At 67.8% G+C, this 57,365-nt stretch carries 54 protein-coding genes (2 of these 54 running past the window's edge); 14 read left to right on the top strand and 40 right to left on the bottom strand.

The window, feature by feature from the left end; translation table 11 throughout:
• From ACQI46_RS17235 to ACQI46_RS17205, 7 genes are all read right to left on the bottom strand, one after another.
• Positions 1–65, bottom strand: partial view of a cytochrome P450 gene (locus ACQI46_RS17235; protein WP_427095234.1) — the beginning only. 1,213 nt of this gene lie to the left of the window's left edge; only the first 65 of its 1,278 coding nucleotides appear in the window; its start codon is at positions 63–65; its stop codon lies beyond the left edge, outside the window.
• Positions 62–1,291 (bottom strand): cytochrome P450, encoded by a 1,230-nt coding sequence (locus ACQI46_RS17230; RefSeq protein WP_427095233.1) that lies wholly within the window; start codon positions 1,289–1,291, stop codon positions 62–64. Before ACQI46_RS17230 ends, ACQI46_RS17235 begins: the two co-directional genes overlap by 4 nt.
• Positions 1,292–1,313: 22 nt before the next feature.
• Positions 1,314–2,801, bottom strand: coding sequence for an aldehyde dehydrogenase family protein (locus ACQI46_RS17225; protein ID WP_427095232.1), 1,488 nt, complete (start codon positions 2,799–2,801; stop codon positions 1,314–1,316).
• A complete protein-coding gene (locus ACQI46_RS17220; RefSeq protein ID WP_427095231.1) occupies positions 2,794–3,942 on the bottom strand; it encodes a spirocyclase AveC family protein in 1,149 nt (382 codons plus the stop codon). The genes ACQI46_RS17225 and ACQI46_RS17220 overlap by 8 nt, the downstream gene beginning before the upstream one ends.
• The gene (locus ACQI46_RS17215; RefSeq protein WP_427095230.1) at positions 3,939–5,060 is read right to left on the bottom strand and encodes an ABC transporter substrate-binding protein; all 1,122 of its coding nucleotides are present in this window, start codon (positions 5,058–5,060) and stop codon (positions 3,939–3,941) included. Before ACQI46_RS17215 ends, ACQI46_RS17220 begins: the two co-directional genes overlap by 4 nt.
• Positions 5,061–5,145: 85 nt before the next feature.
• Positions 5,146–5,994, bottom strand: coding sequence for a CbbQ/NirQ/NorQ/GpvN family protein (locus ACQI46_RS17210; protein ID WP_427095229.1), 849 nt, complete (start codon positions 5,992–5,994; stop codon positions 5,146–5,148).
• A 153-nt stretch (positions 5,995–6,147) separates the two neighbouring features.
• Positions 6,148–7,833 (bottom strand): nitric oxide reductase activation protein NorD, encoded by a 1,686-nt coding sequence (locus ACQI46_RS17205; RefSeq protein WP_427095228.1) that lies wholly within the window; start codon positions 7,831–7,833, stop codon positions 6,148–6,150.
• 117 nt (positions 7,834–7,950) lie between these two features.
• On the opposite strand from ACQI46_RS17205, the gene ACQI46_RS17200 reads away from it, so the two are divergent.
• Together ACQI46_RS17200 and ACQI46_RS17195 are read left to right on the top strand one after the other, a co-directional pair.
• Positions 7,951–8,922, top strand: a complete 972-nt coding sequence (locus tag ACQI46_RS17200) for an SDR family NAD(P)-dependent oxidoreductase (protein ID WP_427095227.1) — start codon at positions 7,951–7,953, stop codon at positions 8,920–8,922.
• A 109-nt stretch (positions 8,923–9,031) separates the two neighbouring features.
• Positions 9,032–10,375: a TetR/AcrR family transcriptional regulator gene (locus ACQI46_RS17195; protein ID WP_427095226.1), complete on the top strand. Its 1,344-nt coding sequence runs from the start codon at positions 9,032–9,034 to the stop codon at positions 10,373–10,375.
• Here ACQI46_RS17195 and ACQI46_RS17190 read toward each other — a convergent pair.
• Positions 10,346–11,278: an SDR family oxidoreductase gene (locus ACQI46_RS17190; protein WP_427095225.1), complete on the bottom strand. Its 933-nt coding sequence runs from the start codon at positions 11,276–11,278 to the stop codon at positions 10,346–10,348. The genes ACQI46_RS17195 and ACQI46_RS17190 overlap by 30 nt on opposite strands.
• 295 nt (positions 11,279–11,573) lie before the next feature.
• On the opposite strand from ACQI46_RS17190, the gene ACQI46_RS17185 reads away from it, so the two are divergent.
• On the top strand, positions 11,574–12,905 hold the full coding sequence (locus tag ACQI46_RS17185) for a TetR/AcrR family transcriptional regulator (protein WP_427095224.1): 1,332 nt from the start codon (positions 11,574–11,576) through the stop codon (positions 12,903–12,905).
• 91 nt (positions 12,906–12,996) lie between these two features.
• Here ACQI46_RS17185 and ACQI46_RS17180 read toward each other — a convergent pair whose 3' ends face one another.
• Complete coding sequence (locus tag ACQI46_RS17180) at positions 12,997–14,079, bottom strand: dihydrodipicolinate reductase (RefSeq protein WP_427095223.1); 1,083 nt, start codon at positions 14,077–14,079, stop codon at positions 12,997–12,999.
• A gap of 31 nt (positions 14,080–14,110) precedes the next feature.
• Positions 14,111–15,079, bottom strand: a complete 969-nt coding sequence (locus ACQI46_RS17175; RefSeq protein WP_427095222.1) for an LLM class flavin-dependent oxidoreductase — start codon at positions 15,077–15,079, stop codon at positions 14,111–14,113.
• Positions 15,080–15,438: 359 nt separating this feature from the next.
• Between ACQI46_RS17175 and ACQI46_RS17170 the strand changes: the two genes are divergently transcribed.
• From ACQI46_RS17170 to ACQI46_RS17140, 7 genes are read left to right on the top strand one after another with little or no spacing between them, the layout of a single operon-like run.
• A complete protein-coding gene (locus ACQI46_RS17170) occupies positions 15,439–16,653 on the top strand; it encodes an MCE family protein (RefSeq protein WP_427095221.1) in 1,215 nt (404 codons plus the stop codon).
• The gene (locus ACQI46_RS17165) at positions 16,650–17,672 is read left to right on the top strand and encodes an MCE family protein (RefSeq protein WP_427095220.1); all 1,023 of its coding nucleotides are present in this window, start codon (positions 16,650–16,652) and stop codon (positions 17,670–17,672) included. The genes ACQI46_RS17170 and ACQI46_RS17165 overlap by 4 nt, the downstream gene beginning before the upstream one ends.
• On the top strand, positions 17,672–18,757 hold the full coding sequence (locus ACQI46_RS17160) for an MCE family protein (RefSeq protein ID WP_427095219.1): 1,086 nt from the start codon (positions 17,672–17,674) through the stop codon (positions 18,755–18,757). Before ACQI46_RS17165 ends, ACQI46_RS17160 begins: the two co-directional genes overlap by 1 nt.
• Positions 18,754–20,028: an MCE family protein gene (locus ACQI46_RS17155; RefSeq protein ID WP_427095218.1), complete on the top strand. Its 1,275-nt coding sequence runs from the start codon at positions 18,754–18,756 to the stop codon at positions 20,026–20,028. Before ACQI46_RS17160 ends, ACQI46_RS17155 begins: the two co-directional genes overlap by 4 nt.
• Positions 20,025–21,185, top strand: coding sequence for an MCE family protein (locus tag ACQI46_RS17150; RefSeq protein WP_427095217.1), 1,161 nt, complete (start codon positions 20,025–20,027; stop codon positions 21,183–21,185). Before ACQI46_RS17155 ends, ACQI46_RS17150 begins: the two co-directional genes overlap by 4 nt.
• Positions 21,185–22,642: an MCE family protein gene (locus tag ACQI46_RS17145; RefSeq protein WP_427095216.1), complete on the top strand. Its 1,458-nt coding sequence runs from the start codon at positions 21,185–21,187 to the stop codon at positions 22,640–22,642. Before ACQI46_RS17150 ends, ACQI46_RS17145 begins: the two co-directional genes overlap by 1 nt.
• A complete protein-coding gene (locus tag ACQI46_RS17140; protein WP_427095215.1) occupies positions 22,624–23,127 on the top strand; it encodes a hypothetical protein in 504 nt (167 codons plus the stop codon). The genes ACQI46_RS17145 and ACQI46_RS17140 overlap by 19 nt, the downstream gene beginning before the upstream one ends.
• On the opposite strand, the gene ACQI46_RS17135 is transcribed toward ACQI46_RS17140, so the two are convergent.
• Genes ACQI46_RS17135 through rplS form a run of 4 tightly spaced genes read right to left on the bottom strand, consistent with a single transcriptional unit; the run spans position 23,128 to position 25,448 of the window.
• Complete coding sequence (locus tag ACQI46_RS17135; protein ID WP_370490555.1) at positions 23,128–23,433, bottom strand: DUF2469 domain-containing protein; 306 nt, start codon at positions 23,431–23,433, stop codon at positions 23,128–23,130.
• Positions 23,430–24,212, bottom strand: coding sequence for a ribonuclease HII (locus ACQI46_RS17130; protein ID WP_427095214.1), 783 nt, complete (start codon positions 24,210–24,212; stop codon positions 23,430–23,432). The genes ACQI46_RS17135 and ACQI46_RS17130 overlap by 4 nt, the downstream gene beginning before the upstream one ends.
• A 16-nt stretch (positions 24,213–24,228) precedes the next feature.
• Positions 24,229–25,059, bottom strand: a complete 831-nt coding sequence (lepB, locus tag ACQI46_RS17125) for a signal peptidase I (protein ID WP_427095213.1) — start codon at positions 25,057–25,059, stop codon at positions 24,229–24,231.
• Positions 25,060–25,106: 47 nt separating this feature from the next.
• Positions 25,107–25,448, bottom strand: coding sequence for a 50S ribosomal protein L19 (rplS, locus tag ACQI46_RS17120; protein ID WP_427095212.1), 342 nt, complete (start codon positions 25,446–25,448; stop codon positions 25,107–25,109).
• A gap of 317 nt (positions 25,449–25,765) precedes the next feature.
• Between rplS and ACQI46_RS17115 the strand changes: the two genes are divergently transcribed.
• Positions 25,766–26,707, top strand: coding sequence for a hypothetical protein (locus ACQI46_RS17115; protein WP_427095211.1), 942 nt, complete (start codon positions 25,766–25,768; stop codon positions 26,705–26,707).
• Here ACQI46_RS17115 and trmD read toward each other — a convergent pair.
• The 5 genes from trmD to mgtE all read right to left on the bottom strand — a co-directional run bounded on the left by trmD (position 26,704) and on the right by mgtE (position 30,274).
• Positions 26,704–27,390, bottom strand: coding sequence for a tRNA (guanosine(37)-N1)-methyltransferase TrmD (gene trmD / locus ACQI46_RS17110; protein ID WP_427095210.1), 687 nt, complete (start codon positions 27,388–27,390; stop codon positions 26,704–26,706). The genes ACQI46_RS17115 and trmD overlap by 4 nt on opposite strands.
• Before the next feature lie 12 nt (positions 27,391–27,402).
• Complete coding sequence (gene rimM, locus ACQI46_RS17105; protein ID WP_427095209.1) at positions 27,403–27,927, bottom strand: ribosome maturation factor RimM; 525 nt, start codon at positions 27,925–27,927, stop codon at positions 27,403–27,405.
• Positions 27,928–27,955: 28 nt separating this feature from the next.
• Positions 27,956–28,198 carry an RNA-binding protein gene (locus ACQI46_RS17100; protein ID WP_098004435.1) on the bottom strand — a complete coding sequence of 81 codons (243 nt, stop codon included), beginning with the start codon at positions 28,196–28,198 and terminating at the stop codon, positions 27,956–27,958.
• 8 nt (positions 28,199–28,206) lie between these two features.
• A complete protein-coding gene (gene rpsP, locus ACQI46_RS17095; RefSeq protein ID WP_427095208.1) occupies positions 28,207–28,740 on the bottom strand; it encodes a 30S ribosomal protein S16 in 534 nt (177 codons plus the stop codon).
• A 175-nt stretch (positions 28,741–28,915) separates the two neighbouring features.
• Positions 28,916–30,274, bottom strand: a complete 1,359-nt coding sequence (gene mgtE, locus ACQI46_RS17090) for a magnesium transporter (RefSeq protein WP_427095207.1) — start codon at positions 30,272–30,274, stop codon at positions 28,916–28,918.
• Positions 30,275–30,357: 83 nt separating this feature from the next.
• On the opposite strand from mgtE, the gene ACQI46_RS17085 reads away from it, so the two are divergent.
• Positions 30,358–30,852, top strand: coding sequence for a nuclear transport factor 2 family protein (locus ACQI46_RS17085; RefSeq protein ID WP_427095206.1), 495 nt, complete (start codon positions 30,358–30,360; stop codon positions 30,850–30,852).
• A gap of 4 nt (positions 30,853–30,856) precedes the next feature.
• Here ACQI46_RS17085 and ACQI46_RS17080 read toward each other — a convergent pair whose 3' ends face one another.
• Complete coding sequence (locus ACQI46_RS17080) at positions 30,857–31,288, bottom strand: nuclear transport factor 2 family protein (RefSeq protein ID WP_427095205.1); 432 nt, start codon at positions 31,286–31,288, stop codon at positions 30,857–30,859.
• Between the two features lie 118 nt (positions 31,289–31,406).
• Here ACQI46_RS17080 and ACQI46_RS17075 point away from each other — a divergent pair, with 118 nt between their 5' ends.
• The gene (locus tag ACQI46_RS17075) at positions 31,407–32,240 is read left to right on the top strand and encodes a D-alanyl-D-alanine carboxypeptidase family protein (protein WP_427095204.1); all 834 of its coding nucleotides are present in this window, start codon (positions 31,407–31,409) and stop codon (positions 32,238–32,240) included.
• Positions 32,241–32,419: 179 nt separating this feature from the next.
• Here the strand turns inward: ACQI46_RS17075 and ACQI46_RS17070 are convergent, their stop codons facing one another.
• From ACQI46_RS17070 to ftsY, 6 genes are all read right to left on the bottom strand, one after another.
• Positions 32,420–33,499 carry a metal-dependent hydrolase family protein gene (locus ACQI46_RS17070; RefSeq protein ID WP_427095203.1) on the bottom strand — a complete coding sequence of 360 codons (1,080 nt, stop codon included), beginning with the start codon at positions 33,497–33,499 and terminating at the stop codon, positions 32,420–32,422.
• Positions 33,500–33,533: 34 nt separating this feature from the next.
• Positions 33,534–35,090, bottom strand: a complete 1,557-nt coding sequence (gene ffh / locus ACQI46_RS17065; protein WP_427095202.1) for a signal recognition particle protein — start codon at positions 35,088–35,090, stop codon at positions 33,534–33,536.
• Between the two features lie 57 nt (positions 35,091–35,147).
• Entirely contained in the window at positions 35,148–37,619 is a 2,472-nt protein-coding gene (locus tag ACQI46_RS17060; RefSeq protein ID WP_427095201.1) for a [protein-PII] uridylyltransferase, read from the bottom strand.
• Positions 37,620–37,698: 79 nt separating this feature from the next.
• Positions 37,699–38,037, bottom strand: coding sequence for a P-II family nitrogen regulator (locus tag ACQI46_RS17055; protein WP_014815171.1), 339 nt, complete (start codon positions 38,035–38,037; stop codon positions 37,699–37,701).
• Between the two features lie 33 nt (positions 38,038–38,070).
• A complete protein-coding gene (locus ACQI46_RS17050) occupies positions 38,071–39,423 on the bottom strand; it encodes an ammonium transporter (protein WP_427095200.1) in 1,353 nt (450 codons plus the stop codon).
• Positions 39,424–39,631: 208 nt separating this feature from the next.
• A complete protein-coding gene (gene ftsY / locus ACQI46_RS17045; RefSeq protein WP_427095337.1) occupies positions 39,632–41,059 on the bottom strand; it encodes a signal recognition particle-docking protein FtsY in 1,428 nt (475 codons plus the stop codon).
• Between the two features lie 39 nt (positions 41,060–41,098).
• Here ftsY and fni point away from each other — a divergent pair, with 39 nt between their 5' ends.
• Complete coding sequence (fni, locus tag ACQI46_RS17040; protein WP_427095199.1) at positions 41,099–42,127, top strand: type 2 isopentenyl-diphosphate Delta-isomerase; 1,029 nt, start codon at positions 41,099–41,101, stop codon at positions 42,125–42,127.
• A 4-nt stretch (positions 42,128–42,131) separates the two neighbouring features.
• Here fni and smc read toward each other — a convergent pair whose 3' ends face one another.
• From smc to ACQI46_RS16970, 14 genes are all read right to left on the bottom strand, one after another.
• Complete coding sequence (smc, locus tag ACQI46_RS17035) at positions 42,132–45,719, bottom strand: chromosome segregation protein SMC (protein WP_427095198.1); 3,588 nt, start codon at positions 45,717–45,719, stop codon at positions 42,132–42,134.
• Between the two features lie 26 nt (positions 45,720–45,745).
• A complete protein-coding gene (locus ACQI46_RS17030) occupies positions 45,746–46,030 on the bottom strand; it encodes an acylphosphatase (RefSeq protein WP_427095336.1) in 285 nt (94 codons plus the stop codon).
• Complete coding sequence (locus ACQI46_RS17025) at positions 46,030–46,446, bottom strand: OsmC family protein (protein ID WP_427095197.1); 417 nt, start codon at positions 46,444–46,446, stop codon at positions 46,030–46,032. Before ACQI46_RS17025 ends, ACQI46_RS17030 begins: the two co-directional genes overlap by 1 nt.
• A 93-nt stretch (positions 46,447–46,539) precedes the next feature.
• On the bottom strand, positions 46,540–47,415 hold the full coding sequence (mutM, locus tag ACQI46_RS17020) for a bifunctional DNA-formamidopyrimidine glycosylase/DNA-(apurinic or apyrimidinic site) lyase (protein ID WP_427095196.1): 876 nt from the start codon (positions 47,413–47,415) through the stop codon (positions 46,540–46,542).
• Positions 47,416–47,433: 18 nt separating this feature from the next.
• Positions 47,434–48,135, bottom strand: a complete 702-nt coding sequence (gene rnc / locus ACQI46_RS17015; RefSeq protein ID WP_427095195.1) for a ribonuclease III — start codon at positions 48,133–48,135, stop codon at positions 47,434–47,436.
• Positions 48,132–48,770: a YceD family protein gene (locus ACQI46_RS17010; protein ID WP_427095194.1), complete on the bottom strand. Its 639-nt coding sequence runs from the start codon at positions 48,768–48,770 to the stop codon at positions 48,132–48,134. The genes rnc and ACQI46_RS17010 overlap by 4 nt, the downstream gene beginning before the upstream one ends.
• 58 nt (positions 48,771–48,828) lie before the next feature.
• Positions 48,829–49,566, bottom strand: coding sequence for a cell division protein SepIVA (gene sepIVA, locus ACQI46_RS17005; RefSeq protein ID WP_427095193.1), 738 nt, complete (start codon positions 49,564–49,566; stop codon positions 48,829–48,831).
• Positions 49,567–49,658: 92 nt separating this feature from the next.
• The gene (locus tag ACQI46_RS17000) at positions 49,659–50,225 is read right to left on the bottom strand and encodes a hemerythrin domain-containing protein (protein ID WP_427095192.1); all 567 of its coding nucleotides are present in this window, start codon (positions 50,223–50,225) and stop codon (positions 49,659–49,661) included.
• An 84-nt stretch (positions 50,226–50,309) separates the two neighbouring features.
• On the bottom strand, positions 50,310–50,786 hold the full coding sequence (gene coaD, locus ACQI46_RS16995) for a pantetheine-phosphate adenylyltransferase (protein ID WP_427095191.1): 477 nt from the start codon (positions 50,784–50,786) through the stop codon (positions 50,310–50,312).
• Between the two features lie 41 nt (positions 50,787–50,827).
• Positions 50,828–51,394: a 16S rRNA (guanine(966)-N(2))-methyltransferase RsmD gene (gene rsmD / locus ACQI46_RS16990; RefSeq protein ID WP_427095335.1), complete on the bottom strand. Its 567-nt coding sequence runs from the start codon at positions 51,392–51,394 to the stop codon at positions 50,828–50,830.
• Positions 51,391–54,783, bottom strand: coding sequence for a pyruvate carboxylase (locus ACQI46_RS16985; protein ID WP_427095334.1), 3,393 nt, complete (start codon positions 54,781–54,783; stop codon positions 51,391–51,393). The genes rsmD and ACQI46_RS16985 overlap by 4 nt, the downstream gene beginning before the upstream one ends.
• Before the next feature lie 79 nt (positions 54,784–54,862).
• Positions 54,863–55,498 (bottom strand): vitamin K epoxide reductase family protein, encoded by a 636-nt coding sequence (locus ACQI46_RS16980; protein WP_427095190.1) that lies wholly within the window; start codon positions 55,496–55,498, stop codon positions 54,863–54,865.
• Entirely contained in the window at positions 55,495–56,262 is a 768-nt protein-coding gene (locus ACQI46_RS16975) for a DsbA family protein (RefSeq protein WP_427095189.1), read from the bottom strand. Before ACQI46_RS16975 ends, ACQI46_RS16980 begins: the two co-directional genes overlap by 4 nt.
• A gap of 32 nt (positions 56,263–56,294) precedes the next feature.
• Positions 56,295–57,365, bottom strand: partial view of an alpha/beta hydrolase gene (locus ACQI46_RS16970; RefSeq protein ID WP_427095188.1) — the 3' portion only. The gene runs 36 nt beyond the window's last position; only the last 1,071 of its 1,107 coding nucleotides appear in the window; its start codon lies off the right edge, out of view — the gene reads right to left on this strand; the stop codon is at positions 56,295–56,297.

Raw genomic sequence — 57,365 nt, 5'->3', positions numbered from 1 at the left:
GGGTCGGGCACCAACGACTCGTCGGTGAAATAGTCGACGGTCTCGTAGTCGTGTGTGTTCCTCACGCAGGACTCCTCGGGGGATCGAACAGAACGGGAAGCGACGTGGGTGACCGGAACACCTGGCCGCGGATGTGCGGATCGTCGCCATCAGGGTCCAGCCGCAGGTTCGGCAACCGGTCGAGCAGCAGGTTGACCGCGGTGCGCATCTCCAACCGGGCCAAGTGCATTCCCAGGCACACGTGCACCCCGTGGCCCCAGCCGAGATTCGATTTGGGTGTGCGGAAGATGTCGAAGGTGTCCGGATCCGGGTAACGGTCCTCCTGGCGGTTGGCGGCGCCGAGCATCGGCATCACCGTGGCACCCGCCGGGATGGCCACTCCGCCCAGTTCGGTGTCACGTGTCGCGACGCGGGTGATCGTCAACAGGGGCGACTCCCACCGCACGGCTTCCTCGATCGCCTGCGGCAGCAGCGATCGGTCGGCCCGGATCGCGTCCAGTTGCGCCGGGTCGGACAACAGAGCGAACAGCAGACTGCCCAGCGAACGGTAGGTCGTCTCGACGCCTGCCGGCAGCAGGAGGCGCAGGAACGAGTAGATCTCCTCGTCTTCGAGCTTGCTTCCGTCGATCTCGGCCGCGGCGAGCGCGCTGATGAGATCCTCGCGGGGCTGCGCGCGGCGGGCTTCGAGGATCGGGGCGAAGTAGTCACACAAGGCCGCCGATGCGGCAATGCCGCGCTGGGGGTTCATCAACCAGCTCAGCAGCGAGATCGACCACCGCTGAAACTGGGGGTAGTCCTCTTCGGGTAGACCCAGCAGACCCGCGATGATCTGGCTCGGGTAGTCGAACGTGAAATCCTTGACGAGGTCCGCTCGACCTTTGTCGGCGAACTTGTCGATCAGGTCGCCGGCCACTCTCCCGACGAGCTCGTTCTCCCAGCGGGCCAATGCTTTCTGTGTGAACGCCTTCTGCACCAGCGCACGCAGCCGGCCGTGGACCGGCTCGTCCATGCCGAGCATCACCCGCTCACCGAGCACCGGACCGAAGGCCGCGATGACGCTCGACGACGAGAACGTCTCGTTGTCGCGCAGCATCTGCTGGATTTCCTCGTGCCGGTACACGATGAACATCGGCAAGGATTCCTCGTGCGGCAGCGCGGCCGAAGTCTCGAGCCGCTGGACCGGCTGCTCGCGCCGGAGTCGCGCCAGCTCGGTGTACGGGTCGCGCACGTCACCGGAGATGGCGTCGTCGAACGAGCCGAAGTCCTCGAGGTCATCGAATAACTGGGACAAAGCTTCCTCCTGGGGCCGAGGCTCATTGCGCCGGGTAGGCGACCGATTTGACTTCGGTGTACTGGCTGAAGCCGACGATGCCGTTCTGCCGGCCCACGCCGCTCTCCTTGTATCCGCCGAAGGGGGTGTCGGCTCCATAACCCGCGGTCCCGTTGAGTCCGATGAAGCCGGCCCGGAGCCGTCGAGCGACGGCGAGGGATCGTTCCAGCGAGCCCGACGCCACGTTGCCGGCCAGTCCATAGACGCTGTCGTTCGCGATACGGACGGCGTCGTCTTCGTCCTCATAGGGAATCACCGCCAGTACCGGCCCGAAGATCTCTTCCTGCGCGATGGTCATCGTGTTGTCGACATCGGTGAAAAGCGTTGGGCTGACCCAGAAACCCTTCTCGTACAGGCCGGCCCCCGTAGGCGGCTCGGCGCTGCCGACCAGTAGCGTCGCGCCGTCCTCGACGCCCTTGCCGATGTAGCCCAGGATGCGGGCCTGCTGCTTGGCCGAGATCACCGGACCGCACAGGGTGGCCGGATCCTGGGGGTCGCCGGCGACGATGTTCTCGTAGATCGCTTTCAGAATCGCCACACCCTCGTCGTAGCGCGACCGGGGCAACAACATCCGGGTGGGCGCGGCGCACCCTTGGCCGGCGTGCATCAGCGGCCCGATCCCCATGAGGCATGCGGTGTTGAAGTCGGCGTCGTCGAGCACGATGGTCGCCGACTTCCCACCGAGTTCGAGGAACAGCCGCTTCATGGTGGCTGCCCCCTTCTCCATGATCCGCTTGCCGACCCCGGTGGAGCCGGTGAACGAGATCATGTCGACCTTCGGTGACAGCGTCAGCTCTTCGCCGACGAGGTGATCCGATGAGGTGACCACATTGACGACACCGGGCGGAATGTCGGTCTTCTCGGCGATCAGCCGGCCGAGCCGGGTGGCATTGAACGGGGTATCGGGTGCGGGTTTGAGGACCACGGTGTTGCCTGCGGCCAGAGCCTGTCCGAGTTTGTTGATGCTGACTTCGAACGGGAAGTTCCACGGGACGATCGCGCCCACGACACCGACCGGTTCGTGCCACACCTTGCGGGTGGTGTTGACTCCGGTCACCGAGACGACGGTGTCGCCGAGATCGGTCTCCCAGGGAAAGGAGTCGATCAGGCGTGCGGGGTAGCGCAACCCGTCGGCCAACGGCGCATCCAGCTGCGGGCCATGGGTCACGGCACGCGGAGCCCCCACCTCGCGGATGAGTTCTTCGCGCAGCTCTTCTTTTTCGGACTCGATGGCGTCGTGCAGCTGCAGCAGACAGCGCTTGCGCAGGTCGCGGTTGGTCGACCAGTCGGTCTCGTCGAAGGCGGTCCGCGCCGCGTCGATGGCCCGCCGCATGTCGGCCGGCGACGCATCAGCGACGTCCCCGAGAACTTCCTCGGTCGCAGGGTTGATGTTGGAGAACGTCCCGGTTTGACCATCGATGAGTTTGCCGTCGATGAGCATTCGGGATTCGTGGGGACGCGACTCAGCCATCGGCGTTCTCCGGTGCGCACTTTCCCACCCCGGGGGCCGGCGGTTCGACGTCCGGTCGACCGTCGGGCAGGCCGCTCTGCCAGGTGGCCCATTTACCCACCGAGAACGGTCCCTGTGCCCCCTCCTTCTCGTAATAGCCCTGCGGGTCATAGACTTTGGCTTCCGGGTAAGGCCACGGGCACGCCACTGCGGTGGCCAGCCCGCTCGCCTTGATGGCTGCGAACCAGCCGCCGTAGGCGAAATACGCCACGTTGATGATGAAGAACATCACCAGGAACGTGCCGAGAACGGGCTTGTTCGGGAACAGTTTCGCTCGTGCGGCGAGTTTCTCGGCGACGGACCTGCCGGTGTCGTCGCGGTAGCACAGCACCGCCGCGGGCACCATCACGAACGTGACCGCCAGGGACTCCCAGATCAGGGGAAACTGAAATGTGGTGCCCGGGAACAGGGTTCCGAACGGGATGGCCTGGGAGTAGATGTACAGCCCGGTGCGTACCAGGCTCACTTCCAGGATGGCGTCGAAGATGAATCCGATGACCAAGGTGATGGATCCGAGGCTGATCAGGGGGTGCCGCGAGACGAAGGCGGTGGGACCGCGCTTGGCCTGCAGCTTGCGCAATAGCCAGATCGCCGGGAAGAACGGGGCGAAGTAGAAGGCGACGTAACCGAACACGATGAACGGCTCGACCGTCGGGGACAGCATGATCAGCGGCCAGTTCTCCGGCCAGTGGATCAATTCGGGGTTGTAGACGGCGAACGGCGCCCAGTTCATGATGGGGTCCTGCCAGACGATCAGCGTCGTGCACAGGAACATCAGCATGATCGGGCTGCCCGGGTCTCGACGCCACCCGCGCACGAAGATCACGACCAGCACGACCAGCAGGATCACCGTGCCGATCTGGTGCACCCACAGCCAACCGTCCCAGCCGAACAGGAACTCCACCGGTCGCGGGCGGCCCTCGACGTTCGGGTTGGCGACCCGCGGATGGACTTCCGTGCGCGCGAACGCGGTGAACAGGCTGAAGAACGCCAACAGTGCGAACGCGGAGATCCACCGACCCCAGTTCGGGCCTTTACGCGACGTCTTGGTCTCGGTGTCGGTCACTGTCGCCGAGGCCAGCGGTGCGCGTTCTGTGGTCACGAGGCTTCCTCTCCGAAGCGGTCGACCAGATGAGAGTTCACGCCGTCGGTGTCGAGCGTGCGCGCCACCAGATAGCCCGCCCCCATCCACGCCCGTCGGGTCCATTTTCCGAACGACACCCGGGTGCCCGGGGCACCCGACGCGGCGGGCATCATCTTGACGCGTTCGAGAGCTTCTTTGACGCCGCGCGGACTCAACGGGTGCGCATCGGTGAAGGCCCGCACCAACGTGGCGGCCACGTCGTGGTTGACGACCGACACGCAGTACTCCGGGCGGCTGCCGTCGTATCGCTTGGCATACCGGTCGAGCCACGCCTGTCCGACCTTGTTGCCTTCGTCGTACTGGTCGACACCGACCCATCCCAGAAACGCGTTCCACATGATCGGGTTGACCCATGCGTTCTGGAACGCGGTGGTGGTGAAGCGCGGCGGATTCCAGTCGACCGCTTCGAGCGCCGGGTTGATGAACACGATGCCGAAGCCGAAGCCCAGGTGGACGATGGCCTCGGCCTTCGCTTCGTGCAGTGAGCGCACGGCGTCGTTGATGTCCTGCGCGGTCTGGGCGATCGCCGCCTCGGCGACGATACGGATTCCCTTGCGGGCCGCGGCGCTTCGCAGGTTCCGTAGGTAACTCTCCCCGATCAGGCTCTGCTCCATCAAGACGCCGATCTCGGTGAGGCCGCGCTTGGCCACCAGGTCGATCAGGAAGATCGGCTCGTCGGTCATCGACCCCTGCGGGAACGCGAACGTCCACTCGCCGAGCCAGTCATCGGTGCCGGTGACGCTGATCGCCGGCACCTTGAAGCGTTCCTCGATGGCTTCCCGCAGTGGCACGCAGTTGTCGGTGATGTTCGGCCCGAACACCACCAGGCACCCTTCGTCGACAAGCTCGCCGTACGCATCGATCACGGCTTTGACCGATCCTTTCGGCAGACCTTCGACCTCGCGGTAGATCATCTGCACGGGTCGGTCCATCAGCCGCTGTTCGACTGCTTCTTCGAAAACCAGATCGAAGGTCTGGGTGAACGAGGCCCGCAGCTCCTCCGGGAATCCGGGGGGCAGTGTGAAGTCCATCAGGTAGCCGACCTTGATGGGCTCAGCGGTGCTCTCGTACGACATGTGACCTCCAGGACGCGGCGCCGACCCCGGCGGCCACCTACCGACCTAATATTTGTTCAGACACTAACGGTGCTGCACCGCAGCGTCAATCATTCACCACCGATTCTCCGAGGTAGACGTTGATCAGCTCGCGAAGTCCGCGGCCGACCGACACGTCGTCGGTCAGCGGTCCGGCGACGGCGACTTCGGCGGCCACCGCGATGGGCAGGCCCTCGGCGATCAGCCGTCCGGCAGCGATCAGCACCCTGGTGGACGCCACTTCCCGAAGCCCCCCGGTCTCCAGACGTCGGATCGCCTGCCCGAACCGCACCAGTTCGGCAGCGGTGTCGAGGTCGACGCCGGCCTCGTGCGCGATGATCCCCTGCTCCACCTCCGGAGCCGGGAAACCGAACTCGATGGCGATCATGCGCTGGCGGGTCGAGTCCTTCAGATCTTTGAGCACGCTCTGGTAACCCGGGTTGTAGGACATCACGAGCCCGAACCCGGGCGCCGCGTCCAGCGTGACGCCGAGACGCTCGATGGGAAGCTGCCGCCGGTAGTCGGCGAGGGGATGCAGGACCACCGTGGTGTCCTGGCGAGCTTCGACGACCTCGTCGAGGTAGCAGATCGCTCCCTCACGTACCGCACGCGTCAATGGTCCGTCCACCCAGACGGTTTCGTCTCCACGCAGCAGGTAACGCCCGACCAGGTCGGCGGTGGTGAGATCGTCATGGCAGGCGACGGTGATCAGCGGCCGTCCGAGATCGTGGGCCATGGCCTCCACGAAACGGGTCTTCCCGCATCCGGTCGGCCCCTTCAGCACGATGGACAAGCCCTGCCGGTACGCGGCCTTGAACACCGTCTCCTCGTTGCCGACCGGCGTGTAGTACGGGCGCGTCTGGTCGGTGCGCGGGGCCGTGCCGTTGTTGTGCGTGAGCCCGGATTCGATGGTCATCGACACACCTTTCGTCGTGTTCGACCGTTGCCGTGTCGCCCGAGCGTAGCGCGGAACAGATGTTTGTTTCAAGAACTCGCGCGGATTGTCTGCCGGTACCCGGTGTGATCGGAAAACCGTTCGTCGGCTTACGTTTAACGAGAACCGCTGAGGTCACGACACCCGGCGTCGGACCTCCGCAGAGCGCACTGCCGATCGGAACATCGGGCCGATGACACCGGCGAGTTGGTCGGGTCCGAACACCGTTGCGTGCGCGGCGCTGCCGAACACCCGGCGCAGGGCGACGGTGTCGGTACTGGCACCGATCGTCAGACACACGCAGCCGACTCCTCTGCGGCGCGCCTCGGTCAACGCACGCCGGGCGTCCGCAGCGCCGTACGCCCGCTCGTAGCCGTGGTCATAGGCCAGGCCGTCGGAGAGCACCACCAGCAGTCGCCGGGAGGTGCCGCCCCGATCCTCCAACACCGCCGACCCGTGCCGGATCGCAGCGCCCAGACGCGAATACGCGCCGGGTTCCAAGCTGTTCAGGCGCCTGATGATGGTCGCGTCGAGATGCTCGTCGAACCGTTTGACCGGGACCATGGTCACCGCCGCACGCCCTTGCGAGTAGTACGCGTACAGCGACACCCGGTCCCCGAGGTCGTGTAGTGCCGTCATCAGATGCGCGACTGCGGTGCGCTGCTGCTGATGCACCGTCCGCCCGACCGTCCCCGGTTCGGCGGTCGATCCGGACACGTCCAGCAGCAGCAACACCGACAGGTCGCGCCGCCGCCGCAGACTGTCGAGATAGACGGCCTCGTCGGGCACCGACCCGGCCCGCACCTCCACGCGCGCCTCGAGGGCGGCGTCGATGTCGATGTCGTCCCCCTGCGGTTGCCGGTGACGACGGTGCAGGCCCATGCCCAGGCGTGCCAACGGTCGGCGCACGCTGATCGCGTCCTCGATCTGCTGCGTGGCGTTCGCCTTGATCTCGGGGTCGACTTCGCGCACCGTGCACCAGTCGAGGCGGTACGTCCTGCGCTCGGCGTTCCACTCCGGGTACTTCCAGCCCTCGGTTTTGACGTCGACGACCTCCTCAGAGCTCACCGACGCCAGCGAGGACACCGCATGCCGTCCCCGCGTGGTCGAGTTGGTCCGGTGGGTCGGCGAGTCCGCGCCGGGCGGGCCGGAGCCGTTGCCGCCCGTCTTACGTGCCGAGGACAGCAGTTTCTTCAGCCACTTGCCGATGGCTCCGCCTCCGCCCACCGGGCTGGAGAAGAGGTCCGGATCATCGGTGTCGTCGACGTTGTCCTCGTCGAGCTCTTCCAGCGCGCGGCTCTCGGCGCGTCGAGGAACGTGCGCCGCGGCTTGCTGATCGGCCTGCTTGGCCGCCGCGGCAGCGGCCGCGAGGATCTTCTTCGGCTCGATCGCACCGAAGCCGGCCGGAGCCGTCGACACCGCGCCCGCCCTGGCCATGCGCAGCGAGGCCGCCGCCGAATCGCTGCGTCCCGCGATCTCACGGTCTGCCATCGCGGCCAGGCTCCTGGGCAGCAGCGCCTCGTTGACCAGCAGAGCCCGATGCCCCTCGACGGCGAGGTAGCCCTGCGCCAGTCGCCGGTGCCGCACCAGCGACCCGATCACCTCGGGCGCCAAGCTGCCGGCGGCGATCAGCGATGCCTGTACCGCCACCGCCTCGACCTGCGCGTGGCGACTTGCCGAGGGGTCGACGAACACCGTCTGACCGTCGGTCCACGACGGCATCCCTGAACCTGTCGCATCCACCCCCACCGGACGGCCGGCCAGTGCGGACGCCAGCAGGCCCAGCCCGCGGAACCGGTCGTCACCGTCGCCTTCCGACACTCCGCACCCCTTCCACCGACGCAATGTTGACCAAATATCTGTTCCACCGTAGAGTCCGACCATACGGGAGTCAACGAACGTGGCGGCCGCAAAGCGACAAAAGTCCAGGGACACAACATGATCGATTTCGCCGGGCAGGTCGCCGTCGTCACCGGTGCGGGTCGGGGCCTGGGGCGGCTGTACGCGCTCGACCTGGCCCGCCGCGGCGCAGCAGTCGTGGTCAACGACGTCGGCGGCACCATGGGCGGCGTCGGTAGCGACACCAGCATCGCCGAGAAAGTGGCAGAGGAGATCCGGCGCAACGGTGGATCGGCGACCGCGTCCTGCGCTTCGGTCGACAGCGCCGAAGGCGGCCAGGCGATCGTGGATCAGGCGGTCGCGGACTTCGGCCGTCTCGACGTGGTGGTCAGCAACGCCGGCATCTTCAACAGCATTCCGTTCGAGCACCTCGCCGCGCAGGACTGGCGCCGGATGCTGCAAGTACATCTCGACGGCGGGTTCTATCTGAGCCAACCGGCCTACCGGGTGATGATGAAACAGCGCTACGGCAGATTCGTCTTCATCTCGTCTTCGGCCGGCAATTTCGGACAGCCGCTGGAGGCGCACTACGCGGCGGCGAAAACGGGGCTGGTCGGCCTGTCGAATGTCCTTGCGATCGAAGGTGCGGCGCACGGAATCGTGTCGAACACCGTGCTGCCCACCGGTCTTTCGCGAATGGTCACCGAGACGGTCGGTGACGAGAGGTTTCTGGCCGAGTCCGGGTTCCTGCAGGCCATCAGGCCCGAACTCGTCGTACCGTTGGTCACATATCTGGCAAGCAGCAAGTGCACTGTCACCCATCGCAACTACTCGGCGTGCGCGGGTCGCTACGCTCGCGTCTTCACCGGCCTCGGGCACGGCTGGCTGGCAGACCCCGACCACTGCCCTGTTGCCGAGGACATCGAGCAACAATTCGAACTCGTGTCGTCGACCGACGGTTTCATCGTGCCCGATTCGATCGTCGACGAAGTACTGCAGGTGTGTGAGCGTCGCGGGATCAGCGCAATGCCCGACGACGCCGCAGTCGCGTTCCCGGAACCGCGGGGCTGAGCATGGGACACCGCCGGCCACCACACTGCTGCGAGACAGCCGAGGGACCGGCAGTCGGTAGGATCGGCTCGCAACCCGTGTCGGGACCGACGAAGGAGGACCGTTAGCGATGGTTCCCGCCGATGCCGCCGGGCGCAAACCCAACCGCGGTCGTCGCGCGACCAAGAACAGCAACGCCGGCGCGAAGTTGGCGGCGGTCGCAGATTCCCCGACCACCGACCGGACCCGGCGCGCCGAGATCCTCAAGACCGCGAACTCCGTGATCGCCAGCACCGGGCTGCGTAGCTCGCTGCAGCAGATCGCCGACGCCGCAGGGATTCTCGCCGGCAGTCTCTACCATCACTTCGAGTCCAAAGAGGCCATTCTCGTCGAGTTGATCCGGCTGTACCACGCGGACCTCGACCGCATCGGGGAGATCGCGTTGCAGCGATTGGACGCGCCGGACCCAGCGCCTGTCGCCGAACAGATCGCCGAGCTGGGTTGCGCCATCGCGCGGTGCGCCGTCGAGCACCGCGCCGCGCTGCAGATGTCGTTCTATGAGGGGCCGAGCAACGATCCGGAACTCATCGAGCTGACCTCGCGCCAACCGACGACCATCCAGACGGCCATGCTGCACGCATTGCGCGCGGGCCGCTGGAGCGGCGAGATCCGTTCCGACGTCGACCTGCCCACGCTGGCCGACCGGCTGTGTCAGAGCATGCTGCACGTGGGCCTGGATGTGATCCGGCACAAGGCCCGCACCGACGACCTGGCCCGACTCAAGTGCCGCATCGCGCTACAGGGGCTGGCTTCCGACCCGCCGTCCGACGCGGATCTGGATGCCTCGGCCGCCTTCGCGGCCGCGGACTCGATCATCAACAGCTGGGTCGACGACGAAGACGACACCGATCTGAAGGTCGCCCATCTGCGCGCTGTGGCCCGCGCCGAGTTCGGGCGCCGCGGATATGAGATGACCACGATCCGTGACATCGCCTCGGCCGCGGGGCTGGGTACCGGCACCGTGTACCGCCTCATCGGCTCGAAGGACGAGTTGTTGATGTCGATCATGTTGGAGTTCGGCCGCAAGGTCGGTGGCGCCTGGTCGGAGATCGTGCGTACCGACTCCACGACAGCACAGAAGCTGGATGCACTGAGCTGGCTGAACATCAACGCCCTCGATCAGTTCCCCGACGAGTTCCGCATCCAACTGGCGTGGCTGCGACACTCTCCCCCGGACTCGGCGAATCCGGCGTGGTCGTTCACCACTCGAATTCGTCAGATGAAAGCGCTTCTGTCCGAGGGGATCAAGGCCGGCGAGATACACATCGAGAGCCCCACCGCAGACATGCTGGCACGCTGCATCATCGGTGAGCAGTGGATCCCGGAGAACATTCTGCAACAGGTGGGCACTCGCAACGCGCTGGTCTTGGCGCGGGACACCGTGTTACGGGGAGTTGCGGTCCGCGGTCGTTGATGGCAACACCTCATTCGGCGCCGTCCGCAACGCGCCGAACCCCGGGATTCCCATCATCAACCGCACCGCGTGATGCAGCGCCGACGGCGGAAGCAGGCGGCTGGCGATCATGAGCATGCGCGCGTCCGGTCCGACCGCGCGCCGGTCGAAGGGCTTCTTCGACTGCAACGCCTTCTCCAGCCCCTCCGCGAACGCCTCCGGCGAGCGGGCGGCATACCGCATGGCGGCCCGTCCTCTGCGGTCCATCGTCTGGTGGTGCCGGGCGTACGGACCGTCGAGCACCCGGCAGTCCGTTGTCCCGGCGTCGGTGATGATGTCGGTGTCGTAGGTCCCGGTGACCAGCACGCTCACACCGATACCGAACGAGGCGATCTCGCCGGCCATCGACTCGCCCCACCGTTCGAGCGCGCCCTTCACCGCGGAGTACGGCGCGGTCGCCGGCATCCCGCGCACTCCCCCCTGGCTCGACACCAACACGATCCGGCCGCGGCCCGCCGCCCGCATCGACGGCAGCAGCGCCTTCGTCAATCCGACCGGACCGAACACATTCGTGGCGAACATCCTCTCCCACAGCGACACCGGGCTTTCCTCGACCATCCCGGCCGCCGAGATCCCGGCGTTGTGGACCACACCGTAGGGCGCCCCGACCGCGCGCTCGATATCGGCGGCGGCGGTGGCGATCGATTCTGCGTCGGTCAGGTCGAGGCGCACCCCGACAAGCCGTTTGTCGCCGGCGGTGGCACCGGTCGCGTCTCGCAGCCGTGCCATGCCTTCGTCGACGGATCGCATCGCCGCGACGACGGTCCAGCCGGCCCGGTAGAGATGCGCGGAAGATGCGAAGCCCAGCCCTCGCGACGCCCCGGTGATCACCACAGAGCGCGGCGCGGAGGTTTCGTATGACATCAGGCCTCCCAGCCTCGACGGCGCCGACGCCCGCGAAGGCCAGGCAACCTAATCTTTGTTCAGCGACTCTAGTGAGAGTTTCCGACCGACGTCAATGCCACCGGCACTCAGGAAGCGTTGCGGCGGAGAAACATTGATCGGGGGCGGCCGATCTCGCATCCGCCGAAGGACCCCACGCCCGGGTGATCCACTCCGGAAGAGGCGGTAGCTGGTAGCGTGAGGCCGACATCGGGTCGCTCGATTCGCCGCCAGATCGTGCCCTGTCAGCGGACCGGAGTCATGACGGGAGTGCTCATTGAAGGCGTCGGGCAGGACGGGCGGCGCGGCGCCGACAAACCACCACGGGCCACGTAGCGCCGCGGTCTCCGGACCCGCTCCCGACGACGGCTCGCGCCGCACCGAGATCCTGCAGACCGCCGCATCGCTCATCGCGACGTCCGGTCTGCGTACCTCGCTGCAGGACATCTCGGCAGCGGCGGGGATCCTGCCCGGCAGCCTCTACCACCACTTCGAGTCCAAGGAAGCGTTGCTGCTCGAGCTGCTCAGGCGCTACCACACGGACCTCGATCACATCGCCGAACAGGCACACGACCGCCTCGACATTCCCGACGGGCGATCCCCGTTCGACCGGATCGCCGACCTCGGCATCGCGATTGCGCGTTGTGCCGTCGCACATCGCGCAGCGTTGCAGATGTCGTTCTACGAAAGCCCGAGCACGAATGCGGAGCTCACCACCCTCGCCCGCCGACGCCCCACTCCCACATTGGAGGCGATGCTGCAGACGCTGCGCGCGGCGCGCTGGAGCGGCTACGTGCGCGCCGACGTCGACCTGGCGGTCCTGGCCGACCGTATCTGCCAGACCATGCTGCAGGTGGGCTTGGACGTGATGCGCAACAACGCCGCGACCGACAAGGTGGCGGTACTGCTGTGCCGAATCCTGCTGGAGGGCATCGCCACTGCTGCGCCCAGCGACGCCGAGCTGGACCGGTCCCCGGCGTTCCTGGCTGCGGACGAGGTGGTGCAGTCGTGGCGACTGGACGGCCGGTCGCGAGCGGAAGCGGAGAGCGCCGACAGAGGCGCTCACGTCCGTGCCGTGGCCCGCAGCGAGTTCGGCCGTCGCGGCTACGAGAACACCACCGTGCGCGACATCGCCGCGGCCGCGGGGCTCGGCACCGGCACCGTGTACCGGTTCATCGGATCCAAGGACGAACTGCTGGCCTCGATCATGCGGTCGTTCGGCGAGAAGATCGCCGACGGCTGGACCAGGGTGTTGCGCTGCCAGGCCACCGCGGTCGAGAAGATCGACGCGCTGAGTTGGGTGCACACCAACGTGCTGGACCAGTTCGGCGACGAGTTTCGCATCCAACTCGCATGGATGCGGCAGTCACCTCCCGATACCCCGAACCCGGGCTGGCTCTACGCCACCAGATTGCGCCAGGTGAAAAAGATGCTGGCGCAGGGGGTCCGCGGCGGCGAGATCAGTATCACCAGTCCGTCGTACGAGATGCTGGCCCGCGCCGTGATCGGTGTCAGTTGGGTGCCCGAGAACATCCTCGCCCAGCTGGGCACACGCGACGCGTTGCTCCACGTGCGCGACACCACATTGCGCGGCGTGACCCAGCGTTGACCAGCCCGAACCGCCGAGCGCTGACCCCGCCGAAATTGCATTCCACGCGCGTCAACCTCGGAGTTGACGCGCGTGGAATGCAATTTCGGCGTCATCTGAAAGCGTTCCTGGGCAGTGTGTTCGGAAGATCCAGCGAGCTGAGCAGACCGGGTCGCGCCGCGACCACGAAAGGGATCGCATTGACCACCCGCATCGCCGTCGCGGTCATGGCGGCCCGCCCGGCCCCGTGCCCCTCGGGGTCGCCCAACGTCATCCAGCAGTGCACATCGGGTTCTCCGTCGATGTCCACCCGGTAGGTCGCGTCGAAGTCGGAGGCCGGCCAGTCCGGCGCCACGTCACGCGCCATTCTGATGATGTGTTCCACCACGATCGCTTCACGTCCGGCGACGACACCGGCGGCGCGGGTGCGCACCGCTCCGCACGTGCCCGCGGGTACCGTTCCGAACGCCACCTCGAGATCGCGGTCGGTGGTGCGGCGGTCCAGGGTGCCCCGGATCTCGGAGACCTGGACATCGAGCGCGTCGGCCATCAGCCGAATGGGTGCGCTCCACGCCGTTTCGATGAATCCCGGAGTTTTCAGCATCGGCTCGAAGTCCAGCGGTCGGGCGAACCCCATGGCGTCCATCATCACGTCCGCCACCGGGTAGTGATCGTTGAGCGACACCTCGGTGACCGTCACGCATGTGATCGTCTTGGACAACGTCGACAGCAGCAGAGCCAGTTGATCGGACCCGAAGCCCGGGAAGATTCCGGAGGCGTAGAACGAAGCGTGTCCTGCCGCGCACGCGGCAGCAAGTTCGTCGCGTACCTGCGGTGAATAGTACGACGGCGGGTAGATCAGCATCGTTGAACTCGTGGTGACCACGTTGATCCCGGCTTCGAGCAGACGCACGTAATCCGGCACGGCAGCCGCGTCACGCTCCGGACCACTGGCGGCATAGACCACACTGTCGGGCTGTAACGAGATCAGCGCCTCTGCGTCTGCGGTGGCCCTGACACCGAGTGCAGGTGAGCCGCAGATCGTACCGGCGTCCACTCCGACCTTCTCGGCCGAATGCACCCACACGCCAACCAGATCGAGGTCTGACCGACGGGAGACGGCATCGATTGCGTTGCAACCGACACCACCGGTCGACCACACCGCGACGCGCAGCGGTGTCTCTGTGTTCGCCATGTCGGCCCTTTCATCGTCCTGCTGGATGACGTCACGCGTCCGCCACGGCCTGTGCCGCGCATTCGAGATACGGCCATGCCAGATCCGGCTCCAGTCCCCCACACAGCGGAAGCAACGGCAACGACTTCCCGGCGCGGACACGGCGGGTGGCCTCGTCAGGTGTCAGGATTCGGTAGGGGCCGCCCACGTCCCGAAGGTGTTTGACGGTCCGGGCGCGCGAGATGCTGGCGACCGAGTCGTCGCCGTGCCGGTAGGACGCCGCCGTACGCGCATCGTGGAGCAGATACGGGCCGAGCCGGGACCACGCGGCCTCGACATCGTCGGCGACGAAAACCGTTGTCGGCTCGCCCGGATCGGGGAATTGCAGGAGGCCGGGTTCGTGCCCGTGCTCTCGGCACTGGGCCAGGTAGTACTCGCGCAGGTCAGCCGAATCCGTCTGCGAGATGAATCCGAGGCCGTGCCGTGCCGCGCGACGAGCCGCCGGCTTGCTGCCGCCGGCGATGAGCAGCGTGGGGCCACCGTCACTCACGCACGTCGGGGTCACCCGGACATCGTGGCCGCGGTAGCGCACGGATCCCCCGCGCAGCAGCATGAGCACGACAGGGAGGTACTCGTCGGCCAGCGCGCCGCGACGCCGCATGTCGAGGCCGAAATGGTGGTACTCCTCCGGCCGGTGCCCGATACCGAGTGCGCAGACGACCCGGCCACCACCGATGATGTCGAGCGCGATGATCTCCTCGGCGAGCCGCACCGGATCCCAGAACGGGATCGGTATGGCCGCCAACATGATCATCAGTTGCGACGTGCGCGCCGCGATCGCCGACGCCAACAGGTGCGGAGCGGCGAGGTGGCCGTCTTCGGTGCCGTGATGTTCGGACAGCACCGCAGCCAGCGCTCCGCGGGTCTCGGCCCACGCGCACATGTCGACCGCAGCGCGGTACAGGTCACGAGTCGAGGCACTCCCCTCCGGTGCCCGCATATCGAACCTCAGGGTGAACATCAGCGCTCCACACCCCTCTTCCGCACGGGCTCGAATCTAACCTAACTTTTGTTTCACCACGCGGCTTTCGGACTCTTGACCGCCGCCTCGGACAGCTGTTAGCTTTCCGGAGCAAACGTTAGGTTCTTTGCCCTCGCAGCAGATCCGAGGAAACACGTGATGACACAACGCTGTACGACCGGCACCGCACCGGTCCACGCGTCTCACCGTGTGCGCAGCCTGACCGGTATACCGCCGCCGATGTCGTACTGACACTGCTTGTCCTCGACTCGAAACCTGCACGACAGTCCGGCTCGGCGCCCCTTCGGCATCGGCTGTCTGCGCACCAGCGACGAACCGATCGCAAATGAGGTAGTTCCATGGCCGCAAGGGCTCAACGTGTCGCCGTCTGGTCGGCCGTGCGGCGCCCTCTCACCGGCTTGGCGTCGATCGCGGTCGTCGTTGCGGTGACCGCGGTTTCGGCGGCTCTGTTCCGTGACGGATTCTCCGAATCGGTGCCGCTGACCGTGCTCTCGCCACGGGCCGGCCTGGTGATGAACCCCGACGCCAAGGTCCAGTTGCACGGAGTCCAGATCGGCAAGGTGGATTCCATCGAATACTCCGACGACGGCACTGCTGCCGTACACCTGGCGATCGAACCGTCCCGCCGAGAGCTCATTCCCGAGGACGTGCAGGTCGACATCGCTTCCACAACGGTGTTCGGCGCCAAGGTGATCCGACTGGTACCACCCGACAACGCGTCCCCGCTACCGGTGCGCCCCGGGCAGGTGCTCACCGCCGACCGCGTGATGATCGAAATGAACACCCTGTTCGAGCAACTGGTGAGTGTGCTGTCGACCATCCAACCCGACAAGCTCAACCAGACCCTCGGTGCCATCGCCACTGCCCTGCGAGGGCGCGGCGCCATGATCGGCCAGAGTCTTTCCGACCTCAATTCCGCCCTCGGACAGATCAACCCGCACCTGGACGCGCTCGGACACGATCTCTCGACCGCGCCCACCGTGTTCGCCGCCTACGCCGACGCCGCACCGGATCTGATGTCGATCCTCGACAATGCGACCAGGATCGGTACCAGCATCGTCGAAACCGAACAGGATCTCGACGCTGCGCTGGTCAGTGCGATCGGCCTGGCGGACGTCGGCAGCCGCGTCCTCGACGACAACGGCCGGCCGCTGGTCGACGTGCTGAGCTTGCTGGCCCCGACCACGAAATTGGTCGCGGACTACCACGAAGCATTGACGTGCGGTTTGGGGTCACTCACCGTGATGGCCAACAATCCGCCGCTCAACGTCCCCGGGGTCGAGATCCTCGCGGGCTTCTTCTGGGGGCAGGATCGATACCGATACCCGTCGAATCTGCCCAAGGTGGCTGCGACCGGTGGTGCCCAGTGCACGGATCTGCCGAAGATCCCGTACGGTAAAGCCCCGCCCTTCGTCATCACCGACACCGGCGCGAACCCGTGGAAGTACGGCAACCGCGGACCCATCGTCAACTCCGATCTGCTCAAGCAGATCATGTTCGGTCCCATCGAGGGGCCGCCGCGCAACAGTGCGCAGATCGGACACCCCGGATGACGCGGCGTCGGGTCGCGCCGAAGTTGGCCGCATTTGTCACCCTCATGGTGTTGTTGACCGGTTGTCTGTTCGCCGTCTTCGGGCAATACCGATCGGGGTCCACCCACAGCTACTCGGCGGTGTTCGACGACGTGTCGAGCCTGCGGCCCGGGGAGTCGGTGAGATTTGCCGGAGTGCGGATCGGCACCGTCCGAGATCTTTCGATGCAACCGGACAAGACGGTCGTGGTCACCTTCGACGCCGACCGCAGCGTCGCGCTGACCCGTGGCACCCGGGTGGCCGTACGCTACCTCAACCTGGTCGGCGACCGATTCCTCGAGCTCGTCGACGACGAGGGCTCGACGGAGATCCTTCCTCCGGGCTCGCAGATCCCGCTGACGAAGACCGCCCCGGCTTTGGATCTCGACTTGCTCCTCAACGGACTGAAACCGGTGATCAAAGGCCTCAACGCCGACGATGTCAACGCACTCAGTGCCTCTCTGATCCAGATCGTGCAAGGTCAGGGCGGCACCATGGAATCGCTGTTCTCTCAGACATCGTCGTTCTCCTCCGCACTGGCAGACAAGAACCATGTCATCGAGCAGCTGATCACCAACCTGCGGACGACGCTTTCCACCCTCGGTGATCAACGGGACCGGTTTTCCGGTGCGCTGAAACGGCTCGAGACGCTGGTGAGAGAGCTGTCCGCCGAACGGGAACCCATCGGCGCTGCCATCGAGTCGTTGGCGGCCGGTACCGCCACGCTCTCAGACCTGCTCGCACAAACCCGCTCCCCGTTGGCCGGCTCTGTCGACCAACTGCATCGATTGGCACCGAACATCGAAAGCAAACTGGATCGCGTCGAAACTGCGATCGTCAAGGCACCGGAGAACTACCGCAAATTGGTTCGCATCGGTGCCTACGGCAGTTTCGTCAACTATTACATCTGCTCGCTCGGCGTCCGTGTCACCGACCTCGAAGGACGTACGGCAGTGTTCCCGGTCTTCCGCCAGGACAACGGAAGGTGCGCGGAGAACTGATGCTGAAGTACCGGCGCACCGGCACGATCCGCACGGGCATCATCGGGATGACGCTGATCGTGTTGGTGGTCGCGGTCGGTCTGGCTCCGGAACGAATCACCGCGTGGGCCACATCCATTCGATACCAGGCCGTCTTCGCCGACCTCAGCGGTTTGTCGGTGGGCAACGATGTGGCGGTGTCCGGTATGACGTTGGGGAAGGTGACCGCCGTGTCACTGCAGGATCCTGACGCGCTGGTGACCTTCACCGTGGACGGCAGGACCCCGCTGGGTACGCAGACCACTGCGCATATCCGCACCGGAACCCTCCTCGGCGAGCGGATGTTGGTCCTCGAGTCGTCGGGGGAAGGCACGCTGGCGCCGATGTCGGTCATCCCGCGCGGACGTACGTCGTCGCCGTACACATTGACCGAGGCGATCGGCGAGTTGACCACCAACACCGCCGGCACCGACACCGCGGGCCTCGAGGACGCGTTGAACACTCTGTCGGACACCATCGATCAGATCGCGCCGCAGCTGGGCCCCACCTTCGACGGGCTGGCCCGCATCTCCGAGGCACTCAACCGCCGAAACTCGGCGCTCGCCGCGCTGTTTGCCAGTGGCCGCGATGTCACCGAGGTGCTCGCCGACCGCAGTGCCGAGGTGTCCGCACTGATCCTCAACGCCAATGACTTGGTGGGGATGCTCGCCGACCGCCGACAGGCGATTGCCGAACTCCTGGCGCACACCTCGGCGATGGCGCGCGAGGTCACCGGTCTGGTGCGGGACAACGAGCAGGAACTCGCGCCGACCTTGCAGAAACTGAATGCGGTGCTGGCCATGCTGGAACGTCAGCGCGACAACATCGCGCTGGCACTGCCCCGGCTGGCGAAGTACCAGGTGACGCTCGGCGAAACGGTGGCCAACGGCCCGTACTACTCGGCCTACATTCCCAACCTGGATCTACCGCCGATCCTGCAGCCGTTCTTGGACTACGCGTTCGGTTTCCGGCGCGGCGTCAACGCAGGACAGCCACCCGACAACGCTGGCCCGCGCGCGGAGTTCCCGTTCCCCCGCAACGGTATTCCCGAACGGCCACCACGATGACGCGTTCACTGCTGGCCCGCCTGACCGCTCTGGCCCTCGCGCTGCTACTCGTGGGAGCCGCCGGCTATGTCGCGGTCGCGCGCCTCTTCCCTCCGACCACGATCACCGCGGTCTTCGCGAACGCGAACGCGATCTATCCGGGCGACGAAGTCCGTATCGCCGGCGTGCGCGTCGGCACCATCACCGCCATCGAACCCGACGGCAGCCAGGCGCTGTTCACCCTCGAGATCGAGCACGGAGTACGCGTCTCCACCGACGCCAAAGCCGTTGTGGTGGCGCCGAATCTGGTCGCCGCTCGGTTCGTGCAGCTGACACCCCGTGGAGGTGCCGGGCCGGTGATCGCCTCCGGTGCGGTGATCCCTCGGGATCGCACCGCAGTCCCGGTCGAATGGGACGAGGTCAAGGAACAACTCGACCGACTGGCCACCGACCTCGGACCGACCGGCGATGTTGCGACGACCTCGGTGGGCCGGTTCATCGGCGGCGCGGCCGATGCGATGGAAGGTAACGGACACAAGCTCCGTGCAACTCTGCGGCAGCTCTCCGGGATCAGCCGGGTCCTGGCCGACGGCAGCGGCGACATCACCGAGATCATCGCCAATCTGCAGACTTTCGTCGCGGTGCTGCGGGACAGCAACGAACAGATCGTGCAATTCCAGGACCGGCTCGCCACGCTCAGCGGTGTTCTCGACGGCAGCCGTGACGATCTCGATGCTGCGCTGGTCAACCTCGCCGAGGCGGTCGGAGAGGTCCGGCGTTTCGTCTCGGCCACTCGGGACCACGCCGGCGAGCAGGTGGCCCGACTGGTCAACGTCACCCAGAACCTGGTGGATCACCGCGCAGACCTCGAGCAGGTACTGCATGTCGCACCGTCGGCGCTTGCCAACGCCTACAACATGATGGATCCGCGCACCGGCGGCGCGAGTGGGGTGTTCGTGCTCAACAACATGGCCGATCCCACCGCGTTCATCTGCGGCATGCTCGGAGCGTTGGGCAACGTGACCGCACCCGAGAGCGCGAAGTTGTGCGCGCAGTATCTGGGGCCGGGACTGGACACGGTGAACTTCAATTATCTTCCGTTCCCGGTGAACCCGTTGCTCACACCGGTCCCTTCGGACGGCAAGCTGATCTACAGCGAGCCCGAACTTCGTCCCGGCGGCCCGGGCACCCAGTCCCCGCCCGCAACGATCGCCCCCACCGATTCGGCCTACCACGCCCAACCTCCGACGCTGCCGCAGATGCTGCTGCCCGCTGAGAGGGCGACTCCGTGAGCACGCCGCCGGCGATGCGCCGCACCCTCGCCGTTGCGGTGGCGACGATGATGACCGCCACGGCGTGCAGCTTCGGAGGGGTGAACTCACTCCCGTTGCCGGGCACCGTCGGACGTGAGGGTGACGCATCGACGTTCACCGTCGAACTGGCCAACGTCGGTACGCTCGAACCGAATTCGCCGGTGATGATCGATGACGTGGTGGTCGGCAGCATCCGCAGCATCGGGGTCGCCGGCCGGCACGCCGAGGTCGAGATCCGAGTGAAACCCGGCGTCGCCATCCCGGCCAATGCCATCGCCGCCGTCGGACAAACCAGCCTGCTGGGGTCCATGCACCTCGAACTCGCGCCGCCTCCCGGGGAGCGTCCCGCCGGTGCGCTGGCCGCCGGATCCACCATCGCCCTGGATCGTTCGTCGACGTACCCGTCCACCGAACAGACGCTGGCCGCGCTCTCGACGGTGGTCAACGCCGGCGGTCTGGGTCAACTCGGCGACGTCGTGCACTCCTTCAACGAGATGTTCACCGGCCGACAGCACGACCTGCGCGAACTTCTCAGCAGGCTCGACACTTTCGTCGGTGCCCTCTACGCGCAGACCGATGACATCGTCGCCACCATCACCGAGCTCGACCGATTCTCGGCGACGCTGGTGGCCCAGCGCGACGTGATCAGCAGGGCACTTCGCGAAATCCCGGCCGCACTGGCGGTTCTGCTGCGCGAACGCCCCCGGTTCGTCGACGCGCTCGCGGCTCTGCGTCGCTTCAGCGACACTGCCGTCACCGTGGCCGACGCCGTCGAGGCCGACCTGGTGGCCAATCTCGCGAGCCTGGAACCGGTGTTTCGCGCGCTGTCTGACGTCGGACCCGACATCAGCACCGGACTGGGTTACGCGCTGACGTTTCCGCTGAACCAGAACATCATCGACCGCGGCGTACGGGGCGATTACATGAACCTGTTTGTCACCGTCGACCTCACCTTGGGACGCTTCAAACGTGGCTTGCTGGCCGGCACGTCGTTCGGCGACGAGAACGCCCCGCTGGTGCCCGCCCCCGGCGACCCGGGATACGACACGTTCTATTCGAAGAACGCCCGAGGCGAGGCGGTCGCCCCGCCGCCCGGGGTGATGGGACCAGAACGCCTACCGGTGGGAGCCGGCTGATGCTCACGCGTATGGTCCGAATCCAGTTGACGCTCTTTGTGATCGCGTCGATCGTCGGTGTCACCGCGATGGCCGTGCAGTATGTCCGCCTGCCCACCCTGCTGGGCGTCGGGCGGATCGAAGTCACCCTGCAGCTTCCCGAGGCCGGCGGCCTGTACCGCTTCGCCAACGTCACCTACCGCGGCGTGCAGATCGGCAAGGTGACCTCCATGGACGTCCACCGCGGCGGCGCCGTCGCCGCCCTGTCGCTGTCGAGTTCGCCTCCGGTGCCGGCGGATCTGCAGGCAGAGGTGCGCAGCGTGTCGGCGGTCGGGGAACAGTACGTCGACCTGCAACCCCGCACGAACTCCGGGCCCTATCTGCAGAGCGGTGCGGTGATCCCGTCATCAGCAGTGATCGTGCCGCAGCGGGTGGCACCCATGCTGGAGCGCTTGAGCGCGCTGGTCACCAGCATTCCCGAGGACAAACTCGGCACGCTGCTCGACGAGTCGTTCAGAGCGTTCAACGGCGCGGGCTACGACCTGCAGACGCTGGCGGAGTCCACGTCGCGGATCTCCGCGGACACCAACAGGGTGGCCGGCCGCACCGCAGCACTGATCGACGACACCGCGCCGGTGCTCGACGGGCAGGTCGCCGGCGCCGACGCGCTGGCCAGGTGGTCTTCGCGGCTCGCAGCGGTCAGCGCGCAGGTAGTGGTCCGCGATCCCGAGATCCGACAGGTCATGGATACCGGATCGACTGCAGCGCAGGAGGTTTCACAACTCCTCCAGCAGGTCGAGCCCACGCTTCCGCTGCTGCTGGCCAACCTGACCTCGCTGGGTCAGGTCGCGCTGACGTACCGGCCGGGACTCGAACAACTCCTGGTGCTGTTGCCTCCGTCCTCGGCGTTCTACCAGTCCTCGGTCGGAGACAACAACGCCACCGGCATCGCGGTCGGCGACTTCCGGATCTCCGTCGACGATCCGCCCGCGTGCACGGTGGGATTTCTGCCGCCGTCGTCATGGCGTTCGCCCGCCGACACCACGACCATCGACACCCCGGACGGCCTGTACTGCAAGCTGCCGCAGGACTCCCCGATCGCCGTGCGCGGCGTCCGCAACCTTCCTTGCATGGACGCCCCCGGTAAACGCGCACCCACCGTCGAACTGTGCAAGAGCGACCGGCCGTTCCAGCCCCTTGCCGCACGCCAACACGCGCTGGGTCCGGCCCCGTTCGATCCCAACCTCGTCGGGCAGGGCGTCTCGCCCGACAATCGGGTCGACCGCGACGAACGTCTCTTCGCCCCCGTCACCGGAACCCCGATGCCTCCCACCCAACCGACCCCGCCCCTGGAGGTCGCCACCTACGACCCGCAGATGGGCCGGGTCGCCGCCGCCGACGGGACGGCTCCGCACCAGACCGATCTGGCGTCCCCACCGCAGAGCTGGAAGGACCTGGTATGGCCTCGCGTGCCCTGAACCTCGCCGTCGGCGCGCTCGTCGTCGCGAGCGCGGGTGTCGCCGGCACCGCCCCGGCGCCCGCGTCACCCGACGTCGCGCTCAACGGCACCTTCACCGCGCGCTCGGACGGGTTGTGGGCCAAGACGAACGAGGTCATGGTCTACCGGGACGACGTCGTGGCCACCTGGACGGTCAGCTCGTCGTGCGCCACGTTCCAGGACTGCACCGGAACCGTGGTCAGCGATCAGGGCTGGACCGCTGATCTGGTGTATCGGAGTCAGCGATGGAAGACCGCGCACACCGTCGCGGGCTGGCAGACCTGCCCCGACGGAAGCACCGCGCCCGGCGAGCAGACGTTCACGTTCTGGGCGGCACGGCTGGACTCCTACGACCGCGGCGACCGGCTCAGCGGATGGGACCAGACGATCGGGCCGACCGGTGCGTGCGGGGTCAACCGCTCGCTCAACATCCGGATGCCCTTCACGTTGACGCGCGTCGGATGACTACTCCGGCAGACGCAGCTCGGGTTTCTCGACTTCTTCGATGTTGACGTCCTTGAACGTGATCACCCGCACCTGCTTGACGAAGCGCGCCGGCCGGTACATGTCCCACACCCACGCATCGCCGAGCCGCAGTTCGAAATAGACCTCGCCGTCGGCATTGCGCGGCAGCAGCTCGACACTGTTGGCCAGGTAGAAGCGGCGCTCGGTCTCGACGACGTAGCTGAACTGCCCGACGATGTCCTTGTACTCGCGGTAGAGCGAGAGCTCCATCTCGGTTTCGTACTTCTCGAGATCCTCGGCACTCATCGGCTCAGCTGTCCTTCATGTAGGTCGGAGTCCATCGGGCCCATTGGCCTCATCTTCCCGCACGCCAGTTCGGCATGCTCTTCGGGTTCCCATTCCAGCGCAGCCGACGCACTCACTTCATCGTCGGACGACACCAGTCGCCGGACGTTGATGAACGAGTACCGGTGCTGCCGGGACGGGCCCAGCGCCGCCAGTGCCGCGCTGTGCGCGCGGGTGCTGTAGCCCTTGTGGTCGGCGAAGCCGTAACCGGGGTGTTCGTCCTCCATCGCCACCATGAGCCGGTCGCGGCTGACCTTCGCCAGCACACTGGCCGCGGCGATGCAGGCGGCAGCGGCATCGCCGCCCACCACCGGCAACGACGGCATCGGCAGGCCGGGCACGCGGAACCCGTCGGAGAGTACATAGCCCGGCCGCAGCGGCAGCCCGGCGACCGCGCGGCGCATTCCTTCGATGTTGGCCACGTGCACGCCGCGACGGTCCACCTCCACCGATGGGATGAACACCACGTGGTACGCCAACGCGTACCGCTTGATCAGTGGGAACAGCCGTTCACGTTCGGCTTCGCCCAACCTCTTCGAATCGTCGAGCGCCGACAGGCTCTCGAGGCGGTTGGGACCGAGGACGCAGGCCGCCACCACCAGCGGTCCGGCACAGGCACCGCGACCGACCTCGTCGACGCCGGCCACCGGGCCGAGGCCGGCCCGGTACAGCGCCGACTCCAGGGTGCGCAAGCCGGAAGATTTGCGGATCACCGCACGCGGTGGCCACGCGGCACGCAAGTCCGAGGTCTCCTTCTCAGGTCTGCGGGTTGAACGAGTTCACACCACCCCACCGCGACGGCGGCCAGGCGATGAACCGTGCCTTACCGATGACATTGTCCACCGGAATGGTGCCCGGGGTCGGGTCCCCGGTGCACAGCAGGCCGCGTTGGGCGTCTGCGGGTTCATTGGCGCAGTGGGTGCGGGAATCCGCGGAGTGGGTGCGGTTGTCGCCCATCACCCACAGCCGCCCCTCGGGCACGGTGACCGGCCCGAACTCATTGCCCAAGCAGGGGTAGACGGCCGGATCGGCGTTCATGGTGTCGGGGTCCAGGTACGGCTCCTGCAGCGGCTTGCCGTCCACGGTCAGACCGGAGTCCACACGACACTGCACGGTCTGACCACCGACCGCGATGATCCTCTTGACCAGGTCGTTCTCGTCGGGCGGGACGAACCCGATCACCGAGAGCGCGTTCTGGGCCCAACGAATCGCCGGGTTGTCGGATCGGATGGACTGATAGCCGATGCTCCAGTTCGGAGGACCCTTGAAGACGATGACGTCGCCGGGCCGAGGTTCGCTGAACCGGTAACTGAGCTTGTCGACCATGATCCGGTCCCCGACGCAGCCGTCGCAGCCGTGCAACGTCGGCTCCATCGACTCCGACGGAATGAGGTACGGCCGAGCGATGAACGTCAGCATGACGTAGTACAGGACCACCGCGATGGTGATCAGGATCGCGGCTTCGCGGAGCGCGCCGCCCTTCTTCTTCGGCTTGTCCGACGTGTTCCCGGTTTCCGCGGCCGAGTCCTCGGCGGTGTCGGATCTGGGGTCGGGCGAGGAGTCGTCAGCCGCGGAGGGTCCGGTCACAAGATCAGACTAGTCAGCGCAGGCTGTGCACCCGGCCGGCGGGCAGGTCAGCGCTTTTCCTTGATCTTCGCCTTCTTGCCGCGCAGCTCACGCAGGTAGTACAGCTTGGCGCGACGGACGTCGCCGCGGGTGACGACGTCGATGTGGTCGATGTTGGGCGAGTGCAGCGGGAAGGTGCGCTCGACACCCACGCCGTAGCTCTCTTTGCGGACGGTGAAGGTCTCGCGCACCCCACCACCCTGACGGCGGATCACGACGCCCTTGAAGACCTGGATGCGCTCCTTGGAGCCCTCGATGACCTTCACGTGGACGTTCAGGGTGTCGCCGGGGCCGAATTCGGGGACATCGTTGCGCAACGACGTCTGGTCGACGAAATCGAGCGTGTTCATCGGTGACACTTCCTTGCTGATCGCGGCTCCGGCAGCGTCCTGGTGACGCGCAGAGCCGTAGTTGTTCGGCGTCTGGGGTGCAGTCGTGCCGCGGAACCCTGAAATCCGTCCCTGCCGTGCACAGACAACTGCCCAATTGTGCCAGACGGAGGGCCGATCCCTGAAATCGCCGCGGATGCGGGCGCTCACCGGCTGTGACGTGCTCCTGCATCAGAGCACACCGCGGGTCGATACGTCTAACCTGGTACGCACGGGGTAATTGAGGATGACGACCCCGCAGGGCGGGGTGTGGATCTCGGAGTGCATGGAGGCGACCGATGCGACGGCGGCCTTACCGGCTGTTCACGACCACTGCTGCCCTCACCGTCGCGATGGTGGCTCTCGGTGGATGCCAGGCGCAGGTGCACGGCGCGTCGCCGGTGTCGTCCGGTCCGCATCTGACGGTGGTCGCCCCGCTCGGCACCATGGCTCCCCTCCCCGAGCGACCGCCGGACGAGCCCGCCGCGACGTTCGTCGGACTTCCCGAGCGTGCACGGCAGGCCACGGCGCAGGCTGAAGCAGCGGGCGCGGAGATCACCGCGGCGGTGCTCGACCGCAGCACCGGTCAGCTGGTGACCAACGGCAACGACCGCACCATCGCGATCGCCTCGGTGGTCAAGGTGTTCATCGCCGACGACTTGCTGTTGCAGGTCGCCCAGGGCAAGACCGAGCTGTCCCCGCAGGATCGGCAGTCGCTCGACGTCATGCTGCGCTCCTCCGACGACAGCGCCGCCGAGGTGTTCTGGAACCGAAGCGGCGGCAGCGCGATCGTCAACCGTGTGGCCGACCGTTACAACCTGGGTTCCACCCGCCCGCCGGGCAACGGACGCTGGTTCAACACCATCAGCACCGCGACCGATCTCGTCCGCTACTACGACATGCTGCTGACCGGCGCCGGCGGGCTGCCGGCTGAGCAGGCCGCCATCATCCTGGACAACCTGGCGGCCTCGACGCCGACCGCGCCCGACGGCATGGTGCCCGGCGGGGTCTACCCGCAGCGCTTCGGCATCCCGGAAGGACTGCCCGGGGAGCCCGTCGCGGTCAAGCAGGGGTGGATGTGCTGCGTGGGTTCGGACTGGATGCACCTGTCGACCGGTGTCATCGGCGCGGACCGCCGGTATGTCATGGCCATCGGTGCGATGCAGCCCACCGGCGCCGACACCGCGCGGCAGACGATCACCGACGCGGTGCGGGGCTTCTTCCCCGAGGGAAGGATCTAGGTCAGCAGATCCGGTCGCCGCTCGAGGGTGCGCTGCCGGCTCTGTTCGCGACGCCACGCGGCGATGCGGGCGTGGTCGCCCGAGAGCAGCACCTCGGGTACGTCCAGGTCGCGCCAACGCGCGGGCCGGGTGTAGCTGGGCCCTTCCAATAGTCCCCCGACGGCCTCGGAGTGCGAGTCGTCCTCGTGTGAGGCGGGATTGCCGAGGACGTCGGGCAGCAACCGCACCACCGCCTCGATCATCACCACTGCTGCCGACTCACCACCCGGCAGCACGTAGTCACCGATCGAGACCTCTTCGACCCGCATGCGCCGAGCAGCGTCGTCCATCACCCGCTGGTCGATGCCCTCGTAGCGCCCGCAGGCGAACACCAGGTGCGTTTCGGTGCTCCAGCGCTGCGCCACCGATTGCTTGAACAGTCGACCGGCCGGCGACGGGACGACCAGAAGTGTGTCGGGGGAACAGATCTCGTCGAGCGCCTCACCCCACACCGGGGCTTTCATGACCATGCCGGGCCCGCCGCCGTACGGCGAGTCGTCGACGGAGCGGTGCACGTCGTGGGTCCAGTTGCGCAGGTCGTGCACCGCCAGGTCGACGATCCCCGCGTCGATTGCCCTGCCGGGCAACGATTGTCGCAGCGGATTCAAAAAGTCCGGGAAGATCGTGACGACGTCTATCCGCACAGCTTCGCCTCTCTAGAGATCGAGCAGGCCCTCGGGCGGATCGATGATCATCTTCTGATCCTCCAGCGACACCGAGACCACGATCGCCGACACGAACGGCACCAGCACCTCGAACCCGGCATCGCCCTCGGCACGCACCGACAGCAATTCCCCACCCGCGGTGTGCAATACCTCCGCCACGGTGCCGACACAATCGCCACCGACGGTCCACACCGCCAGGCCTTCGAGTTGGTGGTCGTAGAACTCGTCGGGGTCTTCAATCGGTGGCAGTTCCGCGGAGTCGACGACGAACAGCGTGCCGCGCAGCCGGTCGGCGCCGTCCCGGTCGGTGACGCCGACCAACCGCATCAGCAGGCGGCCGCCGTGCGACCGCACCGACTCGATCACGTAGTCGCGGTGTCCGCCGCCCTTGGGCGCGCGGCCCCGCAGCGTCGCTCCCGGTACGAACCGCTCGTCGGGATCGTCGGTGCGGACCTCGACGGCGAGTTCACCGGTGACCCCGTGCGCCTTGGCGACGCGCCCGATCACCAGTTCCATCGCTCGCCCTGCGGGGTGGGAGACGTTCTCAGCGGTCGGTGTCGACGACGTCCACGCGGATGCCGCGGCCGCCGATACCGGCGACCAGGGTGCGCAGCGCGGTGGCGGTGCGTCCGCCACGTCCGATGACCTTGCCGAGATCGTCGGGGTGCACGTGCACCTCGACGGTGCGGCCGCGGCGGTTGGTCACCATGTCGACGCGCACATCGTCGGGGTTGTCGACGATGCCGCGGACCAGATGCTCGACGGCGTCAACGACGACAGAGCTCATCGCCTGGCTCAGCTCTGCGCCGGTGCAGACTCGCCCGAGGCCTCGGCGGCACCGGCGACAGTGGCGTCCTCGCCCTCGGCGGCCGCTTCGGACTTGTCGGCGTTGCCGGCGGGATCGGCGGTCGCCTCGATGTCGGAGGCCGCCTTCTTGGCGGGGGCCTTCTTCTTCTTCGGCGTGGTCGCCTCGGTGGTGGCACCGCTCTCGGCCTCGGCCAGCGCGGCGTTGAACAGGTCCAGCTTGGACGGCTTGGCTTCCTTGACCTTCAGCGTGCCCTCGGCACCCGGGAGACCCTTGAACTTCTGCCAGTCACCGGTGATCTTGAGCAGCTGCAACACAGGTTCGGTGGGCTGGGCGCCGACGCCGAGCCAGTACTGGGCGCGCTCGGAGTCGAGCTCGATCAGGCTGGGCTCTTCCTTGGGGTGGTACCGGCCGATGACCTCGATGGCGCGGCCGTCACGACGCGTGCGGGCGTCGGCGACGATGATGCGGTACTGGGGATTGCGGATCTTGCCAAGCCGGGTGAGCTTGATCTTGACAGCCATGAACGACTACTCCTACTGCGTTTGCCACGCTGCAATTCAGCGATGCGGGCGGGTTGCCCGATCCGGTTTTGCCTTACGTGTGTGACCTCCGGACGGCCCATCCTCAGCGAGAGGAAGCCGTACGTGGACAGCGGCCCATTGTGCCAGAACGTCGCTCCACGGCGGAAATCGCGCCTCAGATCCCCAACACGATCTTGGCGATGGTGAAGTAGATGAGCAGTCCGGTCGCGTCGACGAACGTCGAGATGAACGGGTTGGAGAACACCGCGGGATCGACACGGACGGCGCGCGCGATCAACGGCATGACACCTCCGACGGTGGCGGCCATCGTGCACAGGCTGACCAGCGTCAGCCCGATCACGGTGCCGATCGCGTGGCCGTAGATCAACGTCGTCACCGCGAAGGCCAGGCCGCCGAGCAGCAGCCCGAGGGCCAATCCGACGCGAAGTTCGCGGAACAGCACCTTGCCGAGGTCACCGGGACCAACGTCGCCGAGCGCCAATGCGCGGGTGACGGTGGTGGCGGCCTGATTGCCGGTGTTGCCGCCGGTGCCGATGACCAGCGGCACGAACAGCGCGAGCGTGACCACTTCGGCGAGCGTGGCCTCGAACACCTCCAGGACCTGGACCGTCAGCGTGGCGCCGATCGCGAGCACCAGCAGCCACACCACGCGCGACCGGACCAGCCTGGTCACCGGGGCGGTCAGGTAGGGCCGTCGCAGCGGTTCGGTGCCGCTGAGGCGGGCCTGGTCCTCGGACTCGGCGGTCTCCAAGATGCGCAGCGCGTCGTCGACGGTCAGGATGCCGACCAGCCGCGTCTCGCTGTCGACGACGGGCAGCGCGAGCAACTTCAACTCCGCGCAGCGGCGCGCGGCGTGCTCCGCGTCCTCGGTGGCGCGCGCCCAGTGCGGGACGGACATCATCTCCCCCACCGGCGTCTGCGGTGCGGCCGCCAGCAGTCCTCGTAGGGTCACGACGCCGACGAGCACCCGATCGTCGTCCACCACCGGCAGGGTGTAGATGGTCTCGGCGTCGGCGAGCCGACCCCTGACCCGGTCGAGCGCCTCGGCGGCCGTCATCGACGCCCGCACGGAGACGAACTCCGGACTCATCCGACGTCCGATCGAACCCTGCGGATAGCCGAGTATCGCGGCGGTCAACTCCCGCTCGGAGGGAGGCAGGCCGCGCAGCAGACGCGCGGCCACGGTCGCCGGCAACTCGTCGAGCAGTTCGACCCGGTCGTCGGGGTCCAGGTCGGCGAACAGTGCGGCCACGGCGTCGTCTTGGAGGCCACCGACGATGTCGCGCTGCAGACTGGCGTCGAGTCCTTCGAACACCTCCAGCGCCCGATCCTTGGGCAGCACCCGGTACAGCACCGCCTGCTGCCGGCGGTCCAACCGCTCGAGCAGTGTGACGATCTGCGGTGTCGTGAGGGGTCGCAGCGCGGTGGTCAGCGCCGGCAGATCGGCAGCTTCCAAGGCCGGCAGGATCGACTTCAGGTGGACTTCCACAGGCGGGGCCGTCATGTCGGTCATCACTACACGATCGAGGGGAACGGCGGACGTACCGAGCGTTACCGACCGCGAGAGAACCGAAAGGTTTACCGTAGGCTGCTCCCGTGACCGAGGCGACCGCGGCGCTGGCCGAGTTCGAGGCGATCAAGCAGCTCAAGGCGCGCTACTGCCGCCTCTTGGACACCAAGAAGTGGGCCCAGTGGCGGGAGCTGTTCGCCGACGACTTCCGCAGCGACACCTCCCCGGCCGGCGGGAAGGTGATCGTCGGCGCCGACGAATTCGTGGCCTTCACCCGGCGCAGCCTCGGCGACCGCGCCACGGTGCATCAGGTGCACGCACCGGAGATCGAACTGACCTCGGCGACGACCGCGCGCGCGGTGTGGGCGCTCGAGGACGTGGTGCGACTGGCTCCCGGCGTCAACCTGCGCGGCTATGGGCACTACCAGGAGACCTACGAGAAGGTCGATGGCCGTTGGCTTTTCACCAGCTCGACGCTCACCCGCATCCGTGAGGACATCTTCAACGCCGTCGTATCGGTCTACCTGTCCGACCGCATCAAGAAGGTCGCCGGCGCGGTGGCCCGGCGCCTGGTGCGCTGAGACGCTAGACCAGCTTGTCGAAGCACTTCTCCTCGACGCGTCGGCTCATGCGCCAACCGTCTGCGGTGCGGACGAACTCGTCGATGTACCAGATCCCGACGAAGTAGATCTGCGCCTGGTCGCCCCCGAGGACCATCGGGTTGAAGCAGATCGCCCGCGACGTCGCGCGGTCCCCGTCCGGATGACGCGAGATGCGCACGTCGATGTTGCCGAGCATGTGGTAGTACGCCGGAAAGTTCGGCAGTACGTCTTTGAGCCATGCTTTGACCTCTGGGAAGCGACCGTCGATGCCGCCGGAGACCCGGTAATCGATGTACGCGTCGCCGGTGAACACGGTGTCCAGGTCGTCGAAGCGCCGCTGGTCGATGGCCGTGGAGTAGTCGACCAGCAGCTGCTGGATCTCCAGACGGTCGGAGATCTCCTCGAGTGTCATCACGACGTCGATTGAACACGATCGGTGAGCCACCGGGCTTCGAGTCGACGCGCGCAGTCGATATCAGATGGAGACCGGATCGGGTGCTGATCGAGTCCGGGCGTGGTTAACGTCGCCAAGCGTGCGAAGACGGTTCGCGGGGTTGGCGCTCGCCCTGTGCGCGGCCCTGGTGACCGCTCTGTTGCCCCTCGGCCCCACGGCTTCGGCGCAACCCGCGGAAGCTGCTGCGGTGCAATCGGTTCCCGACGGCCCGGCCAAGGCATGGTTGCTCGCCGATCTCGACACCGGGCGGGTGCTGGCCAGCCGTGACCCCTACGGCCGCTACGCCCCCGCCAGCACCATCAAAGTACTGCTCGCGATGGTGGTGCTCGACCATCTGCGTCCGGAGAGCTTCGCCCGCGCCAATGCCTCCCACACCACCGTCGAATGCTCCTGTGCCGGACTGAAACCCGGGCAGGCCTACACCACCCGCCAGTTGCTCGAAGCGATTCTGATGGTTTCGGGTAACGACGCCGCCAACATGCTGGCCGACATGCTCGGCGGACAACGGGTGGCGGTGGCCGCGATGAACCGCAAGGCCGCACTGGTCGGCGCCCGGGCGACCAAGGCGTCGTCGCCGTCCGGACTGGACGGTCCGGGGTGGGAATCCACCACCACCCCACACGATCTCGCGGTCATCATGCGCGCGGCGCTGCAGTACCCGTTGATCGCTCACATCATGCGTTCGCCGTCAGCGCAGTTCCCGGGCAAGACCATTCACAACCAGAACCAGCTGCTCACCCGCTATCCGGGCAGCCTGGGCGGCAAGACCGGGTTCACCAACCTGGCCCGGAAGACCTACGTCGGCGCCGCGCAGCGCGGGAACCGCCGTCTGGCGGTGGTGCAGATGTACGGCAGTGGCGACCTCTACGATCATGCGATTCGCTTACTGGACTGGGGATTTGCGCAGCCTTGAGTCCCAGCAGTCTCAGCCGCAACGGCGATCCGCTTGCTGGACTCGGGACTGCGCAGCCGTGAGCACCAATAGCCTCAGCTGCCACAGCGATCCGCATAATGCAGTGCCGCACTCGCACTTCTCCTGAAAAACTCGGATAGGTGTGACGGAGGAGGCGACCGGGCCGCCGGCGGCCGCCGTCAGTAGACCGTCCCGCGCAGGATGACGCGCGTCGGACGCGAGAGCACCTCCGGGCCCGTGCGCGGGTCCTCGGCGAAACAGACCAGGTCCGCCGAGGCGCCGTGGCGCAGACCGGGACGGCGGAGCCACTCGCGGGCGTCCCAGCACGCGGCGCCGAGCGCTTCGGTCGGCGCCATCCCGATCCCCTTGAGGGCCTCGACCTCATCGCCGATCCGCCCGTGGGCGATCGAGCTGCCCGCATCGGTCCCGGCGTAGATCGGCACGCCGGCTTCGCGGGCGGCGGCGATCCGCTCGCGGCAGGTCCGGTGCAGCGCACGCATGTGCTGCTGGTATCTGGGATAGCGGTGTGCCGACTCGGCGATCCCGGGGAAGTTCTCGATGTTGATCAGGGTCGGCACCAGCGCGGTGCCGTATTCGACCATCAGGTCGACGGTGTCCTCGGTCAGCCCGGTGCCGTGCTCGATGCAGTCGATACCCGCCTTGATCAGGCCGGGCAGCGCGTCCTCACTGAACACGTGAGCTGTCACGCGGGCACCGTTGGCGTGCGCGGCGTCGATGGCGGCTTCCAGCACGTCGTCGGACCACAACGGGGCCAGGTCGCCGGTGTCGCGGTCGATCCAGTCGCCGACCAGCTTGACCCATCCGTCGCCCCAGCGCGCCTGGGCGGCCACGGCGTCGGGCAGCTGCCACGGGTCGTCGAGCTCGGCGGCGAACCCGCGCAGGTAGCGCTTGGGTCGGGCGAGGTGACGTCCGGCGCGGATGATGCGCGGCAGGTCCGGACGCTCGTCGAAGCTGCGGGTATCGGTCGGCGAGCCGGCGTCGCGCAGCAGCAGCGCGCCGGCTCCGCGCTCGGTTTCGGCCTGCTCGACCGCCTCGTCGAGCGGGATCTGGCCCTGCGCGCCGAGACCGACATGACAGTGGGCGTCGACCAGGCCGGGCAGGACCCAACCGCCGTCGAACACCGTGTCGGCGCCGGCGACCGGTTCCGCACTGAGCACCCCGTCGACGATCCACCACTCGACGGGTTCGTCGTCGGGCAGGCTGCGACCTCGGACATGCAGGGCCGTGCCGGCCGTCATGGTCGTCTGCTCTTCGCGCAAGCGCTCATCGCCACTAGTTCTTGGGGAACTTCAGCTTCGACAGGTCGAAATCAGCCAGGCCCGGCGGCAGCTCGTCGAGGCCCTTGGGCATGTTCGACAGGTCCGGGAAGCCGGCGGGCAGTCCTGCGCCCAACGGGTTCTTCGGCTGGGTCGGGCCCCTGTTGGCTTTGCCCTTCTTCTTACCGGCCTGCTTGTTCTTGCCCTTGGCCGCTTTGCGAGTGTTCTTGCGGCCGAACGGCATTCCCATTTGCCCGGCCATCTGCGACATCATCTTGCGGGCCTCGAAGAAGCGGTCGACGAGCTGGTTGACCTCCGACACCGTCACACCGGACCCGTTGGCGATGCGCAGCCGCCGCGACGCGTTGATGATCTTGGGGTCGGCCCGCTCGGCGGGCGTCATGCCGCGGATGATGGCCTGGACGCGGTCGAGTTGCTTGTCGTCGACGGCGGCCAGCGCGTCTTTCATCTGCCCGGCGCCGGGCAGCATGCCCAGCAGGTTGCCAATCGGGCCCATCTTGCGGATGGCCAGCATCTGTTCGAGGAAGTCCTCGAGGGTCAGTTCCCCGCTGCCGATCTTGGCGGCGGTGGCCTCGGCCTGCTGGGCGTCGAAGACCTGTTCGGCCTGCTCGATGAGGGTGAGCACGTCGCCCATGCCGAGGATGCGGCTGGCCATCCGGTCGGGGTGGAAGACGTCGAAGTCCTCGAGCTTCTCCCCCGCCGAGGCGAACAGGATCGGCACCCCGGTGATCTCGCGCACCGACAGCGCCGCGCCGCCGCGGGCGTCGCCGTCGAGCTTGGTCAGGACGACACCGGTGAACCCGACACCCTCACGAAACGCTTCGGCGGTGGTGACGGCGTCCTGGCCGATCATCGCATCGAGGACGAACAGCACCTCGTCGGGATCGACCGCCGAGCGGATGGCCGCGGCCTGGCTCATCAGCTCTTCGTCGATGCCCAGCCGGCCTGCGGTGTCGACGATCACCACGTCGTAGAGCTTGGACTTGGCTTCGGCGAGCCCGGCCGAGGCCACGGCGACCGGATCGGCGGTGCCCTTGACCTCATCGGCACCGGGCGCGGTCCCGGGGTGCGGCGCGAAGACGTGGACGCCGGCGCGCTCGCCGACGATCTGCAGCTGATTGACCGCACCGGGCCGCTGCAGGTCACAGGCGACCAGCAACGGGGTATGCCCCTGCCCCTTCAACCATTTCGCGAGCTTCCCGGCCAGCGTCGTCTTACCCGACCCCTGCAGACCGGCCAGCATGATCACCGTCGGTGGATTGCGCGCGAACGCCAACTGGCGGGTCTGACCGCCGAGGATCTCGATGAGCTCCTCGTTGACGATCTTGATGACCTGCTGCGCGGGGTTCAGCGCGGCCGAGACCTCGGCGCCCTTGGCGCGGTCCTTGATGCGGGCGACGAACTGGCGCACCACCGGCAGCGACACGTCGGCTTCCAGCAGGGCCAGGCGGATCTCTCGCGCGGTGGCGTCGATGTCGGCGTCGGTCAGCCGACCCTTGCCCCGCAGCCCCGAGAGGGCACCGGTCAACCGGTCGGACAGGGATTCAAACACGTGGGCCAGCCTACTTGGCTGCGTGTCCGGCCACCGCGATCGGTGGCGCGGACACGGTCAGCCGGCCTCCTGCACAGGCTTGGCCGGGGGCGCCGGCAGGACCGCGTAGAGCTGGTGCTCCAGGCTCTGCTGCAGCGACTCGGTCGAGGCCCCGTCGGGCACCACGATCCCGAACGCGTCGACGACCGAGGACCCCAGCGTGGTGACCTTGGCCCACGCGATGTCCACTCCGGCGCGTTCGAACACCGCGGTCAGCGCAGAGAGCAGGCCCGTACGGTCGGTGGCACGCACCTCGGCGACCAGTTGCGCGGCGTCGGTGCCGCCGTGCCACAGCACCCGCGGCGGCGCGGCGGGGGCGACGATCGGCACGGCCGGGCGCGCCTCGCCGACGCGTCCGCCGGCGGCCACCTCGGCTCCCTTCCTTTCCAGCGCGCTGACCACGTCGAGCTCGCCGTCGATGGCCAGGATGAGCTGCTGACGCAGCAGCTCGGCGGCCGGCGGGCTCCCGAAGTGCGGCGAGACCGCGAACGTGTTGACCGCCGACCCGTGGGCACCGTTGACCGAGGCCGAATACACCCGAAGCGAGTTCAGCGCCAACACTCCCGCCGCCTTGGACAGCAGGCCGCGCCGGTCGGGAGCCACCATCGTCACCTGGTAGATGTGCGGGGTGTCGGCGGCGACGAGTTCGACGTGCACACCGGAGCCTTCGGCCAGCGCGACGAACCGCGGCTCGATCGGGTCGGGTTGCGGCAGCGGTTCGCCGGCCATCACCAGTCGGCAGTGCCGCACCAGGTCGCCGATCAACGACGCCTTCCAGTCGCCCCAGACCCCGGGTCCGGTGGCCAGCGAGTCCGCTTCGGCCAGCACGTGCAGCAGCTCCAGGACGACGAGGTCGCCGCCGATGGCGTCGACGACCCCGGCGATGGTCCGAGGGTCCTGCAGGTCGCGTCGGGTCGCGGTGTGCGCGAGCAGCAGGTGGTGTCGCACGACCTTGGACAGGATGTCGATGTCCGACGGCCACAGGCCCAGCCGGTTTCCGATCTGGGTGGCCAGTTCGGCTCCGATGATGCTGTGGTCGCCGCCGCGACCTTTGCCGATGTCGTGTACCAGCGCGCCGAGCACCAGCAGGTCCGGACGCGACACCCTGGTGGTCAAAGCGCTTGCCCGCGAAACGGTTTCGACCAGATGACGGTCCACGGTCCAGATGTGCACGACATCGCGGGGCGGGAGGTCGCGCACTGCGCCCCACTCCGGGAACAGCCGGCCCCACAGGCCGGTCCGGTCGAGCGCCTCGATGGTGGCGACCACCGACGGTCCGGCCGCCAACATCACCAGCAGATCCTTGAGCGCCTGACGCGGCCACGGGGCCCGCAGTTCCGGTGCGGTCTCGACCAGCCGGCTCAGCGTCGAGGAGGCCATCGGCAGCCCGGTCACCGCGGAGGCCGCGGCCACCCGCAGGATCAGGCCCGGATCCCGTTCGGGTCGGGCGTCGCGGGCCAGGATCACCTCGCCGTTGAACTCGATGACCCCTTCGTCGAGCGGGCGCCGCACCGGCCGACGCAGCACGGCCAGACCGCGTCGCGGAAGTGCGTTGGCCGCGGTGCGGATCCCGGCGTCGACGTAGTAGCTGACGGTGCGGGCGGCGTCGGAGAGCATGCGCGCCAGGTCGAACCGGTCACCGATACGCAATGCCGCACCGATCTCGTCGGCGTGCTGGGCCAGCAGCAGTTCGCGGCCGCGGCCGGCCACCCGGTGCAGCTCGGTGCGCACGTTCAGCAGCGAGAGATGTGCTTCCCCAAGGGTTTCGGTGGGCGACGCCAGCGAACGGCTGGGATAGACGTCGGCGAGTTGGGCGATGGCCAGCGCATTGAGCAGCTGCACGTCGCGCAGCCCTCCCCTGCCGCCCTTGAGGTCCGGTTCTGCGCGATGGGCGATCTCACCGCTGCGCGCCCACCGTGCACGGGTGTGTTCGACGAGTTCGTCGAATCGGGAGGCGATTCCGGTGCGCCACTGTCTGCGGGCCCCACCGATCAACAGTGACGACAGGTCGGCGTCGCCGGCGATGTGACGCGCCTCGAGCATGGCCAGTCCGGCAGAGATGTCCTCGCCGGCCACCTTGAGCGCCTCGGGCACCGTACGCACGCTGTGGTCAATGCGAATGTTGGCGTCCCACAACGGATACCAGAGCAGCTCGGCAACCTCGCCGACAACCTCGGGTGGCATGTTGTCGTGGAGCAGCATCAGGTCGAGATCGGAATAGGGCAACAGTTCGCCACGCCCGAGTCCGCCGGTGGCGACGATCGCGAAGCCGCTGGTCGCGGTGATCCCGATTTCGTTCGCCTTGGTGGTGAGCCAGAAGTCGTAGAGGTCGAGAAGGGCTTCGCGCAGTGCTGAACAGTCCAGCGGGCGATTCCCACCGGAGAGCAGTTGTCGCACGGCAGCGGTCAGATCGGTTGCCGGACGGGAAGAACCCGCCGCCGGCCGCTCCCAGTGGGGCGGTCCGGCGACGGGCCGGTGGTTCCTGCTCATGAGTTGTCCTCCCGGAACGTGACGGTCCAGCGCTTCCGCGGCGTGACCGCCGGGAGACGACTTCTCAACAGGTGAGCACCTATAGGGCGTCGGCCCCCCGCTCACCGGTGCGCACCCGGACCACTGTCTCGACCGGGCTCACCCACACCTTGCCGTCGCCGATCTTGCCGGTACGGGCGGCCTGGACGATCACGTCGACGACCTTGTCGACCGCAGCGTCCTCGACCACGACTTCCACCCGAACCTTCGGCACGAAGTCGACGGAGTACTCCGCGCCCCGGTACACCTCGGTGTGCCCCTTCTGGCGACCGTAACCCTGCACCTCGCTGACAGTCATGCCGAGAATGCCTGTCTGCTCCAGACCGGTCTTGACATCTTCCAGCGTGAACGGCTTGACGATCGCAGTAATCAGCTTCATGTAGTCGATCCCTTCCGATGAAATTGTCGCCGATCAGGCGAGCTCGTAAGCCGTTTCGGCATGTTCGGTCTCATCGATACCAGTGTCCTCGTCGTCCTTGGACACACGCCATCCCAGAGGCTTGACGATGAACGCGATGATCGCGGTCATCACGCCGGTGAACACCACCGCAACGGCGGCGATGACGATCTGCACGATGAGTTGCTGGATGCCACCACCGTAGAACAGGCCGGTTTCGGTGGCCAGGAAGCCGATGCCGACGGTGCCCCACAGGCCGGCGACCAGGTGCACGCCGACCACGTCGAGCGAATCGTCGTACCCGAGCTTGTACTTCATCGAGATCGCCAGCGCGGCCAGCACACCGGCCACCGCACCGAGGATCAGCGAGCCGATGGCGCTCAGCGAGCCGCAGGCCGGGGTGATGGCCACCAGTCCCGCGACGATGCCCGATGCCGCTCCGACGCTGGTGGCATGGCCGTGCCGGATCTTCTCCACCAGCAACCAGCCCAGCATGGCCGCGGCAGTGGCCGCAGTCGTGTTGACCCACACCGCTCCAGCGAGCATGTCCGCAGCACCTTCGGAGCCGACGTTGAAGCCGAACCAGCCGAACCACAGCAGGGCTGCGCCGAGCATCACGAACGGAATGTTGTGCGGACGGAACGGGGTCCGGCCGAATCCGGTCCGCTTGCCGATCAGGATCGCCAGCACCAGCGCGGCCATGCCGGCGTTGATGTGGACGACGGTGCCACCGGCGAAGTCGATCGGGGACACGTTGGCCACCCCTTCGTCATCGACGCCGAACAGCATTGCCGCGATGCCTGATTCGGAACCCGACAGCAGACCGCCACCCCAAACCATATGCGCCAGTGGGAAATACACCAGGGTGACCCAGATGCCGCCGAACGCCAGCCACGTGCCGAACTTCATCCGTTCGGCCACCGCACCGCTGATCAGGGCGACGGTGATGACGGCGAAGGTCAGCTGGAACGCCACCCAGACGATCGCAGGTACCGTACCGAAGCCGCCGCTGACGAAGGTGTCGACGCCGTTGAGCTCGCGTACCTCGGTCAGCTGGCTGAGGCCGAAGAGTGCGAAGGGGTTGTCGAAGATGCCGAGGATGTCACTTCCGCCGGTGTGCGCGGAGGCGAACGACATCGAGTAACCCCAGAGCACGTAGATGACGCTGACGACGCCTATCGAGCCGAACGACATCATCATCATGTTCAGCACGGACTTCTGTCGCGACAGGCCGCCGTAGAAGAACGCCAGGCCGGGGGTCATGAGCAACACCAACGCGGCCGACGTGAGTACCCACGCCGTGTCTCCGGCGTTCAGGCCCTCCGGCCCGAACGGCAGGAACGCATCGTCTGGTAAGGCTAGAACCACTTTGTGTGAACCTCCTTGGGATGACGGCCGACGCGGATCGGCCTCCCGAAGAGACTCTTTCGAGCGCGTTTCCCCGGTGATTCTGTTGTGTTTCGCCGACGTGAACGCACGGGCGGATGTCGTTACGCTCGTGTTTCGTCCATGCGTCCCGCAGATCGCCGCGGCGGCAGACCGGCGAAGTCGCAACCCGTTCGGCGGGCTTGCGGGATCACCCCAGAAGCGCGTCGACGAACGCCGCGGGCTCGAACGGTGCGAGGTCGTCGGGACCCTCGCCCAGACCCACGAGCTTCACCGGCACACCGAGTTCCTGCTGCACCCGGAAGACGATGCCGCCCTTGGCGGTGCCGTCGAGTTTGGTCAGCACCACTCCGGTGATGTCGACGACTTCGGCGAACACCCGCGCCTGCGGCAGGCTGTTCTGCCCGATCGTCGCGTCGAGCACCAGCAGCACCTCGTCGACCGCGGCGCGCTTGCCGACCACCCGCTTGACCTTGCCCAGTTCGTCCATCAGACCGGTCTTGGTGTGCAGTCGGCCGGCGGTGTCGATCACCACGACGTCAGCGCCGGAGGACACGCCGGTGTCGACGGCATCGAAGGCCACCGACGCCGGGTCGGCGCCTTCGGGCCCGCGCACCACTTGTGCGCCGACCCGGGACGCCCAGGTCTCCAGCTGGTCGGCTGCCGCGGCGCGGAAGGTGTCGGCCGCGCCGAGCACCACCCGGCGACCGTCGGCGACCAGCACGCGCGCCAGCTTGCCCACCGTGGTGGTCTTGCCGGTGCCGTTGACGCCGACCACCAGGAGCACCGACGGCTTGTCCTCGTGGGGCAGCGCGCGGATTGCGCGGTCCATGCCCGGCTGCAGTTCGGAGATCAGCACCTCACGCAGCACCGCGCGGGCGTCGGCCTCGGTGCGGACCCGGCTGCTGGCCATCCGCTCGCGCAGCGCGGCGACGACGGATTCGGTGACCACCGGTCCCAGATCGGCGATCAACAGGGTGTCCTCGACCTCTTCCCAGGACTCGTCGTCGAGGTCGCCGCCGCCGAGCAGGCCGAGCATGCTGCGCCCGAGGGTGTTCTGGGACCGGGCCAGCCGTCCCCGGAGGCGGTCGAGGCGCCCTTCGGTCGGCGCGATCGCGTCGATCTCCGGGGCAGGTGCCTCGGTGACCGGTTCGGGCTCGGGTTCGGGCTCGAGCTCCGGCTCGGGTTCGAGCTCCGGTTCGGGCAGGGGCTCGGGCTCCGGCTCGGGCAGGGGCTCCGGCTCCGGAACGGGCGCCGGCTCGGGTTCCCGCTCCACGGGCGGTTGCGGCTTCGGCGGGGCCGCCGGCGGCTCAGGCAGGCGGACATCGGCGATCGGACGCTTCGGAGCGTCGCGCGGAATGGTGGCATCATCGCCGACAGCAGGCAGACCGGTGGTGTCGATGCGTTCCGGCGGCGCCGGTGGGGTTTCGACAGGCGCCGATGAGGTAAATGTGAAACCCGAAGACGCGGTATAGCCGCCCGAGCGATCGATGGGAGTGGCGGTGTCTGGAGCCTTCAGGCTGATGCGGCGGCGCCGGTACCGCATCAGACCGACGACGAGCGCAACTATCAGCAGTACAGCGATGACCGCGATCGCGATCCACAGGCCCAGCCCGATACTCTCAGTCACCCGGCCATTGTCGCAGGGGTCTGCGCGGTGACGTTCGACCCCGTGGCCGCCCTGGCACACCGCAAACGCCGGCACATCGACGTGTGTCTGACCGAGGCCGTCGACTACCAGACCGTCACCACCGGCTTCGAGCGCTACCGGCTGCCGTACAACGCGCTCACCCAGACCGATCTGTACGGCATCGACCTCGCCACCCGGTTCCTCGGGCACCAGTTGCGGGCACCGGTGCTGATCGGCGCCATGACCGGCGGCGCGGAGCTCTCCGGAATCATCAACCGCAACCTGGCAGCGGCCGCACAGCAACTCGGGCTCGGCATGATGCTGGGCTCGCAGCGGGTGATGATCGACGACGACGTGGCCGCGGCCAGCTTCGACGTGCGCCACGTCGCGCCCGATGTCCTGTTGGTGGGCAACATCGGGATGGCGCAGTTGGACCGTTCCCTGGTGCCGGGCCTGGTCGCGGCACTGGACAAGGTGGGCGCCGACGCGCTCGCCGTGCACACCAATCCGCTGCAGGAGGCGATGCAGCACAACGGCGACACCGACTTCTCCGGTTCCCTCGAGCAGCTGCGGGAGGTGGTCGGCGAGATCGGCTGCCCGGTCATGCTCAAAGAGGTCGGGCACGGTTTCGGCGCGGTGGCGGCCGCCGAACTCGACGACTTCCCCGTCGCGGCCATCGACGTCGCCGGCGCGGGCGGCACGTCGTGGGCCCGCATCGAGCAGTACGTCCGCTACGGCGAGGTGCGGCATCCCGCACTGGCCGAATGGGGCATCCCGACCGCACAGGCGCTCACCGAGGTCCACCGCGCGCTGCCCGAGATGCCGCTGGTGGCCTCGGGCGGCATCCGCACCGGTATGGATGCGGCCAAGGCGCTGGCGATGGGCGCCGAGGTGGTCGCGATCGCCCGGCCGTTGCTGTCACCGGCCATCGAGTCGGTCAACGCGGTGGTCGACTGGCTGCAGGACTTCCTCTACGAACTCCTGGTGTGCCTGCACGGCTGCGGCGCGACCGACCTGGGGGCGCTGCGCCGCCGCGGCGTGATCGCGATCGACTGACGGGTCAGGAGGGCGCGGCCACCAGCTCGTGGCCGCGCAACCGCTGGGAGATGACCGTGGTGATGCCGTCACCGCGCATCGTCACGCCGTAGAGCGCGTCGGCCACCTCCATCGTCGGCTTCTGATGTGTGATGACGATCAGCTGGGACCGTTCCCGCAGCTGCTCGAAGAGGCTGATCAACCGCCGCAGATTGACATCGTCGAGCGCGGCTTCCACCTCGTCCATCACATAGAACGGCGAGGGGCGCGCGCGGAAGATCGCAACCAGCATGGCCACTGCGGTCAGCGACTTCTCCCCTCCCGACAGCAGCGACAGCCGCTTGATCTTCTTGCCCGGCGGGCGCGCCTCGACCTCGATGCCCGTGGTCAGCATGTCGTCCGGGTCGGTGAGCAGCAACCGGCCTTCACCGCCCGGGAACAGTGTCGTAAACACCTGGGAGAACTCGCGTTCCACGTCGGCGTAGGCTTCGGCGAACACCTGCAGGATGCGGGAGTCGACCTCGGCGATCACGTCGAGCAGGTCTTTGCGCGCGCCTTTGACGTCTTCGAGCTGAGTGGACAGGAAGTTGTACCGCTCCTCCAGCGCGGCGAACTCCTCGAGCGCCAGCGGGTTGACCCGGCCGAGTTCCTTGAGTTCCCGTTCGGCCCGTTTGGCGCGGCGCTCCTGGGTGGGGCGGTCGAACGGCATGGGCGCCGGAGCGGTGACCTGCTCGCCACGCTCCCGCGCCTGCTCGTACTCGGCCATCTCCAGCTCGGTCGGCGGGAGCGGCACCGACGGCCCGTACTCGGCGATCAGATCGTCGACGGCCATCCCGAACTGCTCGAGAACCTGCTCTTCGAGTTGCTCGATGCGAAGGGCCGCTTGCGCTTTGGCGACCTCGTCGCGGTGCAGCGCATCGGTCAGTGCGGTGACGCGGGCAGTCAGGTCGTTGACCTCGTCGCGCGCGGCGGCCAGGGCGCCGGCGCGCACCTGGCGTTCGGCGGCCACTTCGTCGCGCACACGGGACGCCACGACCACCGCTGCGGTGAGCCGTTGGGCGACCAGGCGTCCGGACTCCGCCACCGCGGCGGCCATCGCCGCAGCGCGCACCCGCGCTTCGCGCGCCTGCCGGGCGCGGACCCGCGCCTCGCGTTCGGCGGCGGCCGCCCGGCGCAGCGAATCCGCCCGCCCCCGAACGGCATTGGCACGTTCCTCGGCGGTACGTACCGCCAACCGGGCCTCGACTTCGGCGGCCCGGGCAGCGTCGGCAGCCGCGGTGCTCTCCTGCCGGTCGACCGGCTCGGCCTCGAACATCGGTTCCTGCTGCGCGTTGTGCAGTCGTTGCTCGAGTTCGCGCAGCTCGGTGACGGTGCCCGCGCGGTTGGCCTCGAGTTCCTCGCGCTGTTTGAGCAGCCGCTGCCACTCGTCGTCCGCGGCGCGCGCATCCTGACCGAGCCGACCCAACTGCTCATAGATCGCCGAGATCGCGGCGTCGGATTCGTTGAGCGCGGCCAGCGCATGCTCGGCGGCGTCCTGGCGGGCGGACTGCTCGGCCAGCGCGCCGGCCAGCGCCGCGGACAGTTCGGCGGTCTGGCGTTCCGCGTCGGCCAGTTCCGCACGCGCCTTGTCGACCTCCGAGGTGATCTCCAGCGTGCTCGGTTTGCGATCGGACCCGCCGGTGACCCAGCCGGCGCCGACCAGATCACCGTCGGCAGTGACCGCGCGCAGATCAGGTTGGGCGGCAACGAGATCCAGAGCCGAAGCGAGATCGGAGACCACCGCGACGTCGGCGAGCAGCCCGGTGATCGCGCCCTGCACGCGCGGCGCGGGGTCGACCAGGTCGACGGCCCACTGCGCCCCGGCCGGCAGCGACACCGTCTCGGCGGCCGCCGGTGCGGGCCAGTCCCCGAGCACCAGGGTGGCCCGGCCGCCGTCGGAGTCTTTCAGCGCCGCCAGCGCATCGCGCGCGGCACCGCTGTTCTCGGCGGCCAGCGCGTCGGCTGCGGCCCCCAGCACCGCGGCGATCGCCACCTCGTGGCCCTGCCGAACCTTGACCAGGCCGGCGATCGAACCGAAAAGTCCGGCGCCGTCGAGGTTTTCCTGCAACCACGCCGCGCCGTCCTTGCGCTCCAACCCGACCGAGAGCGCGTCGATGCGCGCCTGCAGCGACGCGACCCGGCGTTCGGCCGCGCGTTCGGCGGCCTGCAGCTCGGCGACGCGTTCGTCGGCCAGGCGCAGCGCGGACACCGTGCGGTCGTGGTGTTCGTCGAGCCCGAGCTCGCCGGCGTCCAGTTCACCGACGCGGCCCTGCACGGTCTCGAACTCGGCCTGCGTCTGCTGGGCGCGTTGGGCCGCCTCGTCGATGGCCGCCGACAGCCGTGCGACGGTCTCGTCGATCGACTCGACGCGCGTCCGCATGGTGTCCACCTGGCCCGACAGACGTGCCAGCCCTTCCCGGCGGTCGGCTTCGGCGCGGGCCGCGGCCATGTGGGCGCGCTCGGCTTCTGCCGCGGCCTGTTCCCGGTCGGCCAGCTCGGCGCGGGCGGCGTCGAGGCGTTCGCGCGACTCGGCCAGCTCTTCGAGGAGTTGGCGTTCCTGTTCGGCAACCGCGTCGGCCTGGGCCTCCAGCTCGTCGGGGTCGGGTCCACCGGAGCGTTCCGGTTCGGCGTCGAGATGTTGGGCGCGCTCGCTGGCGATGCGCACGGTGGCGCCGACCCGTTCGGCCAGTGCGGAGAGCCGGAACCAGCGCTGCTGCGCGGCATCGGCGCGTTCACTGAGCTCTTCGACGGCGGCCTCGTGCGCTTCCAGTTCGGCGCCGCGTTCGCCCAACCGCTCGCTGAGCTGGTCATGTTCGCGGCGCAACGCCGTTTCGGCCTGATTGCTGTCGTCGAACTCCGCTTTGCGAGCCACCAGGTCGTCGGCGGCCAGTCGCAGCCGGGCGTCACGCAGGTCGGCCTGGATGGTCTGGGCGCGGCGCGCCATCTCGGCCTGGCGGCCCAACGGCTTGAGCTGGCGCCGCAGTTCGGTGGTCAGGTCGGTCAGCCGCGCGAGGTTGGCCGACATCGAGTCGAGCTTGCGCACCGCCTTCTCTTTGCGCTTGCGGTGCTTGAGCACACCGGCGGCTTCCTCGATGAAGGCACGCCGGTCTTCGGGCCGGGATTCGAGGATCTCGGCGAGCTTGCCCTGACCGACGATGACGTGCATCTCGCGGCCGATGCCCGAATCCGACAGCAGCTCCTGCACGTCGGCCAAACGGCAACGGCTGCCGTTGATTTCGTACTCGCCCGCACCGTCGCGGAACACCCGGCGGGTGATCGACACCTCGGAGTACTCGATGGGCAGCGCGTTGTCGGAGTTGTCGATGGTCAACGTCACCTCGGCGCGGCCCAACGGCGCGCGTGACGACGTGCCGGCGAAGATGACGTCCTCCATCTTGCCGCCGCGCAGGGTCTTGGCGCCCTGCTCCCCCATCACCCACGTAAGCGCGTCGACGACGTTGGACTTCCCGGAGCCGTTGGGGCCGACGACGCAGGTGATGCCGGGCTCGAAACGCAGAGTCGTCGGCGAGGCGAAGGACTTGAAGCCCTTCAGCGTCAGACTCTTCAGATGCATGACGTCAAACCCTACCGCCGCGCACGTCAGCGCTCGGTGAAGCCGGCGATCGCGTCGGCGGGGTCGGACCAGTCCGAGACGACCTTGTCGACCTGACCGGGGGTGTCACCGGAATTCAGCAGGTCAAGCAGCTGTTCGCAGGCAGCGCGCGGGCCCTGGGCGCGTACATGAACCCGCCCGTCGGGCTTGTTGGCCGCGAACCCTGTCAGCCCCAGTTCCAGCGCCCTCGACCGCGTCCACCAGCGGAAACCCACTCCCTGGACGCGGCCGTGCACCCACGCGTCCAACCGGACGTCATTGTCGTCCAACATCATTGTCGTCCAACATCTTTGACCTCAAACGTCACTTGCGTACCGCTTTTCAACGTACGTCCCACTGTGCACACCTGGTCGACGGCGCGGTCGACCACGGTCAGCAGCCGGGCCAGTTCCTGCGGGTCGAGTCGTGACAGGTCCAGCTCGAGCACTTCCTCCAGGCGCGGGTAGCGCTCCTGATCACGGTCGGCCGCACCGGAGACCCGCACAGTGGCCCGATAGTCGTCGCCGAGCCGGCGCCGCAGCGGCTGATCGCTGGCCATGCCGCTGCAGGCGGCCAGCGCGATCTTGAGCAGCTCGCCGGGAGTGAACACACCCTCGACGTCCTCGGAGCCCACGAGCACCTCGGCGCCTCGCGAGCTGTGGCCCGTATAGCGGCGTACTCCGGTGCGCTCCACCCACAGTTCGGTCATGGCTCCATTTCTACAACCTCCCCAACCTCCGCCGAAATTGCATTCCACGCGCGTCAAGTCGCGGTTTGACGCGCGTGGAATGCAATTTCGGCGCTAGGTGCGGGGGCGAGGCTGGCAGCGCGGACAGTAGAACGACGACCGGTTCATGAACTTGTCGCGCCTGATCACCGCACCGCACCGGCGACACGCCTGGCCCTCGCGCCCGTAGGCATCCAGCGACCGGTCGAAGTACCCCGACTCGCCGTTGACGTTGACATACAGCGAGTCGAACGACGTGCCACCCTCGCCCAGCGCATCGGTCATCACCGCAGCGGCCGCGTCGAGCAGCTCGCGCAGTTTCGGCCGCGACAGCGCTGAGGCCGGCCGTGCGCCGTTGACCTTCGCGCGCCACAGCGCCTCGTCGGCGTAGATGTTGCCGATGCCGGAGACCACCGTCTGGTCGAGTAGCTGCCGCTTGATCTCGGAATTCTTGCCGCGCAACACCTTCACCACCGCCTCGCGGTCGAACAACGGATCGAGCGGGTCACGGGCGATGTGGGCCACCGGCTCCGGCACGGCGGTGCCGTCGACGGTCACCATGTCGGCGACCATCCACCCGCCGAACGTGCGTTGGTCGACGAAGCTCATCGTCGTGCCGTCGTCGAGCAGAGTCGCGATGCGCAGATGGTTCTCGTTGGGGACGGAACTCGTCTGTGCTCCCGGCGTACGCGAACCCAAGAGCATCTGCCCGCTCATTCCCAGGTGCACGACCAGTGCGGTATCGGTTCCCAGCGACAACCACAGGTACTTGCCGCGGCGGCCGGTGCCGGTGATCGTCGCGTTCAACAGACGCGCCGTCAGGTCCGCAGGGCCGGCCTCGTGGCGGCGCACCGCCCGCGGATGATGCACCCGCACCGCGGTGATGGTGCGCCCGGTGACGTGCTCGTCGAGCCCCCGGCGGACGACCTCGACCTCCGGCAGCTCAGGCATGACGTCGCAGCCTACCGATCACGCCTGGTTCAGCGCGTTCAGTGCGTTCCAGGCGGCGGCTGCCGCTTTGAGCTCGGCTTCCTTCTTGGTCCTGCCCACCCCCGCGCCGCGCTCCACCTCGCCGACGACGACGGTGGCGCTGAACTCCTTGTCGTGGTCGGGTCCGGTGGAGGTGACGACGTAGGTCGGCACACCCAGCCCGCGCGATGCGGTCAGCTCCTGCAGGCTGCTCTTCCAGTCCAGTCCCGCACCCAGCGTCGGTGCGGTGTCGAGCAGTGTGCCGAACAGCCGCAGGATCACCTCCCTGGCGACCATCGCACCGTGTTCCAAATACACTGCGCCGAGCAGAGATTCGACGCCGTCGGCGAGGATGCTCGACTTGTCGGCGCCGCCGGAGTTCTCCTCACCCTTGCCCAGCAGCAGATAGGCGCCCAGCCCCTTGTCGGAGAGGCGCCGGCCGACCTCGGCGAGCGCCTGCGTGTTGACGATGCTCGCCCGCAGCTTGGCCAGGTCGCCCTCGGAACGGTCAGGGTGGCGGTGGTAGAGCTCCTCGGTGATGGTCAGGCCCAGCACCGAGTCGCCGAGGAACTCCAGCCGCTCGTTGGTGGGCAGTCCACCGTTCTCGTAGGAATAGCTGCGATGGGTCAGCGCGATGGTCAGCAGCTCGTCGGGCAGGTCGATACCGAGCGCCTCGAGCAGGGGCGCGCGGTCCACCGTCACGAGTCTTCTCCAGTGTTCTGCTCGCGGAGCTCGGGAGTGTTCTGCTCGCGGAGCTCGGGCGTGTTCTGCTCGCGGAGCTCGGCCAGCTTCGCCCACCGCGGGTCGATCTTCTCGTGGTGGTGACCCGGTTCGGCGGTGGCCAGCGGCACTCCGCACTCCGGGCACAACCCTTGGCAGTCGGGACCGCACACCGGCGAGAACGGCAGCACCAGCCCGATCGCGTCGATGATCGGCTGCTCCAGCTCGACGGTGTCGGCGCCCCCGTCACGGGACACCCGCGGCAGTTCGTCTTCCTCGGTGGTCTCGTCGGTGGTGCTGTCCGGATAGGCGAACAGTTCGGTGATCTCGATCTCCACGTCGCCGTGCAGCGGTGTCAGGCAGCGCGCACACTCACCGACGGTGGGTCCGGACACCGTGCCCGAGACCAGAACGCCCTCGGACACCGACTGCAGCCGCAGGTCCAGCTCCAGCGGTGCGCCCTCTTCGACGGCGATGAGCTCCAGCCCGATCCGGGTCGGGTTCGGCACCGTGGTCTGCACTGTCATCATCGAACCCGGCCGCCGACCGAGGCGAGAAATGTTGATCGCCAGCGGCGACCGTGACCCCCGGTGCGCCGCGCCTGCGTGCGTCGCCATGTCCGTCATCGTACGGCGAGGTGGGAACCGGTTCAGCCGCCGCCCCGCGGGGTGGCGGTCAGCGCGACACGTAGTCGTGTGTTCCCGCCGCGGTCCGCAATTGATGACGGCCGCGGCCCACCGAGCGCAGCGTTCCGTTGAGGAACTCCTCGAACTCGGCGAGCTTGCTGTCGACGTAGATGTCGCATTCGCCGCGCAGCCGGTCGGCCTCGGAGTGTGCGGCGTCGATCATCCGTGTCGCCTCGGCGGTCGCGGTGGCCACCACCTCGGTCTGCGAGACCAGTCGCTGCTGCTCCTTGATGCCTTCCTGGACGGCCTTCTCGTAGGCGAGGTTTCCGCTCTCGATCAGACGGTCGGCCTCCGACTTGGCCCGGCCGGTGCTGGCTTCGTACTCCCGCTTGGCGGTGGCCGCGATCCGTGCGGCCTCCTCGCGGGCCTCGACGACCATGCGCTCGCTGTGCTGGCGCGCCTCGGCCACCATGCGGTCGGCTTGCGCCTTGGCATCGGCGAGCAGCCGGTCGGCCTCGGCGCGGGCGTGGTTGACCATCGAGTCGGCTTCGGCGTTGGCCGTCGACACCGTGGACTCGGCGTGCTCCTTGGCCTCGCGCAGCATGGTGTCCCGGGCGTCGAGCACGTCCTGGGCGTCGTCGAGCTCGCCGGGAATGGCGTCCTTGATGTCGTCGATCAGCTCGAGGACATCGCCCCGGGGCACGACGCAGCCTGCGGTCATCGGCACCCCGCGGGCCTCTTCCACGATGGCACCCAATTCGTCGAGTGCTTCGAAAACTCGGTACACGGCGACACCCTCCAGGCGTAGTTGTTAGTGACCAGTGTGCCTGGTGTTACTGCTGTGACTCGGCTTTTGCGTCCCGGTGTGTCGCCCCGGCCTCAGCGCAACGCCGCACTGATGGCGTCGCGCGCACGGTCGAGCATCGATGCGAACGGCCCCACCGCGAAGTTCAGCTTGGCCGACTCCACCCCCGGGTGCGGCCGGGTCGGCGCGATGGCCTCGGCCGCGCGGACGGCCGCAGCCATGCTCTTGAGGTCGTCGGCGTCGAGTTCGCGCTTGAGCTTGGGGAACTCCTCGGCCTCTTCGTTGAAGGCGTGCTGGAGCACCGCGTCGCGGAATTTCGTCAGCTCCGCGATGAACTCGTCGGACGCGATGTCCATGTCTTCGAGCGCAGAGAGCTGCTGTTTGGCCGCGTGCTCCTCCTCGAGACGCGCGTCGACGATCGTGTCCCCGGACTCGATCTCGCGGCGCGCCCGCGGATGCACCACCATCTCCTCGGCCGTCTCGTGGACCGCGAGCAACTGCCGCAGATCGGTGAAGGCCTTCTGACGGGCTTCGGTTGCCGAAGCATGCAGTACGTCGTCGAACATGTCCTTGATCAGGTTGTGCTGATCCCTCAGGAACGCGACGACGTCATCGGTGGATTGGACAAATGTTTGCGCCACGGCAGGCACCTCCGGGTGAGTCGAGGATGACGGCGCGAATGGGCTGTGCGTCGTCACCGGTGGACGTACCCGCAGGCGACGTGCTCAACCGCGCAGTTTTTCCCGCAGCCGCGCGTTGACCGGCCCGGGCAGCAGATCGGAGACGTCCCCGCCCAGGGTGGCGACCTCCTTGGCCAACGACGACGAGACGAACGAGTAACGCGGCGTGGCGGCGACGAAGAACGTGTCCACCCCGGCGACGTGCTTGTTCATCTGCGCCATCTGCCACTCGTATTCGAAGTCGGTGCCGCTGCGCAGGCCTTTGACGATCGCGGTCAGACCCCGGTCCCGCGCGAAGTCGACGACGAGACCCTGTCCGGATTCGGCCCGCACGTTCGGCAGGTGGGCGGTCGACTCCTCGATCAGCGCGAGCCGCTCCTCGAGGCTGAACATGCCCTTCTTGTTCGGATTGATCAGCACCGCGACGATGACCTCGTCGAACTGCGCGGCGGCACGTTCGAAGACGTCGACGTGACCGAGGGTCACCGGATCGAAGGATCCCGGGCACACCGCTCCGCTCATGGCGTCCGACGCTAGCAGCCCGCCTGTGCGGTGCGCCGACCTCACTGGCGCTCGGCAAGTTCGATGCGGGTGTCGCCGTAGCGTCGCGGCTTGCCCACCGACCAGTGCTGCGGCCAGTCCAGTTCCGCAGCGCCGGCGGGCCGTTCGATCACCGCGAGGGTTCCCGGCGCCGTCCAGCCGTTGTCGGTCAGCAGCGCGAGGACCGTCTCCACCTCGGTGTTCGACAGCTCGTAGGGCGGGTCGGCCACCACCAGATCGGCGGGGCGGGTGGCGGGGCCGGTGAGCACGGTGGCCACGGCTGCGCGGCGCACGACGGCACCGGCGGCGCCCAGCGCGGCGATGTTGCGTTCGATCACCGCGGCCGCTTTGGCGTCGGACTCGACGAGCAGCACCGACGCCGCGCCGCGCGACAACGCCTCGAGTCCGAGCGCACCGCTGCCGGCGTACAGATCGAGCACACGGATGCCGTCGAAATCGAGTCGCGCCGCCAGCAGATTGAACAGCGACTCTCGCACCCGGTCGGTGGTCGGGCGGGTGCCACGCCCGGACTTGTGCTGCGGCACCGCGATTCGTCGGCCTCCGAACGTGCCGGCGATGATGCGGGTCAGTTCACCACCACCAGCAGATCCCCGCCCTCCACCTGGGCGGTGGCTCCGACGGCGACCCGTTCGACGGTGCCGGCCTTGGGCGCGGTGATCGCCGCTTCCATCTTCATCGCCTCGATGGTTGCGATGGTCTGTCCTGCGCTCACCGAATCACCTTCTGCCACAGTCACACTCACCACACCCGCGAACGGGGCCGCGACGTGGTCGGGATTCTTGCGGTCGGCCTTCTCGGCGGTGGGCACCTCGCTGGCGACGTTGCGGTCCCGCACCACCACTGGGCGCAGCTGACCGTTGATGATGCACATCACCGTGCGCAAACCACGTTCGTCGGCGTCGGAGACGGCTTCCAGACCGATGAGCAACTCGACGCCACGCTCGAGCGTGACGCGGTGTTCCTCACCGTGCCGCAGCCCGTAGAAGAACTGGTTGGCCGACAGGCTCGACGTGTCGCCGTAGAGCTCTCGGTGGGCCTCGTATTCCTTGGTGGGTCCTGGGAACAGGAGCCGGTTCAGCGTCGCCTGCCGCTTGGCGCCGGGCTGCGACAACAGATTCTCGTCTTCGGCGCTCAACTCGGTGGGAGGTTTGGCCGGCGCGCGACCGGCCAACGCCTTGCTGCGCAGCGGCTCGGGCCAGCCACCCGGCGGGTCCCCGAGCTCACCACGCAGGAATCCGATCACCGAATCCGGAATGTCGAATCTGTCGGGCTCCGCGGCGAATTCGTCGGCGGTGATCCCGGCGCCCACCAGCGCCAGCGCCAGGTCACCGACCACCTTCGACGACGGCGTCACCTTGACCAGCCGCCCGAGGACGCGGTCGGCCGCCGCATACGCCGCCTCGATGTCTTCGAAGCGGTCACCGAGCCCCAGCGCGATGGCCTGCTGCCGCAGGTTCGACAGCTGCCCGCCCGGGATCTCGTGCCGGTAGACACGACCGGTCGGGGCGGGCGGACCGGCTGCTGCAACATCGAAGGGTGCGTACACCTTTCGCAGCGCCTCCCAATACGGCTCCAGGTCGCACACGGCGTCCAGCGACAACCCGGTGTCGTACTCGGTGTGCGCTGCGGCCGCGACGATCGAACTGAGCGCAGGCTGGCTGGTGGTGCCCGCCAACGGCGCCGAAGCACCGTCGACAGCGCTGGCGCCGGCTTGCCAGGCCGCCAGGTAGGTGGCCAGCTGACCGCCCGGGGTGTCGTGGGTGTGCACATGCACCGGCAGGTCGAAGCGGCTGCGCAGCGCGCGGACCAGGGTGGCAGCGGCGGGCGGACGCAGCAGCCCGGCCATGTCCTTGATCGCCAGCACATGGGCGCCGGCCTCGACGATCTGCTCGGCCAGACGCAGGTAGTAGTCCAGCGTGTATAGGGTCTCGGCGGGGTCGGACAGGTCGCCGGTGTAGCTCATCGCGACTTCGGCGACGGCCGTGCCGGTTTCCCGCACCGCGTCGATGGCCGGACGCATCGACTCGACGTTGTTGAGCGCGTCGAAGATGCGGTAGATGTCGATGCCCGTCGCTGTGGCTTCCTGCACGAACGCGTGGGTGACCTCCTCGGGGTACGGGGTGTACCCGACGGTGTTGCGGCCGCGCAGCAGCATCTGCAGGCAGACGTTGGGCACCGCTTCGCGCAGCGCCGCCAGCCGTTCCCACGGGTCTTCCTTCAGGAACCGCAGCGCCACATCGTAGGTCGCGCCGCCCCAGCATTCGATCGAGAGCAGCTGCGGGGTCATTCGCGCGATGTACGGGGCAACCATCAGCAGGCCGGATGTCCGGATCCGGGTGGCCAGCAGCGACTGGTGGGCATCGCGGAAGGTGGTGTCGGTGACGCCGACGGAGCGGGATTCGCGCATCCACCGGGCGAAGCCTTCCGGGCCGACTTCGGTGAGCAGGTGCTTGCTCCCCCGCGGCGGCATGCTGTCGAGATCGATCTGCGGCAGCTTGTCCTGCGCGTAGACCGCCGACTGCCGCGGGCCGTGCGGCTGGTTGACGGTCACATCGGCCAGATAGTTCAGGATCTTGGTGCCGCGGTCGGCAGTCGTGCGCGCGGTGAGCAGGTAGGGACGATCGTCGATGAACGATGTGTTGATCTGGCCGGCCCGGAAATCGGGGTCGTCGATGACAGCCTGCAGGAACGGAATGTTCGTCGACACACCGCGGACGCGGAACTCCGCCAACGCGCGGTGGGCCCGCGCCGCTGCGGCATCGAAATCCCTTCCGCGACAAGTCAATTTGACCAGCATCGAGTCGAAGTGGGCGCCGATCTCGGCACCCAGGTGCGTTCCACCGTCGAGCCGGATACCGGCACCGCCGGGCGAGCGGTACGCGGTGATCCGGCCGGTGTCCGGGCGGAACCCGTTGGCCGGGTCCTCGGTGGTGATCCGGCACTGCATCGCGAAGCCCCGTGGCGCGGTCAGCATGTCCTGGCCCAGTCCCAGGTCGGCCAGCGTCTCCCCCGCAGCGATACGCAGCTGGCTGGCGACCAGGTCGACGTCGGTGATCTCCTCGGTGACGGTGTGTTCGACCTGGATGCGCGGATTGCACTCGATGAAGACGTGGTGCCCGCGCTCGTCGAGCAGGAACTCGACGGTGCCGGCACAGGTGTAGCCGATCTGACGGGCGAACGCGACGGCGTCGTCGCAGATCCTGGCCCGCAGTTCCTCGGGCAGGTTCGGGGCCGGCGCCAGCTCGATCACCTTCTGGTGCCTGCGCTGCACGCTGCAGTCGCGCTCGAACAGGTGCATGATGTTGCCGGCGGTGTCGGCGAGGATCTGGACCTCGATGTGCCGGGGACGCACGACAGCCTGTTCGAGGTAGACGGTCGGATCACCGAACGCCGACTCGGCTTCGCGGCTGGCCGCCTCGATCGCCTCGACCAGGGCGTCGCGCTCGGTCACGCGGCGCATGCCGCGCCCGCCGCCGCCGGAGACCGCCTTCACGAACAGGGGGAACTCCATCGACTCGGCGGCCGCGACCAGCTCGTCGACCGACGACGACGGCTCCGAGGACTCGAGCACCGGCAGGCCTGCTGCGCGTGCCGCTTCGATGGCGCGGGCCTTGTTGCCGGTCAGTTCGAGGACGTCGGCGCCGGGGCCGACGAACGTGATGCCCGCCGCCGCGCATGCGGCGGCCAGTTCGGGGTTCTCCGACATGAAGCCGTACCCGGGATAGACCGCGTCGGCACCGGCGGCCACGGCCACCCGCATGATCTCGTCGACGGACAGGTAGGCCCGCACCGGATGGCCGGTCTCGCCGATCTGATAGGACTCGTCGGCTTTGAGTCGATGCAGCGAATTGCGGTCCTCGTACGGGTACACCGCGACGGTCGCGATGCCCATCTCGTAGGCGGCGCGGAACGCGCGGATGGCGATCTCACCACGATTGGCGACAAGGACTTTGGAGATCCGACCGGTCACGGTTCACCTTAACCTCGCAGGTCAACCTCACAGAAGCCGGCGTCGCCGGTGTGAAGAGAACGCTTGGTCACAGCAGCGTCGACCAGTAGCTCCAGAACCGCTCGAGGATCAGCAACAAGACCGCGGTGAACCACAGCGCCACCAGCGACCAGCGCCAGGTGTGCAGGGTCCTGACCACGGCGTTGCCGGACAGGTGCGGACGCAGCGCCACCACCGTGGTGACCACCAGCAGCGGCACCATCACCGCCCACACGACCATGCAGTACGGGCACAGCGCGCCGATGCGGTACAGGCTCTGGAAGATCAGCCAGTGCACGAACACCGTACCCAGCAACGAGCCCACGGCCAGGCCACCCCAGTACCAGCGGGGCAGCCGAACGTTGGCCAGGGCCAGCACCCCGGTGACCACGACGACGGTGAACGACACGATGCCGATGAGCGGGTTCGGGAAACCGAAGAGCGAGGCCTGCGGAGTGACCATCACCGAGCCGCACGACAGCACCGGGTTGATGCTGCAGGACGGGATGTAGTCGGGGTTGATCAGCAGTTCGATCTTCTCGACGGTGAGCGTCAGCGCTGCCGCCAAGCCGGCGATGCCGGCGATCAACACCCACAGCGCGCTGCTGCGGGGCACCGCGACCTGAGCCGGGTCGTCGACCGTCGGATCGGTCGATTCGACGGTGTCGGTCGCGGCCGTGGTCATGACGCCGGGACCGGGTCCGCCGCCGGCGGGGCGGCTTCGAGGCCGGGCACGTCGCCGACGATCTCCTTGATCTTCGCGACCAGCGCCTCGGGGGTGCTGTATTGGTAGTCCTCGCCGTTGATGCGCACCGACGGGGTGGACTTGATCCCGGTGGCCGAGGCCAGACCGCGGACCATGTCCTCGTAGGTGCCCTTGTTGATGCAGTCGGGCACGGATCCGGTCACACCGGCCTGGCGGGCCACCTCGATGAGGCGCTTGTTGTCCGGATAGGCAGCGCCGACCTCACCGGGCTGCTGGGCGAAGAGCGCGGCGTGGAAGCGGCGGAACGCGTCGACGGACTCGTCGGCGACGCAGTACGCCGCAGCACCGGCCCGTGACGGGTAGTTCTTGTTCTGCGGCCGATCGAGGATCCCCACCATGTAGTAGTCGGCCGCGATCGCTCCGGCGTCGACGAGCTTGTTGATCGTGGGGCCGAACTGCTGCTCGAACGCCCCGCAGTGCGGGCACAGGAAGTCTTCGTAGATCGACACGACAGCCTTGGGCTCGTCGGTGCCGTCCTTGGTGATGACGCTGTTGGAGGCCACGCGCACCGACTTCGTCTCACCGGCGGTGGGCTTGTCGTCTGCCGACATCACGATGTAGAGGACCAGCGCGACGGCGAACACGACCACGACCGACGTCAGACCGATCTGTACGAAAAGATTGCGCTTGCGATCGGCGGCCTTGAGGTCATACCGCGCGCTCTTCTTGGGTTTGTTCGCCACGTGGAACAGCGTACCGGCGCGTTCGGAGGTGCTTATCCGGTGTGGCTCAGATGCGCCCGCATCGCCGAGATCACCTCTTTGACCGCGATGGCGCTGTCTCCGCCCAGCGGGAAGAAGTTGGCGAACCCGTGGATCAGTGAGCCGTACTCGCGGAAGTCGACCGGCGTGCCCGCGGCGCGCAGCGCCTCGGCGTAGAGCCTGCCCTCGTCTCGCAGCGGGTCGAAGCCGGCGGTGACGAGCAGCGCCGGGGCCAGTCCCGACAGGTCGTCGGCCAGCAGCGGCGACACCCGGGGATCGCCGGTCGTCACCTCCGCACCGTCGAGAAGACAGGCGGTGAACCAGTCGATGTCGTGCTGGGTCAGGAAGAAACCGTTCGAGAACAGGGTCCGCGACCGGGTCTGGCCCGCGTAGTCGGTCACCGGGTAGAACAGCAGCTGCAGCGCCGGCTGCGGCACACCTTGTTCGCGGGCGCGCAATGTCACCAATGCCGACAGGTTCGCTCCGGCGCTGTCGCCGCCGACGGCGACGCGTCGCGGATCTGCGCCCAGTTCGGCCGCGTGGGCGAGCGCCCATTTGTAGGCCGCGAAGGCGTCCTCGGCGCCGGCCGGCGCCTTGTGCTCCGGCGCCATCCGGTAGTCCACCGACAGGACATGGACTCGTCCGGCGCGGCAGATCTCGCGGCACAGGTCATCGTGGGAGTCGATGCTGCCGATCACGTGACCGCCACCGTGGAAGAACACCAGCAGCGGTGCGTCGGCCGCGTCGGTCCGGTAATGCCGGGCGTCCCGCAGCCCCTCGGCGCCGTCGACCGTGAGATCGCTCACCCCGGCGACCGGGATGTGCTGCCGGAAGCCGTCTGCCAACTGTTCGAGCTGGGCCCGCGCGACGACGGGATCGTCGTCCCCGACCAGCCCGTCCAAACCCATCATCTGCTGCCCCGCCAGCATCAACTGCATGGTGACGTCGAGGGTGTTGCCATCGATGACCACGGCACGTCCACCCAACATCAGCCGCTTGAGACGGTCGGGAACATGAGGCATCGCGCGCAGGGTCAGGCCGGCGAACTTGTTGGTCAGGGTCTCCCTGGCGGAGAACTCGGCCGC

The sequence above is a fragment of the Mycobacterium sp. SMC-4 genome (assembly GCF_050205565.1).
In the GTDB taxonomy this organism is placed as follows: domain Bacteria; phylum Actinomycetota; class Actinomycetes; order Mycobacteriales; family Mycobacteriaceae; genus Mycobacterium.
This window is presented reverse-complemented; position numbering and strand designations above follow the sequence as displayed.

Excerpts from the sequence above, each read along its gene's own strand:
- ACQI46_RS17225 (WP_427095232.1), bottom strand. The coding sequence starts at position 2,801 with ATGGCTGAGTCGCGTCCCCACGAATCCCGAATGCTCATCGACGGCAAA.
- ACQI46_RS17215 (WP_427095230.1), bottom strand. The coding sequence starts at position 5,060 with ATGTCGTACGAGAGCACCGCTGAGCCCATCAAGGTCGGCTACCTGATG.
- ACQI46_RS17210 (WP_427095229.1), bottom strand. The coding sequence starts at position 5,994 with ATGACCATCGAATCCGGGCTCACGCACAACAACGGCACGGCCCCGCGC.
- ACQI46_RS17200 (WP_427095227.1), top strand. The coding sequence starts at position 7,951 with ATGATCGATTTCGCCGGGCAGGTCGCCGTCGTCACCGGTGCGGGTCGG.
- ACQI46_RS17195 (WP_427095226.1), top strand. The coding sequence starts at position 9,032 with ATGGTTCCCGCCGATGCCGCCGGGCGCAAACCCAACCGCGGTCGTCGC.
- ACQI46_RS17190 (WP_427095225.1), bottom strand. The coding sequence starts at position 11,278 with ATGTCATACGAAACCTCCGCGCCGCGCTCTGTGGTGATCACCGGGGCG.
- ACQI46_RS17180 (WP_427095223.1), bottom strand. The coding sequence starts at position 14,079 with ATGGCGAACACAGAGACACCGCTGCGCGTCGCGGTGTGGTCGACCGGT.
- ACQI46_RS17175 (WP_427095222.1), bottom strand. The coding sequence starts at position 15,079 with ATGTTCACCCTGAGGTTCGATATGCGGGCACCGGAGGGGAGTGCCTCG.
- ACQI46_RS17170 (WP_427095221.1), top strand. The coding sequence starts at position 15,439 with ATGGCCGCAAGGGCTCAACGTGTCGCCGTCTGGTCGGCCGTGCGGCGC.
- ACQI46_RS17165 (WP_427095220.1), top strand. The coding sequence starts at position 16,650 with ATGACGCGGCGTCGGGTCGCGCCGAAGTTGGCCGCATTTGTCACCCTC.
- ACQI46_RS17160 (WP_427095219.1), top strand. The coding sequence starts at position 17,672 with ATGCTGAAGTACCGGCGCACCGGCACGATCCGCACGGGCATCATCGGG.
- ACQI46_RS17155 (WP_427095218.1), top strand. The coding sequence starts at position 18,754 with ATGACGCGTTCACTGCTGGCCCGCCTGACCGCTCTGGCCCTCGCGCTG.
- ACQI46_RS17145 (WP_427095216.1), top strand. The coding sequence starts at position 21,185 with ATGCTCACGCGTATGGTCCGAATCCAGTTGACGCTCTTTGTGATCGCG.
- ACQI46_RS17140 (WP_427095215.1), top strand. The coding sequence starts at position 22,624 with ATGGCCTCGCGTGCCCTGAACCTCGCCGTCGGCGCGCTCGTCGTCGCG.
- ACQI46_RS17135 (WP_370490555.1), bottom strand. The coding sequence starts at position 23,433 with ATGAGTGCCGAGGATCTCGAGAAGTACGAAACCGAGATGGAGCTCTCG.
- rplS (WP_427095212.1), bottom strand. The coding sequence starts at position 25,448 with ATGAACACGCTCGATTTCGTCGACCAGACGTCGTTGCGCAACGATGTC.
- ACQI46_RS17115 (WP_427095211.1), top strand. The coding sequence starts at position 25,766 with ATGCGACGGCGGCCTTACCGGCTGTTCACGACCACTGCTGCCCTCACC.
- rimM (WP_427095209.1), bottom strand. The coding sequence starts at position 27,927 with ATGGAACTGGTGATCGGGCGCGTCGCCAAGGCGCACGGGGTCACCGGT.
- ACQI46_RS17100 (WP_098004435.1), bottom strand. The coding sequence starts at position 28,198 with ATGAGCTCTGTCGTCGTTGACGCCGTCGAGCATCTGGTCCGCGGCATC.
- rpsP (WP_427095208.1), bottom strand. The coding sequence starts at position 28,740 with ATGGCTGTCAAGATCAAGCTCACCCGGCTTGGCAAGATCCGCAATCCC.
- mgtE (WP_427095207.1), bottom strand. The coding sequence starts at position 30,274 with ATGACCGACATGACGGCCCCGCCTGTGGAAGTCCACCTGAAGTCGATC.
- ACQI46_RS17070 (WP_427095203.1), bottom strand. The coding sequence starts at position 33,499 with ATGACGGCCGGCACGGCCCTGCATGTCCGAGGTCGCAGCCTGCCCGAC.
- ACQI46_RS17060 (WP_427095201.1), bottom strand. The coding sequence starts at position 37,619 with ATGAGCAGGAACCACCGGCCCGTCGCCGGACCGCCCCACTGGGAGCGG.
- ACQI46_RS17055 (WP_014815171.1), bottom strand. The coding sequence starts at position 38,037 with ATGAAGCTGATTACTGCGATCGTCAAGCCGTTCACGCTGGAAGATGTC.
- smc (WP_427095198.1), bottom strand. The coding sequence starts at position 45,719 with ATGCATCTGAAGAGTCTGACGCTGAAGGGCTTCAAGTCCTTCGCCTCG.
- ACQI46_RS17030 (WP_427095336.1), bottom strand. The coding sequence starts at position 46,030 with ATGTTGGACGACAATGACGTCCGGTTGGACGCGTGGGTGCACGGCCGC.
- ACQI46_RS17025 (WP_427095197.1), bottom strand. The coding sequence starts at position 46,446 with ATGACCGAACTGTGGGTGGAGCGCACCGGAGTACGCCGCTATACGGGC.
- mutM (WP_427095196.1), bottom strand. The coding sequence starts at position 47,415 with ATGCCTGAGCTGCCGGAGGTCGAGGTCGTCCGCCGGGGGCTCGACGAG.
- ACQI46_RS17010 (WP_427095194.1), bottom strand. The coding sequence starts at position 48,770 with ATGGCGACGCACGCAGGCGCGGCGCACCGGGGGTCACGGTCGCCGCTG.
- coaD (WP_427095191.1), bottom strand. The coding sequence starts at position 50,786 with ATGAGCGGAGCGGTGTGCCCGGGATCCTTCGATCCGGTGACCCTCGGT.
- ACQI46_RS16980 (WP_427095190.1), bottom strand. The coding sequence starts at position 55,498 with ATGACCACGGCCGCGACCGACACCGTCGAATCGACCGATCCGACGGTC.